Here is a 57535-nt window from a genome sequence, read left to right as displayed (position 1 = left end):
CTTGCCGAAGAGGCCTGCCGATTCGTTCAGAAGGTTGTACTCTTCGACGAATTTCGTGCAAAATCAAATACTTCCGGTGGCCTTGCCGCGCACGAGAAGAGCCTTGCCTTCCGCGTGACGCTGCAGGACGCGGCTGGCACGCTACAGGACGAGGTCGTCGACCAGGCGATCCAGACGCTGGTCGAGCGGATGGCTCGCGCCGGTGCGCGCCTGCGCGGCTAAGGAGAGGGCCCGCCCGTTCGCGGGCGGCTCTTTTCCATCGTAAGTTTTGATTCAACGCGCTGTATGGCAGATATGAACGACATGACCTCGAGTGAATTCGAAGCCCTCCTGACGGCGCAACGCAGCGCCATGAACCGCGACGCCTCGGCGCCGGCGTCCCCCGAGACGCCCACGCTGACGAAGGCGGAGCTGGCGGAGCTGCTGTTCGACAGCGTCGGGCTGAACAAGCGTGAAGCGAAGGACATGGTCGAGGCGTTTTTCGAGGTGATCCGCGACGCGCTCGAAAACGGCGAAAGCGTCAAGCTGTCGGGATTCGGCAATTTCCAGTTGCGCGACAAGCCGCAGCGTCCGGGCCGCAATCCGAAGACGGGCGAGGCGATTCCGATCGCGGCGCGCCGGGTGGTAACCTTCCACGCGAGCCAGAAGCTGAAGGCGCTGGTCGAAAACGGCGCGGAGTAAGCGCCGCACGCAGCAGTCTCCGCGCGGCCGCCGCGCACCCTTACCGACGGTTAACCGACGATGACCACCACGGTTGAGAAAGTCGTTTTGCCTCCGATTCCCGCGAAGCGCTACTTCACGATCGGTGAAGTCAGCGAACTGTGCGGGGTCAAGCCGCATGTGCTGCGTTATTGGGAACAGGAATTCACCCAGCTGCGGCCGGTGAAGCGGCGCGGCAATCGTCGGTATTACCAGCATCACGAAGTGCTGCTGATCCGGCGGATCCGCGAGTTGCTGTACGAGCAGGGATTCACGATCAACGGTGCGCGCAACCGGCTCGATTCGCCGGGTAGCCCGCGGGGCGCGGCGGAACCGGTCGAACCCGAGCTGCAGGCCGCCGATGCGCGCGCATCGGGCAAGCCGGGCGTAACGGTCGACGTCATCGCGCTGCGGCAGGCGCTGCTCGACGTGATCGACGGACTGAAGCACGACTGAGCGCGACGCGCGAACGAGATCGAGCGAAAAGCCCGGTTGGCGATACGCCAACCGGGCTTTTTTCATCGGTGCCGCATACGCGCATCAGCGCGACGCGAGCGGATTCTTCCGGCCCATGTCGACGACCAGCGTACCGTCCGGCAGCATCCGCACCGAGCCCTGCGCGACCTGGCTGCGATAACCGTACAGGTCGAAACGCATCGGGCCGGCCTCGGCCGAATTGCGGATCAACGCGCGTACGTTCAGTTCGAGCACGTTGAACATCTTCATGTCGCCGCCTTCCATCCACATGTAGCTCGGCGCATCGATCTGCGGCCGCTTCGGCGCCGGTGCGCCGGCCGCGCGCCGGAACGTGAGCCGCAGCCCGTCGCGCTCGACCGTGGCTTGCCCGAGCTTGCCGTTCAGCACCGGCGGCGGGAACACGGTGTACTGGTCGAGCACGAGTGTGTCGCCGCGCAGCGCCGCGCCGCGCCGCTGCAGCGGCGTCAGCGACGCAAGCTCGATGCCGAGCGAGCGCAGGAGCTTCGCCTGCGGAATGCCGAGCACCGACACCTGCGTCGGCCTGAACGCGAGGTGCCGGTCGTCGAGCACCGTCAGCGAGCCTTTCATGTCGGTCGGCAGCCAGACGCCCGGCACGTGATTCCACAGCTTGATGCCGCCCTGGACACGCAGGTCCTGGCCGTCCGCGCTCAATTGCAGGTCGTTCAGCGAACGCGGCGAGTAGTCGAGCAGGTAGTTGTTGAAGAGCGCCGACATCGCCTTCCACGACTCGACGACCGTGCCGCCGAGAATGCGGATGTCGTACTGGTTCGGATCGTCGAGATCGACGGGCTCGCCGGGGCGCTTCGACACGAGTTCGACGTCGAGATCCTCGACATGGAAGCCGATGTCGCCGGACAGGTTGAAGTCGACGTTGCGCAGATGGATCGTCGGGTTGCGGTTCGACACGTGCCGTTCGTTGAATGGCGTGGTCGACGTGCGCCGCATCGCGACCTTCTGCATGCCCGGGCGCGCCGCGTCCGCGGCGAGCGCATAGGCTTCCCAGTGCTGGCGCACGTCGCGCAGCGCAGTCTGCTGCGCGGCAAGGAAACTGTCGTTCAGGCGCGCGGTCGCGTTGCCGAGCAGCGCGCCGCTGGCCGGCCCCGTGTACGAAGGCATCCGGATCGCCATCGCACCGCTTTCGTCGAAATTGAAATAGCCGGCCGACACCTGGTCGCGATAGTGATACAGGTCGAACACGAACGTCTGGTCGCGCTTCGACGGATCGACCGGGCCGATCAGGATGTCCGCGTTCATCGGCATCGAGCGCATGAACTTCACGTCGCCGCCGCGGATGTACATCGCCTGTTGCGGCGCATTCGCGGGCATTGCGAAGCCGGCATGCGTGCCGTCGTCGAGCGTCAGGTCGAGGCCGGCCGGCGTCACGCGCAGTGCGGTGAGGGTGATCTTCAGGCGCGGCGGCGGCATCAGCTTGTCGACCGCCATCACGAGATCGTCGCCGGCAAGCTGCGCGATCGGTGTCTGGACCTTCAACAGGTCGGCCATTTTCACGTTGGCCGCGCGCATGACCGGTTGCGCGTTGATCCCCGACACGCGTACGCCGGTCGGGTGGAAGACGAGCTGGCTGCCGTCGCGGATCGCGAGCGTGCCGGTCAGCGAGAACGGCACCCAGCCGTCGCGCTGCATCTCGCCTTGCAGATGGATCACGCCGTCGCCGGCCGATACGGCCAGCTTGCGCAGCGGCGCGTTGCGGTAGCCGAAGATGTAGGTGTTGAAGAGGGCGGTCAGCTTGGCGTTGTCGAGCGTGACCGTGCCTTCGTGCACGTCGATCTCGAAGCTCGTCGGATCGTCGAACACGATCGGCGCGCCGGCCTGCGTCGGCACGAGCGTGGCTGACAACTGATGGATGAAGAAGCCGAGGTTGTTGACGATGCGGAAATCGACGTCGCGCAGGAACGTCATCGCGCCGTTCTGGCCCGAGTCGCGCAGCGTGAACGGGCGCGGCTGGGTGAGGCTGATCGATGCGAGCGACGGCACCGTGCGCGCGATCTGCTGCTCGTGCGCGAGGCGTTCGGCTTTGGTGCGTTCGATCTTCGTTGCCGCGATCGACGTGTTGCTGTCGCGCTGCGCGGCCGATTCCGCGCAGCCGGCGCACAGCAGGGCGAGCGCCAGCGCACCGCAACCGAACACACGGGCGGGCGTGCGCGACGCCGGGCCGGCCGCGCGTGGCAGGCCGGAAAACCAGTCGAAAATTGCCAAAGGCGAGCGATGGCCGCGCCGGACCGGATTCCGCATCGTCTGTCTCCATGTCTTGTCGTGATCGACGGCGGCGCGCGCCACTGGACGTCGCGAGCGTCGATGCCGTGCAGTGTGTCATAGCGCGCTAGAGCGGCGTTACCAAACAACGGGCGCGCGGGCGCGGGGCGCCGGCGCGCTGCGGGACAATGGATTCGCGGTGGTCGGGCGGCCGGATCAAACGGTCGTTTGGTTTTTGCCGGGCGCCCGTCGGCGTCTTTTTCGCGACCGGGCAAATCCGTCGCGAGCCTTGGCCGGCGCCGGTTTGCCCGGATGGGCGACACGGCCGCCGGTCAGACCGGCCGCTGCTGCCGGATCGTGCTCTGCGCGGCCGGGTCGAGTTGCAGGCCGTGCTCGATATACGACGCCATCGAGTCGTACGAAGCCGTGACCTGATCGAATGCCACCCCCTGTCTCGCGCAACGCGGCAAAGCCGGGCGGGCCGGATCGACCGGCGTGCAGTCGGACGGTTCGCCGGGCGCGTCGATCTCGAGCCGGCCAGCCGCACGGTGGCGATGGGCGACGCATCGGCCATCGTCCCTTTCGATGAGGGCCGCATGCGGGAAGGGGCGGCCCGGGCCGTGCATCAACGGATACGCTCGGTGTTGACGGCGGGGTAAGATCGGCATCAGTGGCGGGTTCGATCACAACACGTTGGTCATCACGGGGAAGCGCCATGGACCTGAAGGAAGTCGACGTACTGGGTGCGGGGGTAGGCGATCACTGGTACTACGCGTCGAAGGCGAGCGCGATCCGACGGTTCCTCGGCGGGGCGGGCGCGCACCGGATCCTCGACGTCGGGGCAGGGTCCGGCTTTTTCTCGAAGCACCTGCTGGAACGCACGCAGGCATCGGAAGCGTGGTGTGTCGATACGAGCTACGCCGACGATACCGACGAGGAGGCGGCCGGCAAGCCCATCCACTTTCGGCGGTCCGTCGAACGGTTCGATGCCGATCTCGTATTGCTGATGGACGTGCTCGAGCACGTCGACGACGATGTCGGCCTGCTGACGCAGTACGTGAGGGGCGCGCCTTCCGGCAGCCGGTTCCTGATCACGGTGCCGGCCTTCCAGTTCCTCTGGAGCGGCCATGACGATTTTCTCGAGCACAAGCGCCGGTATACGCTCGGCGGTCTCGAGGACGTGGTGCGTCGCGCGGGGCTCGACGTCGAGCACGGCGCCTATTACTTCGGCCTCACGTTTCCGCTGGCGGCGGCGTTGCGGCTCGGCGAGCGGGCACGTCGACAGCCGCGCGAGCCGGCATCGCAACTGCGCCGTCACCATCCGCTCGTCAACGGCCTGCTCAAGACGATCTGTCGTATCGAGTTGCCGATGTTCCGCTTCAACCGCGTCGCCGGATTGACGGTCATCTGTGTCGCGCGCAAGCGGTGAGTGCGATGCGAGGACCGCGTGGTCGGCGCGTGGCGCGCGCTGTCATGCGCGGGGGACGGACGCATGCATCAGGTGTCGTCAAGCTAGGAAATTTCACAAGAACATTCACAAAATGCATGCGACCCGATTCTAAATCGGAGAAGTGTCTGTTATACTTTTCTTCTTTCGGGGCGTAGCGCAGCCTGGTAGCGTACCTGCATGGGGTGCAGGTGGTCGGAGGTTCAAATCCTCTCGCCCCGACCAGACAAAGAACCCGCGTCAGTTCAGGCTGACGCGGGTTTTTTCTTGCCGGTCGCTTTTTTGCACATCGCGGCGCGGCCCCGGTAAAATGCAAGGTTGATCCACGGAAAGCGCCGTGATTTAGCGGAAGAGGATTCCCCGAACATGACTGATCTTCGTCTTACCATGCGGTTCGCTGCAGTGCTTGCCACCGGCGCGCTCGTTGCCGGTTGCGGTACGTCGTCGCCCACGAAAGTGGACTACAAGAGCGATTCGAAATCGAAGGAAGCGTCGCTCGCAGTGCCGCCCAACATGCTCGACGAGACGGCCGATCAGCGTTCGCTGCCGCCCCAGGGCGGCGCGACTTCCCTGTCTGCGCTTCAGCAGGTCCAGCAGGCGGCGCCTGCGCTGGACACCGTCGCGCCGGCCGTGGCCGGCATGCATATCCAGCGCGACGGCACCGAGAGCTGGCTCGTGATCGACGGCAAGCAGCCGGCCGACATCTGGCCGCAGGTCCGCCGGTTCTGGCAGGAGCAGGGCTTCCTGCTCGTGGTCGACCAGCGCGACAAGGGCGTGATGGAAACCGACTGGAACGAAACCCATCCGCAGATCAACGACGGGCTGATCCGCAGCGTGATCTCGAAGGCGATGGGCAACTCGTACGTGACGGCCGAGCGCAACAAGTACCGTACGCGTCTCGACTCGGCGCCGAACGGCGGCACCTACGTGTTCATCAGCCAGAAGGGCATGCGTGAGGCGATCACCGGTGCGAACAACGATTCGAGCAAGTGGGAACCAAAGCCGAACGATCCGGCGCTCGAGACCGAATACCTGAAGCGGCTGATGGCCGTGCTCGCGCAGAATGCGCAGCGTGCGAAGAACGGCGAGCCGCCGATCGCGAACATCAAGGACAACACGGTACCGATCGAGAAGAAGGCCGACGCAGACGCATCGTCGAAGGCCGCGGCAGCGATCGCCGCGCAGAACGTCTCGCGCACGTCGGCACAGGGCAATGACGCGGCCGATGCGGCCGTGCCGTCGGAAGTCACGCTCGGCGAACCGTACGACCGGTCGTGGCTGCACGTCGGCCTCGCGCTCGATCGCGCGAACTTCACGGTCGACGATCGCGATCGCACGAAGGGTCTGTATTTCGTGCGCTACGTCGATCCGAAGGATCTGACCTCGGCCGAGCAAGGCTTCTGGAGCCAGCTGTTCCACGGCAAGAAGGAAAAGCAGGCGAAGCAGTACCGCGTCAACGTGAAGGCGCTCACGGCCGACCAGACGCGCGTTGCAATCGTTGACGATACGGGCGCGATCGACACGTCGTCGCCGGCACGCCAGATCATGGGGCTGCTCGTGAATCAGCTTCGCTGATCCCGGCGCGTCCCTGCATCACTGAAAAGCCCGCCGTTCGGCGGGCTTTTTTTATAGCCGCTCGCGCTTGCGTATGCATGTGCGAGCGGTTCGGTCCCTCCCTCGTGACGTTACGTAACATCCGCGCGTTACGGCGGCAGAACACGTGTCACATTGTCGCCATCGTCAAAAAATGTTCTTTTAAATCAATGAAGTGATCGGTTTTCAATGGCTGGCATGCAACCTGCTTTATATGTTGGAATTGTTGAAACAGGGAGGATGACGTCAGATGCCGGGCGGGCGCCGCGAGCGCCGGATCAACGGTATCGGCGTCTTCGAATGTCGGCGCGGCATGCGCCGGTGCAACCGATGACGATCCGCGCACGCGTGCGGATCTCGATGGCCCCGTCGCCTATCCTCGTAGGGCGACGGTTTCGCCCGCGCTTCTCTGAAGCGCGGGCTATTTTTTTGGGGCCGTCGGGCCATGTCGCATCGGCGTGGCCGAGGCGCGACACGTGATTCGCGTATTCTCGGACTTTTGTCGATGAAGGAGTCGGGAATGGCGGAAATTGCAGTCGTGGCGCTGATCGTGGCGAAGCCGGGTGCCGAGGAAAAACTGCGCACCGTGCTCGAAGGGATCGTCGAGCCGACCCGTAACGAAGCCGGTGCCTTGCAGTACGACCTGCACCGGGATCTGAAGGAACCCTTGCGATTCGTATTCGTCGAGCGTTGGGAGAGCGAGGCGGCGCTGGCTGCGCATGCGCGCTCCGCGCACATTCTCGCTTATCGCGAAGCGGCCGCGGACTGGATCGAAAGTTCCGAAATCCGCGTGCTGTCGAAGCTCGTCTGAGCCGGGCGGGGCGACCGGACGTGTCCGGTCGCGGCGGCGCGTCAGTGCGACGCGCTGGGGACGTCGAGGATCAGGATGATCGTCCAGTCGGCGTCGCCGTCATGGTGATACTGGCGCTCGGCCACGATGAACGGCTGCTGCTTGCCTTGCGGGCCGAGGAACAGCACGTCGCCCTCCATCGGCAGGCACTCGATCGGCGGCAACGCGAGGAACGCGTCGGCCGAGCCGCGGGGCATCAGTTGCTTGATCTGGCGAGTGGCGGCTTCGGTCCACTCGATGTCGAGTTGAATGTTGCTCATGCTGTCCTCCGCACCGGGGTGCGCACGGGTGGAAAATTTCGGTGCGCGACTTTAGCACAGCGCGCAGGCGCCGCAACCAAAAAAGCCGAACCCGGTTGCCCGGATTCGGCTTTTTACTTGTGCGATGCCGCCGAACTTACTGGCTGGCAGCGTCTGCAGCCTTGGCTGCCTTCTTGCCGGCCTTCTTCGCTGCTGCCTTGTGATGAGCAGCCTTCTTGCCGTGGTGATGCTCTTCCTGCATCGCCGGCTGAGCGGCTTCGGCCGCTTGCTGCTGTTGCAGCGCCTGTGCGCGTTGCTCGATCTCGGAGATCTTGGCCGGATCGGTAATCGTCTTGATTTCCGTGCTCTCTTGCGCATACGCTGCGCCAGTCAGCGCCGACATCGCTACCAGGATAGCCAGGGACGTCTTCTTCATTGCTTTACCTCCGCTAAGTGGTGATGAACCCGAGTGTTGCCGTTTTGTCTGGCGACTGCAATCGAGTGCGTGTCGAGTGTAACAAAAGTGACGGATCAATGTGCACCGGATCGCGGCGCGACGCAAGGCCCCGTTGAAGTCGCGCAACACTTCGTGTACTTCGTCATGCGCATGCCATTCTGGGCGGATTCACTCCGTCCGTGCCCGTTTCCCCGCAAACTTTCAAAACCAGCCGAGCCACCGGTACACGTGGAATTGCGCAATGCCGACCAGTTCGTGCAGCGCCTGCTCGGCATTGGCCAGGTTGCGCCAGCGTGGCAGCCAGCCTGTTTGCGCAAGCCGGCGGTTCGCATAGACGGGCTGCGGATCGATGCCGAACCGGCGGAAATCGAGCAATGCACGGCGCATCTGGTACGACGACGTGACGAGAATGCGTGCGTCGTCATACTGTGAGCGTAGTATAGATGCAGTGAATTTCGCGTTTTCGTAGGTCGTGCGGCTGTCCGGTTCGAGAACGAGGTCGGTGGGAGCAACGCCTTCCGCGACGAGCTGGCGCCCGTATACGGCTGCTTCGGCTTCGCCGTGATGCTGCGGGTCGCCGCCCGACATCACGACGGTGCAACGCTCGGCCTGCTGTCGACACGTGCGATAGAGCGCCGTGACCTTGTGGATGCGCGCGGCGCCGTCGGGCGGTGCGCGCAGCCCGTTGTCGGTGCGGCGTGTGCCGGAGCCGAGGAGAATCAGTGTGGTCCGCCCGTGCATGACCGGGTGCTCGACCGGTGTGACGCCGGCCTCGGTCCACGCGATCAGCGGCGCGGCGAGCCAACCCGTTGCGAGCAGCCAGAACAGCGCAATCGCGGCGATCGAGATGATTCTCCGCCGCTTGCGGCAGAGCATGAAACCGATGAAGAGAAGTACAAATGAATCGAACAGAATCAATTTGATTGGGGTATGGTGTCTTTTTATGGACGGCTGACGATCCGGCCCTGAAGCGACGCCGAACGTCGGCCTCCAGAATCGGTGGCGGTGTCGGCGGGCGGAGACCCCGCCCGGCGCGCCGCTTCGCATTGTCGCTGCACTTTAAGAAAGAATCGAGATGGCCACGTATTCCAACGAAGCGGTGCTCGACGCATTGAGACGAGTGCAGTACCGCCAGGTACCGTGGGCACGCCGCCCGGGCGTGTTCGAGTATCTCCGTTCGCTCGGGCTGATGGACACGGTCAGGCAGAAGACCGTCGCGCCCGCGCCGGGCTTTCATGCCCCGGTCGACATCGCCGTACTGACCGAAACCGGTCGAGCCGAATTCTCGCGCCTCGAGCGCGACGAGAAATTACTTTCCTGGACCGATCGCCGCATGGACGACTACGCATTGAGCGAAGCGAGCGCCGTGGCGATTCTCGAAAGCCGCTTGTAGCGGCGGAGCCTCCCGGCGCGTGCGTCGCCGCGCGAGCGGTCATGTCAAAAAAAAGCCCGTATCGCGAGGATACGGGCGTACCGGATACTTTTGCTGTTGCCACGCTGTGCTCATGGCAACGATGTGACTCGTCGCTTGCGGCGCAGTTCCCGAAAGCGGGTACTTTCTTTGGCGAATGCCTGAAATCGGCAGGACTACGGATGACGCGGCACGTCGGACGGCTGCGAGCCGATGCGCGCCCGCGCGTTGCTGGCGATATCGCCGCGCAGGTCGCCGCGCGGCACGGTTTGCCGGCCGGGCGCGTTGGCGGACGGCGGTTGGCGCGGCGTATTCCGGTGATCCTGCTGGCGGTGAGGCGGCTTCGTGCGATCGTCGGCATGGGCTGGAGCGGTCAGCGCCATGGACATGACAATGCCGCATGCAACGAGCAGTGACATTGGTCTCATGGCGGGGGCTCCCTTCAAGCCGTCGATGCGGCCTGTTGATATGTCGCTAAGGTAAGCGCGGGAGTGCAGGCTTGCTGTAAATATTGGTAAATAGTTGTATCGCGGCACGACAACGGTAATCGACGGCAAGGCAGGCGTCGCGAAAAGATCGCGCCGCAGAAAGAAACCGGGCGGCCGAAGCCGCCCGATCGAGCATGCGTTACGCTACGCCATCTTGACGGGCGCGCGCCAGGATTCCGGGTTGGTCCAGAAGGCGCCGCGCAGCCGGTCGCGGCTCGGCGGTGCAGGCGGCTTCGCGGCGCTCGCGCCGATGCGCCCGCGCAGCGAGATCTGCCGGCCGCTCGTGCCGAGTCGCTTCACGATTTCGGCGAGCGTACCGTCCGCCTGCCATTCGTCGAAGCGGCGACGGCAGGTCGGCGGCGACGGGTAGCGGCCCGGCAGCTTCGACCAGCCTTCACCCGTCGACAGCACCCACAGCACGGCGTTGACCACCGAGCGGGCTTCCACGCGGGGACGGCCGCGCCGTTCACTCCGTGCGGGTTCCGAGCAAAACAGACCCTCGACCAGCGCCCACTCGTTATCTCTCAAATCGTCGAACAGCATCATGTCCTCACCTCAGCGAAGCTAACTCCGGTGCGCTGCCCTGCGCCGCGCACTCTTCAAGCACTCGATCGTCGAGTGCCGGGTGGGGGCGTCCGGTTGGCCGGCAGCGGCGTTTCTACTCTTCCGTCCGACGAAACCTGCGCCCTGTGCGCAAGGTAATGCACGAAGCGTGCCATGTCAGAGGTGATTCCCTTGAGAGCCGCTTGGCAGCGAGCTAACGGCTAAGTCAGCTAGGGGCGTATAAGACGCCAAAATAACCCGCCAGCAAATCGGGACAATCACCAATCTTGTGCAGTTCGCCCGTACCACGTGCGTTTGCGAATGTATTGCACCGCAGCGAAACATGCGCGATGAGGGTCGGATTCGCCCATCGAGCCCGGATTCGTGCATTAAAATCGTGCATCGATATCGACGATTGATGAGGGCGGGAAATGAACGTCACGCTGCGCCAGCTTCGCGTATTCATCGAGGTCGCGCGGCTCAAGAGCTTCAGCCGTGCGGGCGACGAGATCGGGCTCACGCAATCCGCGGTCAGCCGCTGCGTGCGCGAGCTCGAGGCCGAACTCGGGCTGAAGCTGATCGACCGCACGACGCGCGACGTGCAATTGACCGATGTCGGTGCGAACCTGATCGCGAGCGTGTCGCGCCTGCTCGACGATCTCGACGACACGCTGCGCGAGATTCGCGAGATTGGCGAGCAGCGTCGCGGGCGCGTGATCGTCGCGGCGAGCCCGACGATCGCCTGCCGTCTGATGCCGCGGGTGGTCGCATCGTGCGAGCGCCAGTTCCCGTTCGTGACGCTGGGCCTGCGCGACGACGTGCAAAGCGACGTCCTGCGCAAGGTGAAGTCGAGCGAAGTCGACTTCGGCGTCGTGATCGGTCCGCTGACGGTCGCCGATCTCGTGTGCGAACCGTTGATGACCGATTCGTTCTGCCTCGTCGCGCGGGCCGATCATCCGCTCGCGGCACGGGCCGAGGTGCCGTGGACGGCGCTGGACGGCGAGCGCCTCGTGCTGCTCGACCATGCGTCGGGCAGCCGGCCGCTGATCGACGCCGCGCTGGCCGCCCATCACGTCAATGCGACGGTCATGCAGGAGCTCGGGCATTCGGCGACGGTGTTCGGGCTGGTCGAGGCGGGCGTCGGCGTGAGCGTGCAGCCGTGGCTGTCGCTGCCGCTGCCGGCCGGCTCCACACTGGTCGCGCGGCCGCTCACGCCGCGCACCGAGCGGACGGTCGAGCTGGTGCGCCGCCGCGACCGGTCGCTGTCGCCCGCGGCCCAGGCGATCTGGGAACTCGTGCGGCAGATGCCGGCGCGGGCAGAGGATCTCGACTGACGCGCGCCGACTTGCACCGGCCGGGTGTGCGGGCCGGTACACTACGCGGATCGTGTTCCTCGGCGGTGGTTCTCGATGGTGCATTCCGATGATTTCCTTGCGGTGACCGGCGAGCCGGCGGCACGCGCCGCGGTGCAGGCGCTGCGTCCGTCGCTGATCCGGGAAGTGGCGAACGCCGGCTTCGGCGTGCCGGACATGCTGCCGTTCTGGTTCGGCGAATCCGATCGCGTGACGCCGGATTTCATCCGCGACGCCGCGGCGGCCGCGTTGCGCGACGGTGCGACCTTCTACACGCACAACCTCGGTACCGCGCCGTTGCGCGCGGCGATCGCGGCCTACGTCGGCGCGCGCCACGGCGCGACGGCGGCCGACACGGTGGCCGTGACGAGTTCCGGCGTGAGCGCGCTGATGCTGGCCGCGCAGATGCTGGTCGGTCCCGGGGACCGTGTCGTCGCGGTCACGCCGCTATGGCCGAACCTCGTCGAAATTCCGAAGATTCTCGGCGCGCAGGTCGAATGCGTGCCGCTCGGGTATGGCGACGCGGGCTGGCGGCTGGATGTCGGGCGGCTGCTGGCCGCGCTGACGCCCGAGACGCGAATGTTGCTGATCAATTCGCCGAACAACCCGACCGGCTGGACGATGTCGCGTGACGACCAGCAGGCCGTGCTCGCCCATTGTCGCCGGCACGGCATCTGGCTGGTCGCCGATGAAGTGTACGAACGGCTCGCGTTCGATGCGGGCGGCGCGCCGTCGTTTCTCGATATCGCCACGCGCAACGAACGGGTCGTCGTCGTGAATTCGTTCTCGAAGGCGTGGGCGATGACGGGCTGGCGGCTCGGATGGCTTGTCGCGCCGGCGTCGGTGATGGGCGACCTGTCGAAGCTCGTCGAATACAACACGTCGTGCGCGCCGGGCTTCGTCCAGGCCGCGGGCGAGGTTGCGCTGCGCGACGGCGAGCCGTTCGTGCGGTCGTTCGTCGCGTCACTGCGCGACGCGCGCGATCACCTGGTCGCCGCGCTGCGGACGTTGCCGGACGTCGAGGTGCCGCCGCCGCCGGGTGCGATGTACCTGTTCCTGCGGCTGCCCGGCGCGGCCGACAGTCTCGCGTTCTGCAAGACGCTGGTGCGCGAGGCGGGCATCGGCCTGGCGCCCGGGCGGGCGTTCGGCCCGGAAGGCGAGGGCTTCGTACGGTGGTGCTATGCATGCGATCCTGCCCGGCTCGACGCGGGCGTCGAGCGGCTGCGCCGGTTCCTCGCGCACGGTTCGGCGGCCCGCTGAAGCAGGGCCGGAGCGCGCGCGCCGTACTGGCGGCGGCCCGCTCGGCTCATCTTTACGCACCGGGCAATTTTGCGTAATATGGCGCTCAGTCACGCGGTTCCGTCGTTGAGCCGTGCTGTTCCGTCCGGTTTGGGCCTGGCCTGAAGTTGGTTCGCCGCCCCCGGTTCGTGCTCCCATCAATATGACCGATCAGAATCGGGCGAGCGCGTCTTCCGTTCCTTTCGTCTGTTTGTTGATCCGGTTCGTTTGACCACAGGGTCTGGCCTAGCTGCATGAATACCCAAGAGGCGAAGATCGTCCTCGAGACTGCTTTGATCTGCGCGCAGGAACCGCTGAAGCTCGGCGATTTGCGCAAGCTCTTTGCCGACGGCGTGTCGGCTGACACGGTCCGCACGTTGCTCGAAGATCTGAAACAGGATTGGTCCGGCCGCGGCGTCGAGCTGGTGGCGCTGGCGACCGGATGGCGCTTTCAGAGCAAGCCGGCGATGCGTCATTATCTGGATCGCCTGCATCCCGAGAAGCCGCCGAAGTATTCGCGCGCGGTGCTCGAAACGCTCGCGATCATCGCGTACCGGCAACCCGTCACGCGCGGCGACATCGAAGAGATTCGCGGCGTGACGGTCAACACGCAGGTGGTCAAGCAACTCGAGGATCGCGGCTGGATCGAGGTGATCGGTCATCGTGACGTGCCGGGACGCCCGGCGCTGTACGCGACGACCAAGCAGTTTCTCGACGATCTCGGCCTGAAGGCGCTCGACGATCTGCCGGCGCTCGAAGAGCCGGCCGCGAACATCGAGGCCGCGCTGCTCGCGCAGCAGGCGATGGATTTCGACGGGGATGTGCCGGTCGCCGACGACGCGGCGGGCGATCCGTCGCAGGCGCTGGCGGATGAAACATCGGTCGAATTGCCGGACGATGCCGCGACTGCGGCCGACGGCGCGTCGACGCAGGAAATTCCGGGTCGCGATACGCTCGAGGCTGATCGCGGGCACACGGAACAAACGGAACAGGTGGGCGCCCAAGCAGTGCCGACCGGTGTGCAGTCCGAGCCGCCGCGTGCGGATCGGGGTGAGGAAGATCGCAAGCCGGCCGCCGAAGCGGCTGCCGGAGACGGAGCGGAAGCGGCCGGCGTCACGCCCGGCGAGGCTGACCAGGCCAACGCGTCCCGTTCCCGTTCCGCGGACGACGAGATGCTGGACGACACGTCCGACAGTCTCGCGGATGCCGTACGAAGCGCCAGCGCGCCCATCGGCGCCGACGCGTTGCCGGACGACGAAGCAGAACCCGAACAGCGTCGCGCCTGATCGCGGCCAACATCTTGCCGCGCCCGCGCCGGGCGCGAGACCTGACATTTTGAGGTTGTTTTGACTGATATCCACGATATTGAATCGTCCGCGCCTGCCGTGCAGGCGGCGCGCGCCGACGATGCGCCGGAGCAGGATGCTTCGGCCGGTGGCGACGAGCGTCCCCGCCGCGGTTTGCGGCGCGGCCCGCGCAGCCTGATCGCGCGGCGTCGCGCGGCAGCCAAGTCGAAGGGCGCCGAAGGCGAGCAGCCGGGCGGCGAAGGCGCGGATGCGCAGCCGGCCGAGACGGCCGAAGCGCAGCCGGCGCGTGCGCCGCGCAACAAGGACGGTGCGGCCAAGGGGGGGCGCAAGCCGGCCGGCAAACGCGAAGGCGCGGCCAAGGCTGGCCAGGGCGGTCAGGGCCGGCGCGGTGCGCCGAAGGCTGAGGGCGGCCCGGTGAAGGCGGAGGGCGATGCGTCCCAGGACGAGCTGTTCGCCTACGTGACGTCGCCTGCATTCGACGCGGACAACTCCGCGGGCGGCAGCGGCGTGCGTGCGCCGATGCTGCGCCGCGGCCGGAACCAGCCGGCGAACAAGCGCGTGCTGTCGCCGGACGACGACGCGCCGAAGCTTCACAAGGTGCTGGCGGAGGCGGGCATGGGCTCGCGCCGCGAAATGGAAGAATTGATCGTCGCCGGCCGCGTGTCGGTGAACGGCGAGCCCGCGCACATCGGGCAGCGCATCATGCCGACCGACCAGGTGCGGATCAACGGCAAGCCGGTCAAGCGCAAGCTGCCGAACAAGCCGCCGCGCGTGCTGCTGTACCACAAGCCGACGGGCGAGATCGTCAGCCACGCGGATCCGGAAGGCCGTCCGTCGGTGTTCGATCGCCTGCCGCCGATGAAGACGGCGAAGTGGCTTGCGGTGGGTCGCCTCGACTTCAATACCGAAGGTCTGCTGATGCTGACGACTTCGGGCGATCTCGCGAACCGCTTCATGCACCCGCGCTACAGCGTCGAGCGCGAGTATGCGGTGCGCGTCGTCGGCGAGCTGGCCGAAGGGATGCGGCAGAAGCTGCTGCACGGCGTCGAGCTCGATGACGGTCCGGCGAATTTCCTGCGTATCCGCGACGGCGGCGGCGAAGGGACGAACCACTGGTATCACGTCGCGCTGGCCGAAGGCCGCAACCGCGAAGTGCGCCGGATGTTCGAGGCCGTCGGCCTGATGGTGAGCCGCCTGATCCGTACGCGTCACGGCCCGATCCCGCTGCCGCGCGGCCTGAAGCGCGGTCGTTGGGAAGAGCTCGACGACGCGCAGGTGCGCAAGCTGATGGCGACGGTCGGCCTGAAGGCGCCGACCGAGGAGAAGGGCAAGCGCGGCGGGGCTGGCCAGGCCGAACGCCGTCAGCCCGATCCGATGGAGACGTCGATGGGTTTCATCAGCCGTGAGCCGGTGCTGACGACGCATGGGCAACTCGACCAGCCGCGCCGCGGTGGCGGCAGGCGCGGCGTGCCGGGGCTGCCCGGCCTGAGCGGCTACGGCAGTCTGCCGGTTGCGCCGTCGGGCTACGGTAATCGTACCGGCGGTGGCCGTGACGGCAACCGTGGTGGCATGGGCGGTCGCGATGGCAACCGTGCCGGCGGCCGCGATGTCGACGGCAATCGCGCGTCGTACGGTGCGGGCCCCAAGCGCGAAGGCGCGGGCGGCAAGCGCGGCGGCGGCAAGGGCGGCGGTAATCGCAATCCGAACGGCAATCGGGCGGATGGCGCCGGCAACGGCGGCGGTCAGGGCGGCGGCCAGCGTCCGCAGCGCAGCCGTACGCGCAGCCGCTGAACGCATGTCGGCGCGCGGCGGCGCACAGCCGCCGGCGTGCCGGCCCGATCGGCATTCCGCCGATTTTGCCGGCACCGCGCATTGCGCCGATCGCTTTCGACCATAGATATGTCGCGTGCCGCTGCCTCGCAGTCGGCAACCGGTCGCCGGTCTGACAGGATCGTGCCGGCGGATCGGGTAACCCGATTTCGCATTTTTGGTCCGTAAAAGCGCGCGACGCGCTGCTTTTACCGGCTGGCTTGGCGTTTGCGCCAAAAATCGCTATAATCGCGGAGTCGCTGGGCGTACGGATTCAATGTGCGGCTCAGGTGCGACCACCAGTAAGAAAGATGGGCGTTCCGCCCATTTTTTTTTGCTGAAACGGTTAGGCATCTCGGGTAGCGCTTCCTGCGCCGGCTAAGGCGCGCGCCCGCGGGTGAATCGCGAGCGGCGGGCGCGAACACCTGAGAGGACACTGTGCAACTGACGGAACTGATAGAAACCACGGTCACCGGGCTCGGCTACGAGCTGGTGGATCTCGAGCGCACCGGGCGCGGCATGCTTTGCATCTATATCGATCAGCCTGCCGGCATCTCGCTCGAAGATTGCGAAAAGGTCACGCGTCAGCTCCAGCACGTCTTGACGGTCGAAAACATCGATTACGAACGGCTCGAAGTCTCGTCCCCGGGGCTCGACCGCCCGTTGAAGAAGCTGGCCGACTTCGAGCGCTTCGCCGGCAGCGAAGTTTCCGTGACCTTGAAAAAGCCGCTGGACGGGCGCAAGACGTACCGGGGCATTCTGCACGCGCCGAATGGCGAAACGATCGGTTTGGAATTTGAGGGGAAGAAGGGCGAGGCAGCCATGCTGGATTTCACGCTGGCCGATATCGACAAAGCCCGCCTGATTCCGCAAGTTGACTTTAGGAGCCGCAAATAATGAGTCGCGAAGTGTTGATGCTGGTGGATGCGCTGGCGCGCGAGAAAAACGTCGACAAGGATGTGGTGCTGGGCGCCCTCGAGGCCGCGCTCGCTTCCGCTTCCAAGAAGCTGTTCGACGAAGGCGCCGAAATCCGCGTCCATATCGATCGCGAAAGCGGCGAGCACGAAACCTTCCGTCGCTGGCTCGTCGTGCCCGACGAGGCAGGCTTGCAGGAGCCGGATCGCGAGATCCTGCTGTTCGAGGCACGTGAGCAGAATCCCGACGTCGAAGTCGGCGAATATGTCGAGGAACCCGTTCCGTCGATCGAGTTCGGTCGTATCGGCGCGCAGGCCGCGAAGCAGGTGATCCTGCAGAAGGTGCGCGACGCGGAGCGCGAGCAGATCCTGAACGACTACCTCGAGCGGGGCGAAAAGATCATGACGGGTACGGTGAAGCGCCTCGACAAGGGCAACTTCATCGTCGAATCGGGCCGTGTCGAGGCGCTGCTGCGCCGCGATCAGCTGATCCCGAAGGAAAACCTGCGCGTGGGCGACCGCGTGCGCGCGTACATCGCGAAGGTCGACCGCACCGCGCGCGGCCCGCAGATCGAGCTGTCGCGTACGGCGCCCGAGTTCCTGATGAAGCTGTTCGAGATGGAAGTGCCGGAAATCGAGCAGGGCCTGCTCGAGATCAAGGCGGCTGCCCGCGACCCGGGCGTGCGCGCGAAGATCGGCGTGATCGCCTACGACAAGCGGATCGATCCGATCGGCACCTGCGTCGGCATCCGCGGCTCGCGCGTGCAGGCCGTGCGCAACGAGCTCGGTGGCGAAAACATCGACATCGTGCTATGGTCGGAGGATCCCGCCCAGTTCGTGATCGGCGCGCTCGCGCCGGCAGCTGTCCAGTCGATCGTCGTCGATGAAGAAAAGCATTCGATGGACGTCGTCGTCGACGAGAACGAACTGGCTGTCGCGATCGGCCGCAGCGGTCAGAACGTTCGCCTCGCCGGTGAACTGACCGGCTGGCAGATCAACATCATGACGCCGGACGAATCCGCCCTGAAGCAGGGTGAAGAGCGCGACCGGCTGCGTGCACTGTTCATGGCGCGTCTCGATGTCGACGAGGAAGTTGCCGACATCCTGATCGACGAAGGCTTCACGAGCCTCGAAGAGATCGCCTACGTGCCGCTCAACGAAATGCTCGAGATCGAAGCGTTCGACGAGGACACCGTGCACGAGCTGCGCAACCGCGCACGCGATGCGCTGCTGACGATGGCCATCGCGAACGAAGAAAAGGTCGAGAACGCAGCGCTGGATCTCAAGAGCCTCGACGGCATCACGCCGGAGTTGCTCGCGAAGCTGGCCGAACACGGTGTGCAGACGCGGGACGATCTCGCCGAGCTTGCAGTGGATGAACTGGTCGACCTGACCGGAATGGAAGAGGATGCCGCTAAGGCGTTGATCATGAAAGCACGTGAACATTGGTTCCAGTGAGAAATGACCATGGCGCACTGATTTGATGGCGGCCGTATGGCCTGACCCGATGCTAACCGCAAGGAATCGGTCCTTGCACTAAGAGGAATGAATGGCGAGTAACAACGTAGCCCAATTTGCCGCGGAACTGAAAATGCCTGCTGGTGTGCTGCTCGAACAGCTGCAGGCAGCGGGCGTCCAGAAAGCGAGTGAAGACGATGCGCTGTCCGAAGCGGACAAGGCGCGTCTGCTCGATCATTTGCGCAAGTCGCACGGCGCAACCGACGGCGACAAGCGCAAGATCACGCTGACCCGCAAGCATACGTCGGAGATCAAGCAATCTGACGCGACGGGCAAGGCTCGCACCATTCAGGTCGAGGTCCGCAAGAAGCGCACGTTCGTCAAGCGCGACGACGTGAACGAGGGTGCGGAACAGGGTCAGGCGCAGGTCGCCGAAGCGGACGACGATGCGGAACTGAAGCGTCGCGAGGAAGAAGCGCGCCGCGAGGCCGAGCTGCTCGAGAAGCAGGCGCAGGAACTGCGCGAGCGCCAGGAACGCCTGGAGCGTGAAGAGGCGGAACGCCGCGCCCGCGAGGAAGCGGCTGAAGCCGAGCGCCGTCGCGCCGAGGAAGAAGCTGCGGCGAAGCGTGCCGCGGCCGAAGCCGCTGCGGCGCAGCAGCAGGTGGCAGCGCAGCAGGCCGCCGCGGCCGAGCAGAAAACGGCCAGCGTGGAGTCCGCGCAATCCGAGCAGTCCGCGCAGGACGAAGCGCGCGCGGCCGCCGAACGTGCGGCCCAGCGCGAAGCGGCCAAGAAGGCCGAGGACGCAGCCCGCGAGGCGGCGGACAAGGCGCGCGCCGAGCAGGAAGAGATCAGCAAGCGTCGCGCGGCGGCAGAAGCCGAGGCACGCGCGATCCGCGAAATGATGAACACGCCGCGCAAGGCCGTGGTCAAGGCAGTCGAGCCGCCGAAGCCGGTCGAGCCGCCGAAGCCGGCCGAAGCGAAGGGCACGCTGCACAAGCCGGCGAAGCCGGAAGGTGCGCAGGCACGTCCGGCCGTGAAGAAGCCGGCCGGTGCCGCGGCCCCGGCCACGACGCAGGCGCCGGCAGGCGCGGGCGACCGCAACAAGAAGCCGGGCGCAGGCAAGGGCGGCTGGCAGGACGACGCGGCGAAGCGTCGCGGCATCAAGACGCGCGGCGATTCGAGCGGCGGCGTCGACCGCGGCTGGCGCGGCGGCCCGAAGGGGCGCGGCCGTCACCAGGACAGCGCATCGTCGTTCCAGGCGCCGACCGAACCGATCGTTCGCGAAGTGCACGTGCCGGAGACCGTGTCGGTTGCCGATCTCGCGCACAAGATGTCGATCAAGGCCTCCGAAGTCATCAAGGTGATGATGAAGATGGGCCAGATGGTCACGATCAACCAGGTGCTGGACCAGGAAACGGCGATGATCATCGTCGAGGAACTGGGCCACCGCGCGGTTGCCGCGAAGCTGGACGATCCGGAAGCGCTGCTGGTCGAAGGCGAAACCGGTACCGATGCGGAGCAACTGCCGCGTCCGCCGGTCGTCACGGTCATGGGTCACGTCGACCACGGCAAGACCTCGCTGCTCGACCACATTCGCCGCGCGAAGGTTGCCGCTGGCGAAGCGGGCGGCATTACGCAGCACATCGGCGCGTATCACGTCGATACGCCGCGTGGCGTCATCACGTTCCTCGATACGCCGGGTCACGAAGCGTTCACGGCAATGCGTGCACGCGGCGCGAAGGCGACCGACATCGTGGTGCTGGTGGTGGCGGCCGACGACGGCGTGATGCCGCAGACGAAGGAAGCAATCGCCCACGCGAAGGCGGGTGGCGTGCCGATCGTCGTCGCGATCAACAAGATCGACAAGCCGGAAGCGAACCCCGATCGCGTCAAGCAGGAACTGGTCGCGGAAGGCGTCGTGCCGGAAGAGTACGGTGGCGATTCGCCGTTCGTGCCGGTGTCGGCCAAGACGGGCGCGGGCATCGACGATCTGCTCGAGAACGTGCTGCTGCAGGCCGAAGTGCTGGAACTGAAGGCACCGGTCGAAGCACCGGCCAAGGGCATCGTGATCGAAGCGAAGCTCGACAAGGGTAAAGGCCCGGTCGCGACGATCCTGGTGCAGTCCGGTACGCTGAACCGCGGCGACATCGTGCTGGCCGGTACGGCTTACGGCCGGGTTCGCGCGATGCTCGACGAGAACGGCAAGCCGACGAAGGAAGCCGGTCCGTCGATCCCGGTCGAAATCCAGGGTCTGTCGGAAGTGCCGGGCGCGGGCGAAGAAGTGATCGTGCTGCCGGACGAGCGCAAGGCGCGTGAAATCGCGCTGTTCCGTCAGGGCAAGTTCCGCGACGTGAAGCTTGCGAAGCAGCAGGCCGCGAAGCTGGAAAGCATGCTCGAGCAGATGGGCGAAGGCGAAGTGCAGAACCTGCCGCTCATCATCAAGGCAGACGTGCAGGGTTCGCAGGAAGCGCTCGTGCAGTCGCTGCTCAAGCTGTCGACCGACGAAGTGCGCGTGCAGATCGTGCACAGCGCGGTGGGCGGCATCAGCGAAAACGACGTCAACCTCGCGACGGCATCGAAGGCGGTCATCATCGGCTTCAACACGCGTGCGGATGCACAAGCGCGCAAGCTGGCCGAGGCGAACGGCATCGACATCCGCTACTACAACATCATCTACGACGCAGTGGATGAGGTGAAGGCGGCGATGTCGGGCATGCTGGCACCGGAGAAGCGCGAAGTCATCACCGGCATGGTCGAGGTCCGTCAGGTCTTCAAGGTGCCGAAGGTCGGTACGGTTGCTGGCTGTATGGTCACGGACGGTATCGTCAAGCGCTCGTCGTCGGTACGTGTGCTGCGCAACAACGTCGTGATCTTCACGGGCGAACTCGAATCGCTGAAGCGCTTCAAGGACGACGTGAAGGAAGTGAAGCAAGGCTTCGAGTGCGGTATGTCGGTGAAGAACTTCAACGACGTCATCGAAGGCGACCAGTTCGAAGTCTTCGAAGTGACCGAAGTCGCGCGTACGCTGTAATCGTCGCGCATCGGCTCATGGGCGGGGCAGGCTTGGGCCTGTCCCGCCCATTTTCATGGTGGCGTGCCGACAAGGGCCGCCACTTCATCCTGAAAAACGGATCACGGATCGATCATGTCCAGGAAACGCACTTCCCCCAATCGCAACGTTCAGATCGCCGACCAGATTCAGCGCGACCTGTCCGAACTCATCATGCGCGAGGTCAAAGACCCGCGTATCGGCATCGTGACCATCCAGAGCGTGGAGCTCACGCCGGACTACGCGCACGCGAAGGTCTACTTCACCGCGCTTACCGGTGACCCGGAAAAGACGCAGGAGGCGCTGAATCACGCGTCGGGTCACCTGCACAACCTGCTGTTCAAGCGCCTGCACATTCATACGGTGCCGACGCTGCATTTCCATTACGACCAGACGATCGAGAAGGCCGTCGAAATGTCGCGCCTGATCAAGGAAGCGAACTCGACGCGCGCGAAGGACGACGACGAGGCCGACGCACCCGCGAAGGACGATTGAGCTCGACCGGCCTATGACGAATGCAGCACCCCAACGTCCGCGCGTGCCCCGGCGCGTGCTGGATGGCGTCCTCCTGCTCGACAAGCCGGTCGGCCTGTCGAGCAACGATGCGCTGATTCGCGCGAAGCGCCTGCTCCTCGCGAAGAAAGCCGGCCACACCGGCACGCTCGATCCGCTGGCTTCGGGCCTGCTGCCGCTGTGTTTCGGCGAGGCGACCAAGTTTTCGCAGGACTTGCTCGAGGCCGACAAGACCTACGAAGCGACGATGCGTCTTGGCCAGCGCACGGCTACCGGCGATGCGGAAGGCGACGTGATCGACACGCGGCCGGTCGAATGCGACCGGGCGGCGGTGGAAGCCGCGCTCGTGCGCTTCACCGGCGAGATCGTGCAGGTGCCGCCGATGTATTCGGCGCTCAAGCGCGACGGCAAGCCGCTGTACGAATACGCGCGTGCGGGCCAGACCGTCGAGCGGGAAGGCCGTAACGTGACGATTCATGCGCTCGAACTGCTCGCTTGCGAGCTGCCCGACGTGACGTTTCGCGTGACCTGCAGCAAGGGCACGTATGTGCGTACGCTCGCGGAAGACATCGGCGAGGCGCTCGGTTGCGGGGCGCATCTGACGATGCTGCGTCGTACGGGCGTCGGTGCGTTGACGCTCGAACATGCGGTGACGCTCGATGCGCTGTCGGATGCAGCCGAAGCGGCACGCGATGCCTGGCTCCAGCCGGTCGATGCGTTGCTGTCGACGTTTCCGGCGGTTCGTCTCGACGATGCGTCCGCGAAGCGGTTCCTGCACGGCCAGCGCCTGCCGTTGTCGGAGCTCGGGCCGATCGAGGCGGCCGACGGCGAGCGCGTGCGTGTATACGACGCCACGCGGCTGCTCGGCGTGGCGCGCAAGGCGAATGGTGTACTGGCACCGGAACGGCTCGTCGTGACGGCTGCATGACGCTACGGCGCGCGTGCGCCCCAGTCGGCGTCCGAACAAGAAAAAGCCCGGTCGAAACGACCGGGCTTTTTGGTTTGGTGCGTCGGTATTCCGGCTTGGGCGCTCAGTGCGCCGCCGATGCGGCCGCCCCGGCATCGCCGCCGCCCGCGCGTTCGGGCTTCGTGATCCAGATCAGTCCGATCAGCAGCACGAAGATCGCCGCCGAAATGTAGAACAGATCGTTCACGCCGAGCTGCGCAGCCTGCTGCGTGGCCATGTTGTTGATCAGGCCGTGTGCCTGCTCGGGCGTGAGCCCGAGATTGCCCATCTGAGTGACGGCCTGGTTGAACGTCGGGTTGTACGGGTTCGCCTGCTCGACCAGTTGCGCGTGGTGGAAGTTGTTCCGATGATCCCACGCGGTCTGGAAGATCGACGTACCGATGCCGCCGCACATGATCCGCACGAAGTTCGACAGGCCGGACGCCGCGGGAATGCGGTGGCCCGGCAGGCCGGACAGCGTGATCGACACGAGCGGGATGAAGAAGCCGGCCATCGCGATCCCCTGCACGAGCGTCGGCAGTGTCAGCGACCACTCGTCGACGCCCGTCGTGTAGCGCGAACGCATCCAGAAGCACAGCGCGAACGTGAGGAATGACGCCGTCGAGATGAAGCGCGGATCGGTGCGCGGCAGATACTTCCCGGTGAGTGGCGACAACAGGATGGCGAACAACCCGACCGGCGCCATCACGAGGCCGGCGTCGGTCGCGGTGTAGCCGATTTGCGTCTGCAGCCACAGCGGCAGCAGCACGAGATTGCCGAAGTACAGGCCGTACCCGATCGACAGCGCGACCGTGCCGCCGGTGAAGTTTCTTATACGGAACAGCGACAGGTCGACGACCGGGTGCTCGGCGGTCAGCTCCCAGATCACGAAGAACGCGAAAGCAATGACAGCCGTCAGCGCGAGCACGACGATCGTCGTCGACGCGAACCAGTCCAGATCCTTGCCCTTGTCGAGCATGATCTGCAGCGAGCCGACCCACACGACCAGCAGCGCCAGGCCCACGCCGTCGATCGGCGCACGGCGCACGGCCGACTCCCGACTCCGGTAGATCACCCACGTCGCGGCGGCGGCGGCGATGCCAACCGGGATGTTGACGTAGAAGATCCACGGCCACGAATAGTTGTCCGAGATCCAGCCGCCGAGAATGGGGCCCGCGACGGGCGCGATCAGCGTCGTCATCGCCCATAGTGCGAGCGCCATTGGCGCCTTCGCGCGCGGATAGCTCGATAGCAGGAGCGCTTGCGACAGCGGAATCATCGGGCCCGCGACGGCACCCTGGAGCACGCGCGACGCGAGCAGGAATGGCAGGCTCGGCGCCAGCCCGCACATCCACGACGAGATGACGAACAGGATGATCGACACGAGGAACAGGCGGACTTGCCCGAAACGGTCGGTCAGCCAGCCGGTCAGCGGCACCGAGATTGCGTTCGCGACCGCGAACGACGTGATGACCCACGTGCCCTGGTCGGACGACACGCCGAGGTCGCCCGAGATGGTCGGGATCGCGACGTTCGCGATGGACGTGTCGAGCACGTTCATGAACACCGCGAGCGATACCGCGATCGTCCCGAGCAGGAGTTGTCCGCCTTGCAGGGGCGGATGGGAGACAGGAGCCTGTGCCATGTGGGTTGTCTTTCCGGAGTCGGAACGGTTACATCATTTTCGCGGCGCTGCCTGACTTCGCCGCGACGGGCGCCGACGCGCTGCCGCCTGCGTTCTCGGCGATGATGCGTGCGATTTCGGCATCGGCTTCGTCGCCGTACTTCGCGAACACGTTGGTCTCGTAGACGGTGTTCGGCGCGTTGACGAGCTGGTCGCCGCGTTCGTCCTTGATGTCCACGTCGACCTGCATCGACAGGCCGATGCGCAGCGGATGCTTGTCGAGATCCTTCGGGTCGAGTTCGATCCGCACCGGCAGGCGCTGGACGACCTTGATCCAGTTGCCGGTCGCGTTCTGCGCCGGCAGCAGCGAGAACGCCGAGCCCGTACCGGCCGAGAAGCCGACGACCTTGCCGTGGTAGGTGACCGACGAGCCGTAGATGTCGGCCGTCATCTCGACCGGCTGGCCGATCCGCATGTGCTTCAGCTGGACTTCCTTGAAGTTCGCGTCGACCCACACGGCGTTCAGCGGCACCACCGACATCAGCGGCGTGCCCGGCGACACGCGCTGGCCGACCTGCACCGAGCGCTTCGCGACGTAGCCGGTGACCGGCGCCGGCAGCACGTTACGCGCGTTCGCGAGGTAGGCGTCGCGAACCTTCGCGGCGGCGGCCATCACGTTCGGGTGCGAGGCGATCGTCGTGTTCGCGGTCAGCGCGCGATTCGATGCGAGCTGCTGCTGCGCGGCGTCGACCGACGCCTGCGCGGCCTTCACCGCGTCGCGTGCGTGCGAGATTTCTTCCTGCGACACGGCGCCCGTCTGCGCGACGGCCAGGCGGCGACGCAGGTCGTCCTGGGCCTTCGACAGGTCGGACTGGCGCAGCGCGACTTGCGCGCGGTACTGGTCGTCGTTGACGAACAGGCCGCGCACCTGGCGCACCGTCTGCGCGAGGTTCGCTTCCGCCTGCTGCAGCGCGACCTGCGAATCGGCCGGGTCGAGCACGACCAGCGGGTCGCCGGACTTGACCGTCTGCGTATCGTCCGCCTTCACGGCGATCACGGTGCCGGTGACCTGCGGCGTGATCTGCACGACGTTGCCGTTCACGTACGCATCGTCGGTGCCTTCATGGAAGCGGGCGACGAGGAAGTAGTACAGGCCGTATGCGATGGCCGCGATCACGATGACCGCGACGAGCAGCGTCATCATTCGTTTGCGCTTGCCGTTGTTCTGTGGCTGCGCGCTGGCGGCGTTTTGTTGGTCGCTCATGGCGATTTTCTCCGTCCGTTATTTCGAGTGTCTGCGTAGTGGTGGCGCCGGCTCAGTTGGCGGCCTGTTTGTTCGGCGTGGCGGCGTCGGGCGCGGCGAGCGGTGTGCCGGTTGCGTCGAACCCGCCGCCCAGTGCCTTGATCAGCGCGAGCTGCATGTCGCGGCGACGCATCTTCAGGTTGGTCACCGTCTGCTCCGATGCGAGGCGGTTGCTGTCCGCCGTCAGCACCTGCAGTTGCGGCGACAGGCCGGCCTTGTAGCGGATGACCGCGAGATCGTACGCGCGCGTCGATGCGTCGAGCGCGCGTTGGGCGTCGCCCATCTGGCGATCGACCGCGCGGATCGACGCGACCTGCGTCGCGACGTCGTTCAGCGCGCTGATCAGCGTCTGGTTGTAGTTCGCGACCGACAGGTCGAAGTCGGCGTAGCGGCCCTTGAGCTGGGCGCGCAGCGCGCCGGCATCGAAGATCGGCAGGTGGATCGCCGGGCCGAACTGCGCCTGGCGGCTCGCGAAGTTCAGGAATTTGCCCCAGCCGAACGCATCGAAGCCGAAACCGGCCGCGAGGTTCACGTCGGGGTAGAACTCGGCCTTTGCTTCCTTCACGTCGTGCATCGCGGCTTCGACCTGCCAGCGCGCGGCGACGATGTCGGGGCGGCGCGACACGAGATCGGCCGGCAGGTTGCCGGGCAGCGTGACGTCGCCGGTCGGGTTCATCACCGGCGCGGCGATCTGCAGCCCGCGATCCGGACCCTTGCCGAGCAGCGCGGCGAGCTGGTAGCGCACCGTCGTGATCTGGCCGTCGAGGTCCGACAGCGAAGCCTGCGTGGTCGCGATGTTGCCGCGCGCCGTCTGGCGTTCGACGTTGGTGTCGAGGCCGGCCGAGACGCGGCCGTCGGTGATCTTGCCCACCGTCTCGCGGTTGGTGATCTCGCGCTGCGCGATGTCGCGCAGCGCATAGAGCTGCGCGAGCGAGTTGTAGGTGCGCGCGACCGACGACGCGAGCGTGATGCGCGCCTGCTGCATGTCGGCTTCGGCGGCCTTTTCCTGCGACACGGCCGTGTGCAGGCGTTCGCGGTTCTTGCCCCACAGGTCGAGTTCCCAGGACGCGCTCGCGAGCGCATTGTTCTCGCTGTACCACTGGCCGCCGTACGGGGGCGGGAACAGCGCGTTCGACGAGTACAGCTCGCGCGTCCACGAATAGCTGGCTTCGGCCTTCGGCATCAGGTTCGATCGCGACGATTCGATGTACGACGATGCCTTCGCGATGCGCGCCTGCGCCTGGGCGATCGACGGATTGCCTTGCAGCGCTTCGTCGATCAGCTTCGGCAGTTGCGGATCGCCGAACTGGCTGGCCCAGTCGAGCGCCGGCCACTGGCCGCCCTGGGCCGGGAGGCTCTGCGCGGACTCGAATTGCGATGCGGGGGCGATCTGCTTGTCGCTCTTGATGCCGATGTAGTTTGCGCAGCCCGCCAGTGCGAATGCGGCGACCGCGGCGGCGACGGCGGCGCGGCACGACCCGCCGCGCACGGACAACGGGGAGGACTTCATCGCGCTGACCCCTGACTCGGAATGAATGATGGACACTGCAAGGATTTCCTTACAATAAACTGTCAAAAGTAATTGTTATGGCAACTATTACGTGATGCTGCCGCCGGCCGTCTCGCAATAGTTGCTGAGAATGCGGCGCAGCATGCTCTTCAGGAACCCGACTTCTTCCGGTGTAAATCCGTCCAGCACCTGATCGAGCACGCTGCGGAAAATGGGCGGCAGCTGTTCGGCGAGCGCGCGGCCTTCATCGGTCAGTTCGAGGCGAACGACGCGCCGGTCCTCGATGCTGCGCACGCGGGACAGCAGGCCGCGTTTCTCGACCCGGTCGAGCAGGCGCGTGACCGCGCTCGCATCGATCCCGTATTCGCGCGCGAGCTCGGCGGCCGTCGAGCACCTGCCGACCGCGATCATGAACAGCATGCTCGCCTGCGTGCCCGTGATGCCGAGCTCTTCCTGCGTGCGTTGCGTGACGAGGTTGGTCATCACCGACTTCACGCGCGACATCAGATAACCGACGCTGTCGTTCATCTGATACGAGGACAGCGACGAGACGGGTGGTTGGGTAGAGGAATCCGGCATAAAACCCTGAAGCTGCAATAGTTGACTAGGCAGCAGTATAGGCACAATTGCTTGCCGCGGCAAATGTTAATCGAATGGCAAAGGGCGCGCTGCGCGGTGCGAAAATCCCTCTCGGGGACAAGGTTTTGCGGTGTGTCGGGCCACGGCACATTCGATCGCTTCGCTGGTTCACGGGCAGGGCGGCCGGGCCCGGTTTTGTCGCGTCGCGACGTGTCCGTCAGCTCTCGACATTCTCGCGTGCTATAATGTTAGGCTTTCCAAGCTGCAACAGCGCGCGCCCGTGAAAACGAGCGGGCGCGTTTGCGCGTTCAAACGATTTCCAGGTTTCTATGACCCGCGCCCTTCGCAATATCGCCATCATCGCTCACGTCGACCACGGCAAGACGACGCTCGTCGACCAACTGCTTCGCCAGTCCGGCACCTTCCGCGACAACCAGCAAGTCGCCGAGCGTGTGATGGACTCGAACGACATCGAAAAGGAGCGCGGGATCACGATTCTCGCGAAGAACTGCGCGGTCGAATACGAAGGCACGCACGTCAACATCGTCGACACCCCGGGCCACGCGGACTTCGGCGGTGAAGTCGAGCGCGTGCTGTCGATGGTCGACTCGGTGCTGCTGCTGGTCGACGCGGTCGAAGGCCCGATGCCGCAGACCCGCTTCGTCACGAAGAAGGCGCTGGCGCTTGGCCTGAAGCCGATCGTCGTCGTCAACAAGATCGACCGCCCGGGCGCGCGCATCGACTGGGTGATCAACCAGACCTTCGACCTGTTCGACAAGCTCGGCGCGACCGAGGAGCAGCTCGACTTCCCGATCGTCTACGCGTCGGGCCTGAACGGCTACGCGTCGCTCGACCCGGCCGCGCGCGAAGGCGACATGCGCCCGCTGTTCGAGGCGATCCTCGAGCACGTGCCGGTTCGCCCGGCCGATCCGGAAGCGCCGCTGCAGCTCCAGATCACGTCGCTCGACTATTCGACGTACGTCGGCCGGATCGGCGTCGGCCGCATCACGCGCGGCCGCATCAAGCCGGGTCAGCCGGTCGTGATGCGCTTCGGCCCGGAAGGCGACGTGCTGAACCGCAAGATCAACCAGGTGCTGTCGTTCAAGGGCCTTGAGCGCGTGCAGGTCGAATCGGCCGAAGCGGGCGACATCGTGCTGATCAACGGTATTGAAGACGTCGGCATCGGCGCGACGATCTGCGCGGTCGACACGCCGGAAGCGTTGCCGATGATCACCGTCGACGAACCGACGCTGACGATGAACTTCCTCGTCAACTCGTCGCCGCTCGCGGGCCGCGAAGGCAAGTTCGTGACGAGCCGCCAGATCCGCGACCGCCTGATGAAGGAGCTGAACCACAACGTCGCGCTGCGCGTGAAGGACACGGGCGACGAAACGGTGTTCGAAGTGTCGGGCCGCGGCGAGCTGCACCTGACCATTCTCGTCGAGAACATGCGCCGCGAAGGCTACGAGCTGGCCGTGTCGCGTCCGCGCGTCGTGATGCAGGAAATCGACGGCGTGCGTCACGAGCCGTACGAGCTGCTGACGGTCGACGTCGAGGACGAACACCAGGGCGGCGTGATGGAAGAACTCGGCCGCCGCAAGGGCGAAATGCTCGACATGGCGTCGGACGGCCGCGGCCGCACGCGTCTGGAATACAAGATCTCGGCACGTGGCCTGATCGGCTTTCAGAGCGAATTCCTGACGCTCACGCGCGGCACGGGCCTGATGAGCCACATCTTCGATTCGTACGCACCGGTCAAGGACGGCTCGGTCTTCGAGCGCCGCAACGGCGTGCTGATCTCGCAGGACGACGGCGCGGCCGTGGCCTACGCACTGTGGAAGCTGCAGGATCGCGGCCGCATGTTCGTGAAGCCGGGCGACGCGCTGTATGAGGGCATGATCATCGGCATCCACAGCCGCGACAACGACCTCGTCGTGAACCCGATCAAGGGCAAGCAGCTGACCAACGTGCGTGCGTCGGGTACCGACGAAGCCGTGCGTCTCGTGCCGCCGGTCCAGATGTCGCTCGAGTACGCGGTCGAATTCATCGACGACGACGAACTCGTGGAAGTGACGCCGCAGTCGATCCGCCTGCGCAAGCGCTTCCTGAAGGAGCACGAGCGTCGCCGCGCGAGCCGCGAAGGCGCGGTCGACTAAGCGTTCGACCGTTCGCTGCATCACGAAAAAGGCTGCCCGCGGGCAGCCTTTTTCGCATCTGCGCGACGCGCAACCGGATTGCCTGCAAAACACTGTTCCCCCGGGTCGTGGCAATCCGGCAAAACCCCGTCGCGCGGTGCTTTCGGGCACATTTCGCCGTGAACTCCGGTATCGGTTCTGTGATATGCTGCGCGCACGCAAGTTTTAGGTCCTTCCAAGCAAGACTTGATTCGCAATCCGCTAAACGGTCAGGCCGTGTCGCGGAAGGTTGAGTAACCCGCTATTTCTCGAGAAGCTCGAAGAAAGGTGAGCGTAAAATGTCAGATGTAATGAAGCAGTTTCAGCTGAACTCCTATCTGTTCGGCGGCAATGCTTCGTACGTTGAAGAACTGTACGATGCATATCTCAACAATCCGGCGTCGGTGCCGGAGAACTGGCGAGAGTATTTCGACGCGCTGCAGAACGTGCCTGCAACGGACGGCTCGAATGCCAATGACGTCGCTCACTTCCCGATCGTCGAATCGTTCGCCGAGCGCGCGAAGGCCAATACCTTCATCCCGCGCGAAAGCAGCACCAACCTGGCTGCCGCACGCAAGCAGGTTCACGTCCAGTCCCTCATCAGCGCGTATCGCTTCCTTGGCTCGCAATGGGCCAATCTGGATCCCCTGAAGCGCCGCGAACGTCCCGCCATTCCCGAGCTCGAACCCGCGTTCTACGACTTCTCCGAAGGCGATCTCGACCAGACGTACAGCGCAAGCAACCTGTATTTCGGTTTCGACCAGGCTTCGCTGCGCGATATCGTCAAGGGCCTGCGCGACACGTACTGCGGCACGATCGGCGCCGAATACATGTACATCAGCGATCCGGAACAGAAGCGCTGGTGGCAGGAGCGCCTGGAGTCGACCCGCGCGACGCCGAACTTCTCGATCGACGAGAAGAAGCACATCCTGAATCGCCTGACGGCCGCCGAAGGCCTCGAGCGTTACCTGCACACCAAGTACGTCGGCCAGAAGCGCTTCTCGCTCGAAGGCGGCGAAAGCTTCATCGCGGCGATGGACGAAGTCGTCCAGCACGCGGGCAAGCGCGGCGTGCAGGAAATCATCATCGGCATGGCCCACCGCGGCCGCCTGAACGTGCTGGTCAACACGCTGGGCAAGATGCCGGCCGACCTGTTCGCCGAATTCGAAGGCAAGCACGTCGACGACCTGCCTGCCGGTGACGTGAAGTACCACAAGGGCTTCTCGTCGGACGTGTCGACGGAAGGCGGCCCGGTCCACCTGTCGCTCGCGTTCAACCCGTCGCACCTCGAAATCGTGAACCCGGTGGTCGAAGGTTCCGCGAAGGCGCGGATGGACCGCCGCGGCGACGAAGACGGCCTGCAGGTGCTGCCGGTGCAGATCCACGGCGACGCGGCCTTCGCGGGCCAGGGCGTCGTGATGGAAACGCTGAACCTCGCGCAGACGCGCGGCTACGGCACGCACGGCACGCTGCACATCGTCATCAACAACCAGATCGGCTTCACGACGTCCGACCCGCGCGATGCGCGCTCGACGCTGTACTGTACCGACGTCGTCAAGATGATCGAGGCGCCGGTGCTGCACGTGAACGGCGACGATCCGGAAGCCGTGATCCTCGCGACGCAGATCGCGATCGACTACCGGATGCAGTTCCACAAGGATGTCGTGATCGACATCGTCTGCTTCCGCAAGCTGGGTCACAACGAGCAGGACACGCCGGCGGTCACGCAGCCGCTGATGTACAAGAAGATCGCGCAGCACCCGGGCACCCGTGCGCTGTACGCCGAGAAGCTCGTGCAGCAGGGCGTGATCACCGCGGAAGACGCCGACAACTACGTGAAGGCGTACCGCAAGGCGATGGACGACGGTCACCACACGGTCGACCCGGTCCTGTCGAACTACAAGAGCAAGTACGCGGTCGACTGGGTGCCGTTCCTGAACCGCAAGTGGACCGATGCTGCCGATACGGCCGTGCCGCTCGCCGAACTGAAGCGCCTCGGCGAACGCATCACGACGGTCCCGGAAAACTTCAAGGTCCACCCGCTCGTCGAGCGCGTGATCAACGACCGCCGCAACATGGCGCGTGGCGACCAGCCGCTCGACTGGGGCATGGGCGAACACCTCGCATTCGCGTCGCTCGTCGCATCGGGCTACTCGGTGCGCCTGACGGGCCAGGACTCGGGCCGCGGCACGTTCACGCACCGTCACGCGGTGCTGCACGACCAGAATCGCGAGCGCTGGAACGACGGTACGTACGTGCCGCTGCAGAACATCGCCGAAGGTCAGGCGAAGTTCACGGTGATCGACTCGGTGCTGTCGGAAGAAGCGGTGCTGGGCTTCGAATACGGTTACTCGACCGCCGAGCCGAACACGCTCGTGCTGTGGGAAGCGCAGTTCGGCGACTTCGTCAACGGCGCGCAGGTCGTGATCGACCAGTTCATCTCGTCGGGCGAAGTGAAGTGGGGCCGCGTGTCGGGCCTCACGATGCTGCTGCCGCACGGCTATGAAGGGCAAGGTCCGGAACACTCGTCGACGCGTATCGAGCGTTTCCTGCAGCTGTGTGCCGATCACAACATGCAGGTCGTTCAGCCGACGACGCCGGCGCAGATTTTCCACCTGCTGCGCCGCCAGATGATCCGCCTGTTCCGCAAGCCGCTGATCGTCGCAACGCCGAAGTCGCTGCTGCGTCACAAGGAAGCCGTGTCGGACCTGTCGGAACTGGCGAAGGGTTCGTTCCAGCCGGTGCTGGGCGAAACCGACGGCGGCATCGACGCGAAGAAGGTCAAGCGCGTGCTGGTGTGCTCGGGCCGCGTGTATTACGACCTCGTCGCACATCGCCGCGAAGCGAAGGCGAACGACGTCGCGATCATCCGTATCGAGCAGCTGTATCCGTTCGCGCACAAGCAGTTCGAAGCCGAAATGAAGAAGTACGAGAACGCGACTGAAGTGGTCTGGGTGCAGGACGAGCCGCAGAACCAGGGCCCCTGGTTCTACGTCGAGCACCATCTGAAGGAAGGCATGAAGGAAGGGCAGAAGCTGGCATACAGCGGCCGTCCGGCTTCGGCCTCGCCGGCGGTTGGCTACTACGCGAAGCACTACGAGCAGCAGAAGGCCCTGATCGAAGGTGCTTTCGGCCGCCTGAAGAGCGCATCGATCGCGAAATAACCGACGGAAGCGAAACGGGAAGGCGCGCGGCGCTTTCCCGTCTCTTCCGGCCTGCCGGGCGCGTGGCGCGCCGAATCGGCCGAAGGAATCGCACGAACCTCGTCATACCCCAGATTAAGCATCCAGGAAAATCACATGGCTATCGTAGAAGTCAAAGTCCCCCAGCTTTCGGAGTCGGTTTCGGAAGCGACCATGCTGCAGTGGAAGAAGAAGCCGGGCGAAGCAGTCGCGCAGGACGAAATCCTGATCGAACTCGAGACCGACAAGGTCGTGCTCGAAGTGCCGGCACCGGCAGCGGGCGTGCTCGCGCAAGTGCTGCAGAACGACGGTGACACGGTGGTTGCCGATCAAGTGATCGCGACGATCGACACCGAAGCGAAGGCAGGTGCCGCCGAAGCAGCGGCGGGCGCCGCCGAAGTCAAGCCGGCCGCCGCGCCTGCTGCGGCTGCACCGGCAGCCCAGCCGGCCGCCGCGACGGCATCGAGCTCGGCCGCCGCATCGCCGGCTGCATCGAAGCTGCTGGCCGAGAAGGGCCTGTCGGCGGGCGACGTCGCAGGTTCGGGCCGCGACGGCCGCGTCACGAAGGGCGACGCGCTGGCCGCAGGCAGCGCACCGAAGGCCGCTCCGGCCGCCGCACCGGCCAAGGCCGCTGCCGCGAAGCCGTCGCTGCCGGAAGTGAAGGTGCCGGCGTCGGCAACGACCTGGCTGAACGACCGTCCGGAGCAACGCGTGCCGATGTCGCGCCTGCGTGCGCGTATCGCCGAGCGCCTGCTCGAATCGCAGCAGACCAACGCGATCCTGACGACGTTCAACGAAGTCAACATGGCTCCGGTCATGGAGCTGCGCAACAAGTACAAGGACAAGTTCGAGAAGGAACATGGCGTGAAGCTCGGCTTCATGTCGTTCTTCGTGAAGGCGGCTGTTCACGCGCTGAAGAAGTTCCCGCTCGTGAACGCGTCGATCGACGGTAACGACATCGTCTACCACGGCTACTTCGACATCGGTATCGCCGTCGGCTCGCCGCGTGGCCTCGTGGTGCCGATCCTGCGCAACGCGGACCAGATGAGCCTCGCCGACATCGAAAAGAAGATCGCCGAATTCGGCCAGAAGGCGAAGGACGGCAAGCTGTCGATCGAGGAGATGACGGGCGGTACGTTCTCGATCTCGAACGGCGGCGTGTTCGGCTCGATGCTGTCGACGCCGATCATCAACCCGCCGCAGTCGGCCATCCTCGGCGTGCACGCGACGAAGGAGCGTCCGGTCGTCGAGAACGGCCAGATCGTGATCCGTCCGATCAACTACCTGGCGCTGTCGTACGACCACCGCATCATCGACGGTCGCGAAGCCGTGCTGTCGCTCGTCGCGATGAAGGATGCGCTGGAAGATCCGGCACGCCTGCTGCTCGACCTGTAAGCCGAGTCTCACTGCATCGACCCGCTCCGCGGGTTCGCGCACACGCGTGAACCCGCGGGCGTACAAGTAGAAAGGATTGTCATGTCCAAGGAATTTGACGTCGTCGTGATCGGCGCCGGCCCCGGCGGCTACATCGCCGCGATTCGCGCCGCGCAGCTCGGCAAGACTGTTGCCTGTATCGAGAAGTGGAAGAACCCGGCCGGCGCGCTGAAGCTCGGCGGCACCTGCCTGAACGTCGGCTGCATTCCGTCGAAGGCGCTGCTCGCCTCGTCGGAAGAGTTCGAGAACGCGTCGCATCACCTGATCGACCACGGCATCACGGTCGACGGCGTGAAGATCGACGTCGCGAAGATGCTCGGCCGCAAGGATGCGATCGTCGAGAAAATGACGAGCGGGATCGAGTTCCTGTTCAAGAAGAACAAGATCACCTGGCTGAAGGGCCATGGCAAGTTCACCGGCAAGACCGACGCCGGCGTGCAGATCGAAGTGAGCGGCGAGGGTGAAACCGAAGTCGTCACCGCGAAGAACGTGATCATCGCGACGGGCTCGAAGGCGCGTCACCTGCCGGGCATCCCGGTCGACAACAAGATCGTGTCGGACAACGAAGGTGCGCTGACGTTCGACTCGGTGCCGAAGAAGCTCGCCGTGATCGGCGCAGGCGTGATCGGCCTCGAGCTCGGCTCGGTGTGGCGTCGCCTCGGTGCCGAAGTGACGGTGCTCGAAGCGCTGCCGGCATTCCTCGGCGCCGCCGACGAAGCGCTCGCGAAGGAAGCGGCCAAGCTGTTCAAGAAGCAAGGTCTCGACATCCATCTCGGCGTGAAGATCGGCGAAGTGAAGACAACCGCGAACGGCGTGTCGATCGCCTACACCGACAAGGACGGCAACGCGCAGACGCTCGACGCCGACCGCCTGATCGTGTCGGTCGGCCGTGTGCCGAACACCGACAACCTCGGCCTCGAGGCGATCGGCCTGAAGGCGAACGAGCGCGGCTTCATCGACGTGGACGACCACTGCCGTACGGCGGTGCCGAACGTGTACGCGATCGGCGACGTGGTGCGCGGCCCGATGCTCGCGCACAAGGCGGAAGACGAAGGCGTGCTGGTCGCGGAAGTGATCGACGGCCAGAAGCCGCACATCGACTACAACTGCATTCCGTGGGTGATCTACACGTACCCGGAAATCGCGTGGGTCGGCAAGACGGAGCAGCAGCTGAAGGCGGAAGGCCGCGAGATCAAGTCGGGCAAGTTCCCGTTCTCGATCAACGGCCGCGCACTCGGCATGAACGCGCCGGACGGTTTCGTGAAGATGATCGCGGATGCGAAGACCGACGAGCTGCTCGGCGTGCACGTGATCGGCGCGAACGCGTCGGACCTGATCGCGGAAGCGGTGGTGGCGATGGAATTCAAGGCGGCGTCGGAAGACATCGCCCGCATCTGCCATCCGCACCCGTCGATGTCGGAAGTGATGCGCGAAGCGGCGCTCGCCGTCGACAAGCGCTCGCTGAACAGCTGAGCATGGTGTAGCGCCTGTCGGCCATCGACCGGCGCAGCCGTCTCTTGACGAAGGCGGGCGGGGTTTCCCGCTCGCCTTCGTTCTTTTCGGTTTGCCCGATGAACGTCACCGAATACTACACGCGCGAACTGACCACGCGCGGCTATCAGTCCGATCCCGCCCAGCGCGCGGCCGTCGATCGCCTGCAGCGTTGCTTCGACGAGTGGGTCGAATACAAGGCGCGCCGCTCGAACGCGTTCAAGAAGCTGATCAATCACCCGGATCTCCCGCGCGGCGTCTACATGTGGGGCGGGGTGGGCCGCGGCAAGAGCTTCCTGATGGACAGCTTCTACGCCGTCGTGCCCGTGCAGCGCAAGACGCGCCTGCATTTCCACGAGTTCATGCGCGAAGTGCACCGCGAGCTCGAGGAACTGAAAGGGCAGGCCGATCCGCTCGACGAACTCGCGCGGCGCATCGCGAAGCGCTACCGGCTGATCTGCTTCGACGAATTCCACGTGTCGGACATCGCGGACGCGATGATCCTGTACCGTCTGCTCGACCGCCTGTTCAACAACGGCGTGCAGTTCGTGATGACGTCCAACTACGATCCCGACGACCTGTATCCGGACGGCCTGCATCGCGACCGCATGCTGCCGGCGATCGCGCTGATCAAGGACAAGCTCGACGTGCTGAACGTCGACGCGGGCGTCGACTACCGTCAGCGCACGCTCGCACAGGTGAAGATGTATCACACGCCGCTCGGTGCGGACGCCGATCGCGAACTGCGTCATGCGTTCGGCAAGCTCGCGGCGGTACCCGACGAAAGCCCGATCCTGCATATCGAGAAGCGCGAGCTGAAGGCGCTGCGCAAGGCGGACGGCGTCGTCTGGTTCGACTTCGCGACGCTGTGCGGCGGCCCGCGATCGCAGAACGACTATCTCGAGCTGGCGAGCCGCTTCCATGCGATCGTGTTGTCCGAGGTGCCGCAGATGTCGCCGCGGATGGCGTCCGAGGCGCGACGCTTCACGTGGCTCATCGACGTGCTGTACGACCACAAGGTCAAGCTGCTGATGTCGGCGGCGGTGCCGGCGGAGGCGTTGTACGTCGAAGGCCCGATGGCCAACGAATTCGCGCGCACGGTGTCGCGAATCGTCGAGATGCAGTCGAAGGAGTATCTCGAAACGCCGCGTCGCATCGTCGATACGTCGCTGACCTGATTGCGTCGTCCGGGTAATCGACGGGATTCAAACGTCAATTCCGGTCAAATTCGCGCAATCTCGGGGTATTTTCGGATTTGTCTTATATTCATCGTTGAGGTGAGCCGATATCGTTGTGTCATGGTTACCAAGGCTGGAGATGTCCATGACACCGTATCGCGATCTGACCGACCACGAGTGGCGCTGCGTTGCGCCGCTTCTGCCCGAAATGCAGCCGCGCACCGAGTTGCGCGGTCGTCCGTTAGCCAATACGCGCGCCGTCCTGAACGGCGTGCTTTGGGTGATCTACAGCGGCGCAACGTGGTCTGCCATACCGCGCCGTTACCCGTCGTATCAAACTTGCCATCGCCGCTTCAAGGTCTGGCACGAGACGGGCACGCTGTTGAACGTGATGCGTGAACTCTACGGCGATTCGGGCGTGAATCTGTGCAATGAATTGTCCGCACGGATGCGCAAGCACACGCAATCGAAGGCGGCGGAGGCGCGTAGCAATGCGGTACCCGCGTATCGCACACCGGGCGCCTACGCGCCCGACTCGCTGAAGCACGCGGCGTGATGCGGATCGGTTTCCGTCACGCCCGCACCCAAAGAAAATCGGCCTGACGACTTCGTCGCAGGCCGATTTTTCATTGCGCCGCGCGAGTCGGCAGCGTGCTGCGTTATTGCTGGCGAACCCAGGTCTGCGACCGGCCGAGCAGCGATACGCCGATGTAACCGCGCACCACGAGTTTCTGGCCGCCGTCTTCAAGCGTCATCTTGCACTTGTAGACCTTGCCGTTTTCCGGGTCGAGGATGTTGCCGCCGTCCCAGTGGTCGCCTTCCTTCTTCATCGCCTTGATGATCGTCATGCCCTTGATGAGCTGATCCTTGCGCTCGTCCGTGCAGGCGGTGCAGCGGCGATCGGGCGTATCGTTCGCGCCGAGGCCCTTGACGACCTTGCCCGTCAGCGCACCGTCGCCGTCTTCGGCGATCTGCACGAGTGCCTTCGGCTGATGGGTGTTGTCGTCGATCGTCTGCCACATGCCGATGGGGCTGTCGGCCTGTGCGAACGTGGGGGCTGCGCAGGCGAGCAGTGCACCGGCAACGGCGATTGCACGCAACGGGCGGGTCAGTTGAATCATTGTCATCCTCCTTGTTTTGCATGTCGTGTTCATTCGCCCGCACGACCGTCTGCATGGGGCGGGCATGTTGCGAGCTTCGCCAGAATACGTGAAACCGCGTGCCACGTTTGATAGAGGGGACTCTAATCGAAACAGCCCGCATGACGCGGGCTGTTTGGTGTCCGATCAGTTGAGCTGATACGAGAAGGCCGCGTTGATGCGAGGGCTGCGCGATGCGCTTTCGACGGGTGCGTCGCCGATCGGCTTCGCGATGTTCAGGTCGAGACTGTAGAAGCGGCTGTCCGTGAATCGCACGCCGATGCCGACCGACGACATGCGGTTCGGTGACGGCGTGCCCGAGTGCAGGTATACGCGCGCCATGTCGTAGGCGACGTACGGCGTGATCGATTTCAGATACGTCCAGCCCGGCGTGAAGCCGCGATTGACCTCCAGCGACATCCCCCAGCCCGAGTCGCCCGACGTTTCGCCGGGCTGGTAGCCGAGCGCGTAGCGCGTCGAGCCGAACGAGATCTGTTCGGAGGTCGGTAGCGAGTCGGGACTGTATTGACCGGTCAGCGAAACCGACGTCCCGATTCGGAACGGCCATTCGTTGGTTTGCGTGAAAGTCGCCCCCGTGCGAACGAAGGTCAGCGAAATCGGGCTGTCCACCGAGGTCGTCGTCGTGCCGACGGTGATGTCCTGCGACTTCGACGCGCCGAGAATGTTGAAACCCTTCGCGACGTTGACGCTCAGCTTCTGGACCTGCTTCGGCTGGACGCTCGTGTAGTCGAGCTGCATCTGCAGCACGCGGACCTGCGAGCGCGTGTCGAGGCTCGCACCGTTGATCTGGTTCTGGTAGCGATCCTCGTTGTGCGATGCGTAGCCCGACACGGTGCCGAGCAGGCTGCGCTGATTATTCAACAAGATCGGATAGGATGCCGAAAGACCAAGCTTCTCGTTCTTGACCGTACGCTGCACGTACGACGGCAACCCCGGATTGTCGGTCGGCTTGCCGCGATACGTACTTGCATCGAGGCGCGTGATCAGGCCGCTGCTGCCGACGGGCACCGCGCCGCTGAACGCGAAGTAGGTCTGCTTGTCGCGTCCCGGCGGCGCGAGCGCCGAGATGCTCAGCTGCTCGCCGAATCGCGTGAGGCCGTTTTCGGTCGCGGTGATCAGGCCCTGGACGCCCGGGTGGTTGAAGTCGATGCCGGTGCTGACGTTGAACGGCTTGCGGTCGACCGCGAGTTCGAGCGTCGTGGCGCCGTCGGTGGTTTGCGGCGGCGGGACGTTCGCCTTCACCGTGAGGCCGGGCAGCAGGCCGAACGTGTTGACGTAGCGCTCGAACGTCGCGCGGCGCAGCGGGCGATCGTCGGTGATGTGCGCGGCGATCGCGCGGATCTTCGGTTCCATCGCACCGGGCTTGCCGGTGACCTTGACGTCCGACACGTAGCCTTCGACCACCGTGATGCGCACGACGCCGTTCTCGAACGTCTGCGCGGGAACGAACGCGAACGACAGCGCGTAGCCGCGCTCCTGGTACAGCTTCGTCACGCCGTTCGCGGTTTCGATCAGGTCGCCGATCGTGATGTCCTTGCCGACGAGGGGCGTGAAGCGACGCGAGATTTCCTCGAACGGCACCGACTTCACGCCTTCGACCTGAAACGTCGACGGCGTCAGGTGGCGTGACAGCAGCTCCTGCAGTTGCGGCGCTTGCGGCGCGACCTGCACGGTAACGTTCGGGCCGGTCTTCGGTGCGTTGATCTGCGGAAGGGAGTCGAGCGGGTTACCGCCGACGCGCGATTGTGCATGTGCCGTGCTTGCCGCCGCGACGGCGAGCAGCATCATCCATCTGTCGAGTCTGGATTTCATTGTTCTTCCTCGTAGGCCTTGCTTTTCGTCTTCTTTGTAATGCCGGCGCGCGACACCAGGGTGTCGCGCGCCGCGTGCCGCCATGCCGGTTGTGTATGTACGGCCGCGCCATTCGCTCCGGCTGCGATGGTGCGACCGTCGTCCTTACTTGCCAACGCTACCCAGCGTGCCCAGCAACCCCGTTACCGGTGCCAGCAGGCCCGTCGAACCGCTGCCCGACGATGCCGTACCCGTGACACTGCCGACCAGCGACGTGACCGGCCCGAGCGGGCTCGCACCACCCGATCCTGCTGCACCGCCCACTGCTCCGGTGACAGTATTCAGCAAACCGGTGACGGGCGCGAGAGGGTTTGCACTGCCTGCGCCGCCCGTTGCGCCACCGAGCGTGCCCGTGACCGTCGACACGAGATTCGTGACGGGGGCGAGCGGGCCGCCGCTGCCGCCTGTCGCGCCGCCCAGTGCGCCGGTGACCGTCGACACGAGGCCCGTGACAGGCGCGAGCGGGCCGCTGCCCGAGCCGCCGGTTGCGCCGCCGAGTGCGCCCGTGAGCGAGCCCAGCGGCGTCGAGCCGAGACCGGACAGCAGGCCGCCGAGCGGGTTCGTCGAGCCGGAACCCGACGACGTGCCGTTCTGGACGGTCGCCGTCGAGCCGCCGACGAGGCTCGTGATCAGGCCGGGGATCGGTGCGGCGCCGTTCGGGCCGTTCGGGTTGACGAGGCCGCCCGTGTTGGTCACCGTGTTGCCGACCGCGGTCACGAGCTGACCGACATCGCCGACGAGCGGCTGGCTCGACGTGCCGCCGACTTGCTTGCCCGCCGAGCTGATCGCGCCGCCGATCTGGCCGAGCAGGCCGGAGACGGGTTGGCCGAGGCCGGTCGTCGTGCCGACCTGTTGCGTGACCTGGCCGGCCGTGATCACGAGCGGCGTGATCGCCGAGCTGATCGGTTGCGTGACCTGCTGGACGGCGCCTGACGACAGCGTCGAGCCGATCGTCGTGCCGGCGGCCGTCAGGCCGTTGGCGACCGTGTCGAGCACGGTGCCGACCGGCGTCGTGACGGGGGCGAGCGGCGCGAGCGGACCCGTGCCGAGCGCCTTGACCGTCGAGCTCAGGCCGGACACCGTGTTGCTCGTCGCGCCGACGACATTGCCGAGGCCGGCAACCGTCGTGCCGACCGGATCCTTCGTCGAGCCGATCTGTCCCAGCCCGTTGCTCACGGCATCGGCGGCCGCACCGATGATCGTGCCGGTGCTGGACAGCGTGCTGCCGACACCCTTCGTCACGCCGTCGCCGAGGCCCGGCAGGCTGATGTTGCCGACCGTGCTGCCGAGGTCGCTGGCCGTCTGGCCGACCGTGCTGACGACACCCTTGGTGCCGGTGGACGAGCCACTGGTGCCGCTGGTGCCGGACGTGCCGCTCGTGCTCGGATTGTTGTTGTTATTGCTGCTGCTCGGCGGCGAGCTGACGCCGCCGCCGCCGCACGCGGCCAGCAGGCAGGCCGCGGCGAAGGCGGTGAGGGGCGCACGCCACTGGCGCAGGGCGGCCGTCGTGATGGAACGTTGCTGGGACATGATGGACTCCTCGCTGTCTTTTCGATGAATGGATGTCGGATTACTTGCCGTGCGTGCCGCCGAGCAGGCCGCCGATCAGCGACGTGACAGGCGCGAGCGGGTTCGACGACGAGCCCGAGTTCGTGACCGCACCCGTGCCGCCGCTCAGTGCCGGTACGCCGACAGAGCTGGTGACCGTCGAGACGGCATTCGTCACCGGGGCGAGCGGGCTGCTGCCGCCTGCGCTGCCCGCCACGCCGCCAAGCGCACCCGTGACTGCACCGAGGAGACCCGTGACCGGGGCGAGCGGACCGCCGCTCGTTCCGCCCGTTGCACCGCCGAGCGCACCCGTGACCGTCGAGACGAGACCGGTAACCGGTGCGAGCGGGCCGCTGCCGCCGCCTGCTGCGCCACCGAGTGCGCCGGTGACCGTCGAGACGAGGCCGGTGACCGGTGCAAGCGGGCCGCTGCCGCCGCCTGCTGCGCCACCGAGTGCGCCGGTGACCGTCGAGACGAGACCGGTAACCGGTGCGAGCGGGCCGCTGCCGCCGCCTGCTACGCCGCCGAGTGCGCCGGTGACCGTGGAGACGAGGCCGGTGACCGGTGCGAGCGGGCCGCTGCCGCCACCCGTTGCGCCGCCGAGTGCGCCGGTGACCGTGGAGACGAGGCCGGTGACCGGTGCGAGCGGGCCGCTGCCGCCACCCGTTGCGCCGCCGAGTGCGCCGGTAACCGTGGAGACGAGGCCCGTGAGCGGGGCGAGCGGGTTGGTCACGCCGCCGGTGCCGCCCGTGAGCAGGCCGCCGACGGCCTTCACGGTATTGCCCGTCGCCGAGACGGTGTTGCCGAGGCCCGTCGTGACCGGGTTGCCGCCCGTCGACGCGAGCAGTGCGCCGGCCTGGTTCAGCCCGTTGCCGATCGTGCCGAGCAGCGTGTTGACCGGTGCGCCGAGGCCGGTGGCCGTGCCGATCGTCTGGGTCGTCTGGCCGACCATCGTCGTGATCGGCGTGATGGCCGAGCTGACCGTCTGCGTGACTTGCTGGATCGGGCCGGTCGACAGCGCATTGGTGAGGGTCGTGCCGCCGTTCGATACGGCGCCGCCGAGCGTCGACACGAGGCCGCCGACGGCACCCGTGACCGGTGCGAGCGGCGACAGCGGGCCGCTGCCGAGGCTCGTGACCAGTTTGCCGGTGTCCGTGACTGCGCCGCCGAGCTGGTTGACCACGCCCCCCGTGCTGGCGAGCGTGGTGCCGAGCGGATCCTTCGTTGCGCCGAGCTGGCCGAGACCGTTGCCGAGGCCGTTACCGAGTGCGGTCACCGCGCCGCCGACGCTTTGCACGATGCCGCCTGCGGCTTGCGTGGTGGCCGGGTTGACGCCCGGCAGCGACTGGCTGCCGATGACCGAGCCGAGACCGGAGACGGTGCCGCCGACACCCGTGACGATATTGCTGCTGCTTGCGAGGACCTGTCCCACCGCGTTCGACGACACACCCGACGTGCCCGACGTACCGCTCGTGCCCGAGGTTCCGCTGGTACCGGAGGTGCCGCTCGTGCCCGAGGTGCCGCTGGTGCCGGAGGTACCGCTCGTGCCCGAGGTGCCGCTGGTGCCGGAGCTACCGCTCGTGCCCGAGGTGCCGCTCGTGCCGGAGCTGCCGCCACCCGACGTCGAGATCGTGTCACCGCCGCCCGAGCTCGAGCCGCCGCCGAGCCCCTGGCTGATCGAACCGGAACCGCCGCACGCGGAGAGGGAAAGCATGGCTGCAACGGTGGCCGCGATCAGAGTCGTCCGGAACACGCCATGAGGGATAACCTTGATGTCCATTTCTTCCTCGCATTAAAAATGTGTTGTGAACTGCGTTGTGTTGAGTGGTGCGAGGACTACTCTGCAACTGTCGTGCCATTTCGATGCCCGGCAGGTCGACAACCGGTTTTAAACGACGCAATTCCTTGTCGGGAAAGGAAGTCGCGGAGATTGAAAGATTGTTGAATCTGTTTAAGTACAGATGAATGAGAACGGTTTCGGCCGTTTCGTAACGTAACGTCACAACATTGGCGTTACGCGTGCGGCGTAACGTGGGTGGCGAGCGGGCTTGATGGACGAGGCAATTGTTTTACTGGTGGATTAGGCGTGCACATCTAACCTATCGTAAATCCTATGTGTAAGTCGTACCGAAACGCCGTACAAATACGCTGTGCTCCTGAAGATTTTTTCCGACAGAGTCGTTAAAAGAGGTTGGAACTTAAATAGGATCGGATATAGAATCCGGAGCAGATGTAAGCAAATGTACGGTTCGGTACACAACGTTCGAGGAGGGTCACTATCGCGAATGTTAACTTGCATCAAATTGTGAGCAATGCCCTTCGGGGCGACCTATAAAGAAAGCGCACCCGGTTGTCGTTGCAGCAGATGTGGCGAACGAGCGGGGCAAAGCGGCCAGATATGCGGGGACGTATACGTATAAAAGGCCAGAAAACGTAAATACAGGCACGAGGAATAAAATGAAAGCAATCATCAAGCGTTTCCTTTCGGAAGAAAACGGGGTTACCGCAGTCGAGTATGGACTCATTGCCGGACTTATCGCAGTCGCTCTCGTCAGTGCCATGTCCACGCTGACGGGTGGCATCTCGGGGGCGTTCAGCTACATCGCGAGCAAGTTGCCGGCGGCATAACGAACGAGCTTTCGCTCAATTCCCTGCTGATAGGGGCGCGGGTTGCTTCGGCAATCCGCGTAGGTAAGTTTTGCCGCTCGGGGCGTAAATGATCCTGCTAACTGGCGTCGGGGTTTTCCTCGCGTGGGCGGTACTCGTCGCGCTCGAGGATATTCGTCACAGGCGTATACCGAATTCACTGGTGATCGGTGGGTTCGTGGCTGCATTTGTGCTCTCCGGACACAACCCGTTCGGCATATCGGTAAATCAGGCGCTCGTCGGCGTACTGATTGGCCTCATCAGTCTTTTCCCATTTTTCGTGCTGCGCGTAATGGGTGCTGCGGATGTCAAGGTATTCGCGGTACTGGGCGCGTGGTGTGGTGCCCATGCGCTGTTGTGGCTTTGGATCGTGGCGAGCCTGCTCGCGTTTGCCCATGCCGGCACGCTGATCGTTGCCACCCGTACGCCGGTGTCTGCGCTGTGGCAGCGACGTGCTCCGACGATGGAGATTGCCGGTTTCCGCGCGTCGCCGTATGCCGCCTTTCTCGTGATTCCGGCGGCGTTGTGGTGCGTGTACCGGATCGCGACCGGGGGAATTCAATGACGTTCTCTCGTCTCGCATCAGGAATCCGGCGTCGCGAGCGTGGCGCGACGGCTATTGAATTTGCGTTGATGCTGCCGGTGTTCTTTCTGATCCTGTACGCGATCATCACGTACGGAATGATCTTCGCCGCGCAGCAAAACCTGACGCTTGCGGCAACCGAGGGCGCTCGCGCCGCGCTGAATTATCAGCAGGTTGGGGCGGCTGCGTCGGTGCCGGCGGCGCAGCAAGCCGCGCTTGCGGCGCGGGCGCAGGCCGCCTGCACGGCCGCAACGAACCTCACTACGTGGCTGAAAGGGGCGACATGCACGCCGACGCAGCAAGGTAGCTGTTCATACGACACGACGATGCTGTGCGTGCAGATTACGCTGACCTATCCGTATTCGCAAAACCCGCTGGTCCCGCCGTTTCCGCTGCTCGGCTCGCTGTTGCCGGTGCCGTCGGCGCTCGTCGGAACCGCGATGGTGCAGATCAGCCCGGTCAACATCTTATAGATGGAAGCGATGGTGCCGGGTCGAGAACGCCTGCCGGCAACGTCGCACGAAGAATTCAATCGTGAGTAGCGGGGAAGCATAACAACACCATGGCCAACAACCTGACGAAGATCATTGCGGGCTTGCTGATCGCGATCGCGGTCCTGCTCGGCGTCTATGCGTGGATGCTCGGCCGCAAGCCGGCCGACGTCGCGCCGGTTGCCGCGACGGTGGCGACGCAAAGCGTGCCCGTCGTTGTGGCGACCCGGCCATTGCAGGCCGGCCAGCCGATTCCGGCCGATGCGTTGAAGATTCAACAGTCGACGGCCGCGCCAAAGGGGGCGTTTGCCGATCCGCTGCAACTGGTTGGCCGCATTCCCGCTGCCGACATTCCTGCGCAGGCGGCCGTCGTTGCAAGCGCACTGTCCTCCGGCCTTGCCGAGCAGATCGCGCCGGGAGAACGCGCCGTCGCGATCAAGGTCGACGAGACCAACGCGGTTGGCAACCGAGTGCGGCCCGGCAACTATGTCGACGTGTTCCTGAACCTGAAACGCGATGGGACTGGCGTGGCGATTGGCGGGACGTCGACGGCCGAGATCGTGAATACCCAGGCTCGATTGCTGATGTCGAAGGTCCGCGTGCTGTCGTTTGGCGATGCCACAACCGAGCGAGACAGCTCAAACGGTTCCGTGGTCGGGATACGGACCGCGGTGCTGGCAGTGCCGACCGCGCAGGTGGATGCGCTGACGCTTGCCGAACAGAGCGGCCGGATCGTCCTCGCGCTTCGCAGCCCGCGCGACGACGATGTCGCGACGCAGACCGTCGCGGTCCGTGTGGGTGACGACAAGAGTCCGTCAGCGCTCGCCGCAGCCGGCGTGATGCTGGGTGAGTTGTCGAAGAGCGCGACGGCGCCGGCCCCGCGTGCGGTGGTGCGGGCAGCCACGCGGCATGCGGGCGGTGGCAGCATCGAAGTGATTCGGGGTGGGCGGGCCGAGACGGTCGCCTATTGAGCGGGACGAAGACGACAACCAGAGAAGGGGGGCGGATCGATGCCTCCAAAACAATGAAAAAGAAACTGATTGGATTGGCTATTGCATTGAGCGCGCTGGCAATGCCGCCGCTGTCGGACGCGGCCGACACGAGCGGGACGATCAGCCTTGCGGTCGGCGCACAACGGCAGCTTGCAATGGGGCACACGCTGCAGCGGGTTGCGATTGGTGATCCGTCGGTCGCCGATGTGCTTGTCGTGAAGGGTGGGCGCGGCGGCGTGTTGCTCGTCGCGAAGAATGCCGGGTCGACGAATGTGATGATCTGGGAGCGTGGCCGTGACGAACCGACCGTCTACAACGTGAATGTCACGAGTGGTGCCGCGCGTGCACTGCTTGACGGTGCATCGCCGAGCGTGAATACGTATGGCGGCACGACGGTGATCGGCGGCGCGTCCGGGACCCTCGACGGGCATCAGCGGGCGGTTCATGCAGCGAAGACAGTCAGCGGCAAGGACGGGACGACGCTTGATGCGTCGACGATTTCCGGCAAGAACGTCGTGCAGGTTGACGTGCGTGTCGTTGAATTCAGCCGTTCGGTGCTGAAGCAGGCGGGTCTCAACTTCTTCAAGCAGAGCAACGGTTTTTCGTTCGGTGCATTCGCGCCGACGGGGCTGACGTCGATTACCGGTACGCCGGGCGGCTCGCTTACATACAATACGAACGTGCCGATTTCTTCTGCGTTCAACCTCGTCGTCAACTCGGTGTCGCATGGGCTGTTCGCGGATCTGTCGATTCTTGAGGCGAACAATCTTGCCCGCGTGCTTGCCCAGCCTACGCTTGTCGCGTTGTCCGGCCAGAGTGCGAACTTCCTCGCGGGCGGAGAAATTCCGGTGCCGGTGCCGCAATCGCTCGGCACGATTTCCATCGAGTGGAAACCTTATGGTGTTGGGCTCACTGTCACGCCGACCGTGCTGAATCCGCGGCGGATCGCGCTGAAGGTCGCACCCGAGTCGAGCCAGCTCGACTTCGTGCATTCGATCACGATCAACGGAATCCAGGTGCCCGCGCTGACAACGCGACGTGCGGACACAACCGTCGAACTTGGCGATGGCGAAAGCTTCGTCATCGGCGGCTTGGTCGACCGGGAGACGACGTCCAACGTCAACAAGGTGCCGTTCCTGGGTGATCTGCCCATCATCGGCGCGTTTTTCAAGAATCTGAGTTACCAGCAGAACGACAAGGAACTCGTGATCATCGTTACGCCGCACCTCGTCGCACCGATTGCGCAAGGCGCATCGCTGCCGGCGACGCCGGGCGAACTGTCCGAGCAGCGCGATGCTCCCGTGTGGCGTTCTTATCTGGGCGGCATGGCGTCGCCAGACGCAGGACCGGGGTTCTCGAAATGAGCGCGCCGAGTCGTTACGGGGCAGCGCAGGCCGTCGCGCGCGACGCGATGCCTTGCTTCATTGGGAGTATCCAAGATGAATGCGAGAACCTATTCTTTGGCTGAGCCCGCCGTCACCGACCACTTCGTGTGCGCATCCTCGCTTGTGGAGCATGTGCATTGGCTGTCGCAGTCGCTGGTCTCGGCCGGCGCCGTCGAGGGCGCGCCGCTGGATGGTGCAGCATTGTCGCAGCGCATCGGCGTGTTGAATCCTGCGCTGGTGTTCATCGATTTTTCGGGTGATTGCGCGGCGGCGAGTACGGTTGTCGCCGCGGTACGCGTATCACATCCAGGGGTGCCGGTCGTCGCGCTGGGTTCGCTCGCGCAACCGGAGGGAGCACTCGCCGCGCTGCGCGCGGGCGTGCGCGATTTTGTCGATTTTTCCGCGCCGGCTGACGAGGCGCTGCGGATCACGCGAGTGTTGCTCGACAACGTCGGTGAGCCGGCGAATCGGCACGGGAAGGTCACCGCGTTGCTCGGCGCTCGCGCCGGGATGGGCGTGAGCACGCTGGCCGCGAACCTGTCGGTGTTGATGCAGCGGCGGCCTGCCGATCCCGCACTGACGGCGGCGCTCCTTGATCTCGGATTGCCGGCTGGCGACGGTGCATTGTTCCTGAATACGCGCTGCGAATTCCATTTCGTCGAAGCCGTACGCAACCTGCGTCGAATCGACCGCACGTTCGTGACGACTGCGCTCGCGCGCCATTCGAGTGGTGTTGCACTGACGACGCTCCCGCCGAACCTCGCCGATCTGCGCGAGGTTGCAACGGCGTCGTGCTCGGCATTGCTCAATCGGCTGCGGGCGTTCTTCGATCACCAGATTGTCGATCTCGGCGGGTTCCCGAATCGCGAATTCATCGCGCAGGTCGTGAATCTTGCGGACGAAGCATGGCTCGTGTGCGATCAGGGCGTGGCGTCGGTCGTTTCGGCGGTGGAGATGCTGGACGGGCTGCGCGACGCGGGGGCCGCGACCGAACGGATTCGGCTCGTCGTCAACCAGTTCGACGCAGATCTCGGGCTGATGCCTGCACAGATCGCCGAACGGCTGGAGTTGTCGCTGGTCGCGACGTTACCGTCACGGCGGGTGTCCATCGGGCATGCGGCGAACCAGGGCAAGCTGATTGCGGAAGTCACGGAACGCGATCCGTATGTACGTGCGCTCGGACCGTTGGTCGAGCGCCTCGCGGGTGCGCCGGCGCCGGGAGCGGCACAGCGTGCGGCCGGCGGTCTCTCGGCGCTCAGGCGAATCATTCAATCCTCAACGAAGCGGTCGTAAGTGATGGCACACGACATTCAATTTGCCGACGGCGCAGCGCCGTTCTCGCAAACGCAACAGTTCCACGACATCAAGAATGCCGCTCACGAACATCTGCTCACGCGGATTGAGGAACTGGGCGCCGAATTCGGCCGCTGGTCGCGACAGGCGATCAACCAGTTCGTCGATCTCGAGATCGACAGCTTCGTGCGGCTACGGCGGATCCCGCTCAACGAGAGTGAGGTGCGTGCCGTTGCCGAGGCGCTGACGAAGGAGCTCGCCGGTTTCGGGCCGATCGAAGACCTGCTGGCGGATCCGCACGTCGAAGACATCCTGATCAACGGCTACAACGACATCTACGTGTCACGGCACGGGATCCTGTCGAAGCTGCCGATCCGCTTTACCGACAACGCCCATCTGCTGAGGATCGTGCGACGGATTCTCGCTCCGGTTGGCCGGCGACTCGACGAATCGAATCCGATGGTCGATGCGCGGCTGCCCGACGGCGGCCGTGTCAACGTCGTGATCGAACCGCTGTCGATCGACGGTCCGGTCGTGTCGATCCGTAAGTTCCGCAAGGACCCGCTGAAGCCCGAGGATCTGCTTGGCAACGGCACCTACAACGAAGAAATTGGCCGGTTGCTCGAGGCCGCGGTCGAGGCGCGCTGCAACGTCCTCGTGTCGGGCGGCACCAGTTCGGGCAAGACGTCGCTGCTGAACGCGCTCGCGTTCCATATTCCCATGGCCGAACGCGTCGTGACGATCGAGGATACGGCCGAATTGTCGTTGAATCACCCGCACGTCGTGCGGCTCGAGAGCCGTCCAGGCGGGTTTGACGGCAGCGGCGTCGTGACGATTCGCGACCTGTTGCGAAACACGTTGCGGATGCGGCCGGACCGAATCATCGTCGGCGAAGTGCGCGGCGGCGAAGTGCTCGAAATGCTGCAGGCGATGAATACAGGTCACGACGGATCGATGGGCACCGTGCACGCGAGTTCGCCGCGTGAGTGCCTGTACCGGCTCGAGATGCTTGCCGGTTTCGCCGGTTTTCAGGGTACCGAAGCAAGTCTGCGCCGGCAGATTGCCAATGCGATCGATTTCATCGTACAGATTGGCCGGCTGTCCAACGGTCGTCGGCGCATCCTGTCGATCACCGAAGTCACCGGCATGTCGGACAACATCGTATCGACGCAGGAACTGTATCGCTACGAGGCGCGCGTTACGCCTGAGGGCGACGAGATCGATCATTGGGAGTCGCTCGGCATTCATCCGCATTCGCCGAAGCTTGCACGTTTCCGTAACACGCTGGTGTCGAGCGGCGGCGGGTTCGGCGGCAATTTCGGGCGTGGCGGAGGTTTCAATGTCTAGCGCCACCTTGCTCGCGCTGATGTTCGCGCTGATCTGTGCGGCGGCCGGGTTGCTGCTGTGGCGCGGAAGCCAGGTGCGGGAAGGGCGCGCGCATACGCAACGATTCTTCGACAGCCGGGTGGGCCAGGGCGCACGCACCGAACTGCCGGCCGGCGACGCACGCACCATGCGTACCGCGGCGGCCGGTATGGTGAACGCGCAGGCGTCGGAACAGGGTTTGGCGCGCTGGCGCTCGTTGGTGTTCGACGCGTGGACCGTGCTGTCCGACCGCGCAGGCCTCGATGAAGTGCGCGCCGGCCTTGTGCTGGGGCTCGCGATCATTGCGCTGCTCGCGCTGTGGGCCGGCATGGCCGGCGGGATGCTCGCGGCCGCAGCTGCGCTTATTGCGGGAGGGGTGCTTGTCGTCCTGTGGATTACATCGCGTATCAGCCGGCGCCGCCTGAAGATCGTCCGCCAGTTGCCGTCGTTCCTCGACGGGATCGTTCGGCTCGTGACTCTCGGGAACAGCGTACCGGCGGCTTTCCAGTCAGCGCTTCAGACGGCCGAGATGCCGTTGCGCCGTTGCCTCGACGACGTGTCGCAGATGCTGCGCTCTGGCGTCGAGATCGATCGTGCGATGCTGCACATTGCACACACGTACCGGATTCGCGAATTCGAACTGGTCGGTGCTGTGCTGCGTCTGTCGGTTCGCTATGGCGGCCGGGCAGACGTGATGCTCGATCGGATGTCGACGTTCATGCGCGATCTCGAGCAGGCCGAACGCGAGCTGTCCGCGATGTCGGCCGAGACCAGGCTGTCTGCATGGGTGCTGGCGCTGTTGCCGATCGCAGTCGGTAGCTTCGTCATCTCCACGAGCCCGCGCTACTTCACGGCGATGTGGAATGACGACTCCGGGCGCCAACTGATTTATCTGGCGTTTGCGCTGCAGGCGATAGGTGGTTTCTGGCTGTATCGGCTTGCGCGGCTGAGGTGAATCGATGGATGCAAACCGTTTAGGCGCACTGGCGCTGGTGCTCGGATCGGTCGGCGTGTTGCTGCTTGCCGCGCTCGCGATCGTTCGCGTCGTACTCGTGCAGCGTGCCGAGCGTGCGCTGGTGAATGCGCTTGACCGACGGACTGCGGCAATCGAAGCGGCCGCAGCGCGAGCCGGTTCCGCCGAGCCTGCGCGCGATGCGGCAGCACCTGCTGCAGCGCGCGGGCGTTTCGCGGGGCTGCGCGAACGCTTCGAAGACGTCGGGATGCGGTGGCTCGAAACCGGCTTCAGCCGATATCTGATCGCCGACGAGGATCGCCAATTGCTGGATCAGTGCGGTTTTGTCGACGTTCGTGCGAGAGCGCTGTTTGTCAGTGCGCGCATCGTTGGCGCCATCCTGCTGCCGGCGCTCGCCATGTTGGTACTGGTCAGCCGCGGACATGAGGCGCGCTGGCCGCTCTGGATCTCCTTCGCGCTCGTGACCGGCTACATGTTGCCGAAAATTTACGTGCGTCGGCGTGCCACTGCACGCCGACAGAGCATTGCGGCTGAATTGCCGCTGCTTGTCGACATGCTGAGGCTGCTACAGGGTGTCGGTCTGTCGCTCGACCAGAGCATTCAGGTTGTCACGCACGATTTTCAGACCATGCTGCCCGTATTGTCGTGGGAGCTCGGCGTTGCGCAACGGCAGTTCGCGGCCGGACGCACGCGCGAACAATCGCTGCAACGTCTCACGAACAGCTTCGACAACGAGGATCTGCGTGCGATCGTGCGATTGCTGATCCAGGTGGACAAGCACGGCGGCGCGGTGCAGGAGCCGCTGAAGCAGTTTGGCGACCGACTGCGCGAAGGGCGTCGTGCGACGCTGCGGGAGCAGATCGGCCGCCTGACGGTGAAGATGACTGGCGTCATGATTGTCACACTGTTGCCGGCGCTGTTGATCGTTACCGCGGGGCCCGGGATCATGACCGTGCTGTCCGCGCTTGCCGCGTTTCAGCACTGACGCGGCATGAGGGGAAGGAGCGACACAAGATGAATCGATTTGGTTGGATCCGCACGATCGCAGGGGCGACGGCGGTCGGGTTGCTCGCCGGCGGGTGCTCGTTGTTCAAGGAGTCCGGATACGGGATCGGTGCGCAGGCCGAGCGCGGCGCGCTGATGCAGGCGGCTGCCGACAAGAGTGCACCACCCGATACGCCAGGCATGTACCTGGGCTTGATCGAGCGGATGCAGGGGCAGGGATTGTATTTTGCGTCACTGGCCCACATCGATCAGTACGAGAAGCAATATGGTGCATCGCCGGACACGATCCTGCTGCGTGCCGACGCATTGCGCGCGACCGGTCAGTACGACGCCGGCGTGGCCGCCTATACGAAGTTGCTGACGTCACCGCTCGCCGCGCGCGGCTACCGCGGGCTGGGTCTGACCGCCGGCGCCCGTGGCGATTTTGCGCTTGCCGCGCAGCAACTCGAACAGGCGACGGTGCTTGCGCCGACCGATGCGGCGACGCTGTCCGACCTCGCATATTCGAAAATGCGCGAAGGCGACCTGGCAGGCGCACGCGTGCCGCTGCTGAAGGCAGCCGAACTCGAGCAGAAGAACCCGAAAATCCTCAGCAACTTTGTGCTTTATCTGCTCGCGAGCGGTCATGCGAAGGACGCGCGGCGGCTGATGGATCAGCAGAAGCTTTCGCCCGCGGTGCGCGGCCAGATTCGCGACGACGAGATGAAGGTCGAGGCCGCGATGCGCGCGAAACAACGCGCAGTCGCACACGTGCCAGGCAATGTGCCCGTGCCGTCGGTTGCGAGCAGCGACAACTTCGATCTTGCGGTGCCGCTGCTGCAGCGTTTCGCGCGATAACGACGATATTCACGGAGGCCATCATGTTTCACCTTTCCTCAATCCGCGTGCAAGCAGTGTGCATCGCGTTCGCGTGCACGCTTGGCGCGGGCATCGCGCATGCACAAGGCGACACGCCGGCGTCCGAAATCGGTCATGCTACGAACGCTCTGCTCGACCTGCAGCGTTCGAATCGCGCGGCCGTCACGCCGCAACCGATCGACGGCGCGGCTGGGACGTATGCCTATCAGCGCTATATCGACTCGTTCAAGACGACGATTCCGCAGTGGTTCGGCACGATGTCGGCGTCGGGCGGCGGCAATAGCGGTGGCAGCGGTGGACTGTCCGGTGGCGACCTCGCGCGTTGACGGAGCAAAACGGTGAATACCCGGCACGATGGCGGCGCTATCCGCCGCGCGGCACGTCAGCGCGGCGCGTTCTCGGTGATGGCGATCATCGCGACGCTGATCGCCATCACGACGCTCGGCGCCATTGGCGTCGGTAATCTCTTTTATCAGCGTCGGGACGTGCAGCGGATTGCCGACATGGCCGCGCTCGCGGCCGTGCAGCGGATGGATGACGCGTGTTCGCAGCCGACGGCCACCGCGACCAGCAATGCGCAGTCGAACGGGCTCAATGCATCGAACGGCGATACGATCAGTGTCGAATGTGGCCGCTGGGACACGGCGGTCAACCCGAAACCCAGCTACTACGCTTCCGCGACCCCAGGGACCACGCAGTTGAACGCGGCCAAGGTGATCGTCACGCGTCAGGTGCCGTTCTTCTTCGTTGGACCGCCGCAGCCCGTATCCGCTGTATCGACCGCGCGGTCGACGAACATCGATACCTTCTCGGTCGGCGCAACCCTTGCCGCGCTCGGTGGTGTCGGCTGCGCCGGCGGATCTGCCCCGGTGTCCGGCAATCCAGGGCTCGTCAACGGACTGATCGGCGGGCTGCTCGGCGCCGGCCTGAACCTCAACATCGGGTCGTATCAATCGCTCGCATGTACGAACGTGACGATCGGCGATCTCGTCGTGGCGGCTGGCGTCGGCACGGTCGATCAATTGCTTGCGCTCAAGCTCACGTTGCCGCAACTGGTCCAACTGATGGTGAACGCGGCCACGCAAACGACCGTCGCGAACGCAAGCCTGCAGGCGAGCCTCGCCACGCTGCAGGCGATCCTGAACGCCAACATTCCGGGGACGTCGATTGGCCTCGGCGGAGCGGGCGGATTGCTGAACGTCGCGCTCGCGGATACGCAGGCGGCACTCAATGCGCAGGTGGACCTGCTCGATCTGCTGCTCGTCAGTGCGGAAATCGCAGCAACGGGCAAGCCGGCGGTCACGGTCAATGTGCCGTCGCTGAATCTCGGCGGGCTGACGGGGACGCAACTGCAGGTGCAGATCATCAGCCCTCCATCGATCGGCATCGGCGAAGGCGGGATCGATCCATCGACGGGAACGTGGCGCACGAAGGCGTCGACCGCTGCGGTGGGTGTATATCTCAATGTCGATCTTGGCACGACGCAATTGCCACTGGTCGGCGCGTTGCTGAATTTGCTGAACGTGAATGTCGATGTGAACCTGCCGATTTATCTGCAAGTCGGTACCGGCACCGCAACGTTGAATTCGACGCAATGTGCGTCTACGCAGGCGGCGAGCACGGTCGTCATTACTGCTCAACCGGGCGTAGCCAATCTGTGCATTGGCCAGCCGCCGCTCGATTCGTCCGGCAAGATTAGCCTGTCGTCGGCTTACAGTTGTACGTCGCCCGGGCAGATCATCAATGCGAACGTGCTCGGACTTGCGCAGTTGACGGCGACGCTGTCCAACGTATCGGTTCAGGTGCAAGGCGCTGCCCAATCGCATACCTTCAATGGCGTGCCCGGGATCGATGCGGACTACTGGACGGTGAATTCGAATGCGCTGGGTTCGGCGCTCAGTTCGGCCTTGACGCAGCTCGCGGCCGCGAAGATCACGGTCAACCTCGGCTTGTTCGGTGCGAATATCCTGACGGTCCCTGGGAACTTCGTTTCCACGTTGCTCACCTTTTTGACCGGCCTGCTCGGCCCGCTCCTATCGAGTCTTGACGCAGTCCTCGTTCCGCTGCTGAATCTGCTTGGCGTCCAGGTCGGCGCGGCGACGGTCCATCAGATCTCGCTCAGTTGCGGGGTCGCCCAAACGGTTTACTGAAGAAGCAGATCAGATGAGAAATACGCCCGCAATCGAAGAGCTCGACCTGTACGTCTGGGAAGGCAAGGCGGACATTGTCGACCGCGTCGCCCGGTGCATGGCGAGCTTCGACGTCGAAGTGATCCGCGCCGACAACGCGGAGATCTCGCCCGAGCGCGCCGCATTGCGGCCGTCGCTCGCGATCATCAGCGTGACGATGATCGAAGGCGGCGCCGCGTTCCTGCGCGACTGGCAGGCCAACATCGGCATGCCGGTGGTCTGGGTCGGCGCGGCGCGCGACCACGACGCGTCGCAATATCCGCCCGATTATTCGCACATCCTGCCGCTCGACTTCACGTGCGCCGAGCTGCGCGGGATGATCGGCAAGCTCGTCACGCAGCTGCGTGCGCACTCGGCCGAAACGTCGCAGCCGTCCGAACTCGTCGCGCACTCCGAATCGATGCAGGCGCTGCTGCATGAAGTCGATACCTTCGCCGATTGCGACACCAACGTGCTGCTGCACGGCGAAACTGGCGTCGGCAAGGAACGCATCGCGCAACTGCTGCACGAAAAGCATTCGCGTTACCGGCACGGCGAATTCGTGCCGGTGAACTGTGGCGCGATTCCCGACGGCCTGTTCGAATCGCTGTTCTTCGGTCATGCGAAAGGATCGTTCACGGGCGCGGTTGTTGCGCATAAAGGCTATTTCGAGCAGGCGGCCGGCGGCACGCTGTTTCTCGACGAAGTCGGCGATCTGCCGCTGTACCAGCAGGTCAAGCTGCTGCGCGTGCTCGAGGATGGCGCGGTGCTGCGAGTGGGGGCGACTGCGCCGATCAAGGTCGATTTCCGGCTGGTCGCGGCGAGTAACAAGAAGTTGCCGCAGCTCGTGAAGGAAGGGCTGTTCCGCGCCGATCTCTACTACCGGCTCGCGGTGATCGAGCTGAGCATTCCGTCGCTGGAAGAGCGCGGCGCCGTCGACAAGATCGCGCTGTTCAAGTCGTTCGTCGCCCAGGTCGTCGGCGAGGAGCGGCTCGCGGAGCTGTCGGACCTGCCGTACTGGCTGACGGATTCGGTCGCGGACAGTTACTTCCCCGGCAACGTGCGCGAATTGCGCAACCTCGCCGAGCGCGTCGGCGTGACGGTGCGGCAGACGGGCGGGTGGGATGCCGCGCGGCTGCAGCGGCTGATCGCGCATGCGCGCAGTTCGGCCCAGCCGGTGCCGGTGGAGAGCGCGGCCGAGGTGTTCGTCGATCGCAGCAAGTGGGACATGAACGAGCGCAACCGCGTCATTGCCGCGCTCGACGCAAACGGTTGGCGCCGTCAGGATACGGCGCAGCAACTCGGCATCAGCCGCAAGGTACTGTGGGAAAAAATGCGCAAATATCAGATCTTCGACGAAGAACCCGAGACACGCGAAAGCGAGTAATTAATGCGATAAAATCGCGCTGAATCACAACGACTCGGGCGGGAATAAAACTTCATGAGCCATATGACGGGGTTGGGGCGGGTGAGCGTGTTGCTCGCCCTGGTAGGAGGCATGCAGGGCGCTTTCGCGCAGGGGCTGGCCGGCAGCGATTCGCCGGCGGTACAGCAGGCGTCGGCGCCGGTAGCAGCGATTCCGGCGATCGATTCGCAGGCCCAGACGTCGCTGCAGCCGCAAGCGGGCGAGACGACGGGGCCGAGCACGGTCGACGATCTGCAGCGCCAGATCCAGGC

General features: G+C 65.0%; 50 protein-coding genes, 1 tRNA gene and 1 pseudogene (2 of these 52 only partly in view). 37 read left to right on the top strand and 15 right to left on the bottom strand.

Annotated features, from left to right (window positions below; translation table 11 throughout):
* The 3 genes from pheT to AC0KUR_RS20345 form a co-directional block, all read left to right on the top strand.
* Positions 1 to 222 carry the 3' end of a phenylalanine--tRNA ligase subunit beta gene (gene pheT, locus AC0KUR_RS20355; RefSeq protein ID WP_473376348.1) on the top strand. 2208 nt of this gene lie to the left of the window's left edge, so 222 of the gene's 2430 nt are visible here — the last part of the coding sequence; its start codon lies off the left edge, out of view; it ends in the stop codon at positions 220 to 222.
* A gap of 72 nt (positions 223 to 294) precedes the next feature.
* Complete coding sequence (locus AC0KUR_RS20350) at positions 295 to 681, top strand: integration host factor subunit alpha (RefSeq protein ID WP_034190156.1); 387 nt, start codon at positions 295 to 297, stop codon at positions 679 to 681.
* Between the two features lie 60 nt (positions 682 to 741).
* Positions 742 to 1155 carry a MerR family transcriptional regulator gene (locus AC0KUR_RS20345; RefSeq protein WP_049033775.1) on the top strand — a complete coding sequence of 138 codons (414 nt, stop codon included), beginning with the start codon at positions 742 to 744 and terminating at the stop codon, positions 1153 to 1155.
* A gap of 84 nt (positions 1156 to 1239) precedes the next feature.
* Here AC0KUR_RS20345 and AC0KUR_RS20340 read toward each other — a convergent pair whose 3' ends face one another.
* On the bottom strand, positions 1240 to 3450 hold the full coding sequence (locus AC0KUR_RS20340; protein ID WP_034190176.1) for a lipoprotein: 2211 nt from the start codon (positions 3448 to 3450) through the stop codon (positions 1240 to 1242).
* Positions 3451 to 4126: 676 nt separating this feature from the next.
* On the opposite strand from AC0KUR_RS20340, the gene AC0KUR_RS20335 reads away from it, so the two are divergent.
* The 3 genes from AC0KUR_RS20335 to bamC all read left to right on the top strand — a co-directional run bounded on the left by AC0KUR_RS20335 (position 4127) and on the right by bamC (position 6433).
* The gene (locus tag AC0KUR_RS20335) at positions 4127 to 4840 is read left to right on the top strand and encodes a class I SAM-dependent methyltransferase (RefSeq protein WP_473376347.1); all 714 of its coding nucleotides are present in this window, start codon (positions 4127 to 4129) and stop codon (positions 4838 to 4840) included.
* 166 nt (positions 4841 to 5006) lie between these two features.
* Positions 5007 to 5083: transfer RNA gene (locus AC0KUR_RS20330), tRNA-Pro, on the top strand.
* Between the two features lie 141 nt (positions 5084 to 5224).
* Positions 5225 to 6433 carry an outer membrane protein assembly factor BamC gene (gene bamC / locus AC0KUR_RS20325; RefSeq protein WP_034190153.1) on the top strand — a complete coding sequence of 403 codons (1209 nt, stop codon included), beginning with the start codon at positions 5225 to 5227 and terminating at the stop codon, positions 6431 to 6433.
* A 148-nt stretch (positions 6434 to 6581) separates the two neighbouring features.
* Here the strand turns inward: bamC and AC0KUR_RS20320 are convergent, their stop codons facing one another.
* Positions 6582 to 6797: a hypothetical protein gene (locus tag AC0KUR_RS20320; RefSeq protein ID WP_473376346.1), complete on the bottom strand. Its 216-nt coding sequence runs from the start codon at positions 6795 to 6797 to the stop codon at positions 6582 to 6584.
* Between the two features lie 174 nt (positions 6798 to 6971).
* On the opposite strand from AC0KUR_RS20320, the gene AC0KUR_RS20315 reads away from it, so the two are divergent.
* On the top strand, positions 6972 to 7262 hold the full coding sequence (locus tag AC0KUR_RS20315; protein ID WP_034190152.1) for a putative quinol monooxygenase: 291 nt from the start codon (positions 6972 to 6974) through the stop codon (positions 7260 to 7262).
* A gap of 41 nt (positions 7263 to 7303) precedes the next feature.
* Here the strand turns inward: AC0KUR_RS20315 and AC0KUR_RS20310 are convergent, their stop codons facing one another.
* The 3 genes from AC0KUR_RS20310 to AC0KUR_RS20300 all read right to left on the bottom strand — a co-directional run bounded on the left by AC0KUR_RS20310 (position 7304) and on the right by AC0KUR_RS20300 (position 8915).
* Entirely contained in the window at positions 7304 to 7561 is a 258-nt protein-coding gene (locus tag AC0KUR_RS20310) for a hypothetical protein (RefSeq protein ID WP_011884572.1), read from the bottom strand.
* A gap of 136 nt (positions 7562 to 7697) precedes the next feature.
* Positions 7698 to 7976 carry a hypothetical protein gene (locus AC0KUR_RS20305; RefSeq protein ID WP_011351789.1) on the bottom strand — a complete coding sequence of 93 codons (279 nt, stop codon included), beginning with the start codon at positions 7974 to 7976 and terminating at the stop codon, positions 7698 to 7700.
* A gap of 222 nt (positions 7977 to 8198) precedes the next feature.
* The gene (locus tag AC0KUR_RS20300) at positions 8199 to 8915 is read right to left on the bottom strand and encodes a YdcF family protein (RefSeq protein ID WP_473376358.1); all 717 of its coding nucleotides are present in this window, start codon (positions 8913 to 8915) and stop codon (positions 8199 to 8201) included.
* A gap of 157 nt (positions 8916 to 9072) precedes the next feature.
* Here AC0KUR_RS20300 and AC0KUR_RS20295 point away from each other — a divergent pair, with 157 nt between their 5' ends.
* On the top strand, positions 9073 to 9390 hold the full coding sequence (locus AC0KUR_RS20295; RefSeq protein WP_034190150.1) for a hypothetical protein: 318 nt from the start codon (positions 9073 to 9075) through the stop codon (positions 9388 to 9390).
* A 194-nt stretch (positions 9391 to 9584) separates the two neighbouring features.
* On the opposite strand, the gene AC0KUR_RS20290 is transcribed toward AC0KUR_RS20295, so the two are convergent.
* Positions 9585 to 9836 carry a hypothetical protein gene (locus AC0KUR_RS20290; protein WP_034190149.1) on the bottom strand — a complete coding sequence of 84 codons (252 nt, stop codon included), beginning with the start codon at positions 9834 to 9836 and terminating at the stop codon, positions 9585 to 9587.
* A gap of 207 nt (positions 9837 to 10043) precedes the next feature.
* Positions 10044 to 10439: pseudogene (locus tag AC0KUR_RS20285) on the bottom strand (transposase); the annotation flags it as partial.
* Between the two features lie 431 nt (positions 10440 to 10870).
* Between AC0KUR_RS20285 and AC0KUR_RS20280 the strand changes: the two are divergent.
* From AC0KUR_RS20280 to truB, 9 genes are all read left to right on the top strand, one after another.
* Complete coding sequence (locus AC0KUR_RS20280; RefSeq protein ID WP_034190148.1) at positions 10871 to 11773, top strand: LysR family transcriptional regulator; 903 nt, start codon at positions 10871 to 10873, stop codon at positions 11771 to 11773.
* Between the two features lie 75 nt (positions 11774 to 11848).
* Positions 11849 to 13051 (top strand): pyridoxal phosphate-dependent aminotransferase, encoded by a 1203-nt coding sequence (locus AC0KUR_RS20275; RefSeq protein ID WP_059557837.1) that lies wholly within the window; start codon positions 11849 to 11851, stop codon positions 13049 to 13051.
* A 272-nt stretch (positions 13052 to 13323) separates the two neighbouring features.
* The gene (gene scpB / locus AC0KUR_RS20270; protein WP_049028423.1) at positions 13324 to 14355 is read left to right on the top strand and encodes an SMC-Scp complex subunit ScpB; all 1032 of its coding nucleotides are present in this window, start codon (positions 13324 to 13326) and stop codon (positions 14353 to 14355) included.
* Positions 14356 to 14415: 60 nt separating this feature from the next.
* Entirely contained in the window at positions 14416 to 16167 is a 1752-nt protein-coding gene (gene rluB, locus AC0KUR_RS20265) for a 23S rRNA pseudouridine(2605) synthase RluB (RefSeq protein ID WP_473376345.1), read from the top strand.
* 456 nt (positions 16168 to 16623) lie between these two features.
* Positions 16624 to 17082: a ribosome maturation factor RimP gene (rimP, locus tag AC0KUR_RS20260; RefSeq protein ID WP_011351796.1), complete on the top strand. Its 459-nt coding sequence runs from the start codon at positions 16624 to 16626 to the stop codon at positions 17080 to 17082.
* Positions 17082 to 18557 (top strand): transcription termination factor NusA, encoded by a 1476-nt coding sequence (nusA, locus tag AC0KUR_RS20255; protein WP_034190144.1) that lies wholly within the window; start codon positions 17082 to 17084, stop codon positions 18555 to 18557. Before rimP ends, nusA begins: the two co-directional genes overlap by 1 nt.
* Before the next feature lie 91 nt (positions 18558 to 18648).
* A complete protein-coding gene (gene infB, locus AC0KUR_RS20250) occupies positions 18649 to 21588 on the top strand; it encodes a translation initiation factor IF-2 (protein WP_034190143.1) in 2940 nt (979 codons plus the stop codon).
* A gap of 114 nt (positions 21589 to 21702) precedes the next feature.
* Entirely contained in the window at positions 21703 to 22101 is a 399-nt protein-coding gene (rbfA, locus tag AC0KUR_RS20245; RefSeq protein WP_034190142.1) for a 30S ribosome-binding factor RbfA, read from the top strand.
* Between the two features lie 13 nt (positions 22102 to 22114).
* Positions 22115 to 23047, top strand: a complete 933-nt coding sequence (gene truB / locus AC0KUR_RS20240) for a tRNA pseudouridine(55) synthase TruB (RefSeq protein ID WP_034190141.1) — start codon at positions 22115 to 22117, stop codon at positions 23045 to 23047.
* A gap of 103 nt (positions 23048 to 23150) precedes the next feature.
* Here the strand turns inward: truB and AC0KUR_RS20235 are convergent, their stop codons facing one another.
* From AC0KUR_RS20235 to AC0KUR_RS20220, 4 genes are all read right to left on the bottom strand, one after another.
* Positions 23151 to 24710 (bottom strand): DHA2 family efflux MFS transporter permease subunit, encoded by a 1560-nt coding sequence (locus AC0KUR_RS20235; RefSeq protein WP_034190140.1) that lies wholly within the window; start codon positions 24708 to 24710, stop codon positions 23151 to 23153.
* Between the two features lie 28 nt (positions 24711 to 24738).
* Positions 24739 to 25953 (bottom strand): HlyD/EmrA/EmrK family protein, encoded by a 1215-nt coding sequence (locus AC0KUR_RS20230; RefSeq protein WP_059557830.1) that lies wholly within the window; start codon positions 25951 to 25953, stop codon positions 24739 to 24741.
* A gap of 52 nt (positions 25954 to 26005) precedes the next feature.
* Positions 26006 to 27502: an efflux transporter outer membrane subunit gene (locus AC0KUR_RS20225; RefSeq protein ID WP_049028401.1), complete on the bottom strand. Its 1497-nt coding sequence runs from the start codon at positions 27500 to 27502 to the stop codon at positions 26006 to 26008.
* An 87-nt stretch (positions 27503 to 27589) separates the two neighbouring features.
* Positions 27590 to 28081, bottom strand: a complete 492-nt coding sequence (locus tag AC0KUR_RS20220; protein WP_034190137.1) for a MarR family winged helix-turn-helix transcriptional regulator — start codon at positions 28079 to 28081, stop codon at positions 27590 to 27592.
* A gap of 329 nt (positions 28082 to 28410) precedes the next feature.
* Here AC0KUR_RS20220 and typA point away from each other — a divergent pair, with 329 nt between their 5' ends.
* From typA to AC0KUR_RS20190, 6 genes are all read left to right on the top strand, one after another.
* Complete coding sequence (gene typA / locus AC0KUR_RS20215) at positions 28411 to 30237, top strand: translational GTPase TypA (protein ID WP_006490690.1); 1827 nt, start codon at positions 28411 to 28413, stop codon at positions 30235 to 30237.
* 317 nt (positions 30238 to 30554) lie between these two features.
* Positions 30555 to 33419, top strand: a complete 2865-nt coding sequence (locus AC0KUR_RS20210) for a 2-oxoglutarate dehydrogenase E1 component (protein WP_473376344.1) — start codon at positions 30555 to 30557, stop codon at positions 33417 to 33419.
* A 135-nt stretch (positions 33420 to 33554) separates the two neighbouring features.
* Positions 33555 to 34832: a 2-oxoglutarate dehydrogenase complex dihydrolipoyllysine-residue succinyltransferase gene (gene odhB, locus AC0KUR_RS20205; protein WP_034190135.1), complete on the top strand. Its 1278-nt coding sequence runs from the start codon at positions 33555 to 33557 to the stop codon at positions 34830 to 34832.
* A gap of 81 nt (positions 34833 to 34913) precedes the next feature.
* The gene (gene lpdA, locus AC0KUR_RS20200) at positions 34914 to 36344 is read left to right on the top strand and encodes a dihydrolipoyl dehydrogenase (protein ID WP_473376343.1); all 1431 of its coding nucleotides are present in this window, start codon (positions 34914 to 34916) and stop codon (positions 36342 to 36344) included.
* A 98-nt stretch (positions 36345 to 36442) separates the two neighbouring features.
* Positions 36443 to 37540, top strand: coding sequence for a cell division protein ZapE (gene zapE, locus AC0KUR_RS20195; RefSeq protein ID WP_034190133.1), 1098 nt, complete (start codon positions 36443 to 36445; stop codon positions 37538 to 37540).
* 115 nt (positions 37541 to 37655) lie between these two features.
* A complete protein-coding gene (locus AC0KUR_RS20190; RefSeq protein WP_124608013.1) occupies positions 37656 to 38096 on the top strand; it encodes a transposase in 441 nt (146 codons plus the stop codon).
* A 103-nt stretch (positions 38097 to 38199) separates the two neighbouring features.
* Here the strand turns inward: AC0KUR_RS20190 and AC0KUR_RS20185 are convergent, their stop codons facing one another.
* From AC0KUR_RS20185 to AC0KUR_RS20170, 4 genes are all read right to left on the bottom strand, one after another.
* Positions 38200 to 38661 carry a DUF2147 domain-containing protein gene (locus tag AC0KUR_RS20185; RefSeq protein ID WP_034190131.1) on the bottom strand — a complete coding sequence of 154 codons (462 nt, stop codon included), beginning with the start codon at positions 38659 to 38661 and terminating at the stop codon, positions 38200 to 38202.
* A gap of 165 nt (positions 38662 to 38826) precedes the next feature.
* A complete protein-coding gene (locus AC0KUR_RS20180; protein WP_034190130.1) occupies positions 38827 to 40512 on the bottom strand; it encodes a ShlB/FhaC/HecB family hemolysin secretion/activation protein in 1686 nt (561 codons plus the stop codon).
* Between the two features lie 144 nt (positions 40513 to 40656).
* Entirely contained in the window at positions 40657 to 42081 is a 1425-nt protein-coding gene (locus tag AC0KUR_RS20175; RefSeq protein WP_124608011.1) for a collagen-like triple helix repeat-containing protein, read from the bottom strand.
* A gap of 40 nt (positions 42082 to 42121) precedes the next feature.
* Entirely contained in the window at positions 42122 to 43879 is a 1758-nt protein-coding gene (locus AC0KUR_RS20170) for a collagen-like triple helix repeat-containing protein (protein WP_473376342.1), read from the bottom strand.
* A gap of 677 nt (positions 43880 to 44556) precedes the next feature.
* Here AC0KUR_RS20170 and AC0KUR_RS20165 point away from each other — a divergent pair.
* The 14 genes from AC0KUR_RS20165 to AC0KUR_RS20100 form a co-directional block, all read left to right on the top strand.
* Positions 44557 to 44727, top strand: coding sequence for a Flp family type IVb pilin (locus tag AC0KUR_RS20165; protein ID WP_049032155.1), 171 nt, complete (start codon positions 44557 to 44559; stop codon positions 44725 to 44727).
* A gap of 88 nt (positions 44728 to 44815) precedes the next feature.
* Positions 44816 to 45310, top strand: coding sequence for an A24 family peptidase (locus AC0KUR_RS20160; RefSeq protein ID WP_049032156.1), 495 nt, complete (start codon positions 44816 to 44818; stop codon positions 45308 to 45310).
* On the top strand, positions 45307 to 45801 hold the full coding sequence (locus AC0KUR_RS20155) for a TadE/TadG family type IV pilus assembly protein (protein ID WP_049032157.1): 495 nt from the start codon (positions 45307 to 45309) through the stop codon (positions 45799 to 45801). Before AC0KUR_RS20160 ends, AC0KUR_RS20155 begins: the two co-directional genes overlap by 4 nt.
* Before the next feature lie 89 nt (positions 45802 to 45890).
* On the top strand, positions 45891 to 46790 hold the full coding sequence (cpaB, locus tag AC0KUR_RS20150; protein WP_049032158.1) for a Flp pilus assembly protein CpaB: 900 nt from the start codon (positions 45891 to 45893) through the stop codon (positions 46788 to 46790).
* Positions 46791 to 46843: 53 nt separating this feature from the next.
* Positions 46844 to 48175, top strand: coding sequence for a type II and III secretion system protein family protein (locus AC0KUR_RS20145; RefSeq protein WP_124669120.1), 1332 nt, complete (start codon positions 46844 to 46846; stop codon positions 48173 to 48175).
* Positions 48176 to 48250: 75 nt separating this feature from the next.
* Positions 48251 to 49489, top strand: a complete 1239-nt coding sequence (locus AC0KUR_RS20140; RefSeq protein WP_049029456.1) for a fimbrial protein — start codon at positions 48251 to 48253, stop codon at positions 49487 to 49489.
* 3 nt (positions 49490 to 49492) lie between these two features.
* Positions 49493 to 50836, top strand: coding sequence for a CpaF family protein (locus tag AC0KUR_RS20135; protein ID WP_049029455.1), 1344 nt, complete (start codon positions 49493 to 49495; stop codon positions 50834 to 50836).
* On the top strand, positions 50829 to 51809 hold the full coding sequence (locus AC0KUR_RS20130; RefSeq protein WP_124669118.1) for a type II secretion system F family protein: 981 nt from the start codon (positions 50829 to 50831) through the stop codon (positions 51807 to 51809). Before AC0KUR_RS20135 ends, AC0KUR_RS20130 begins: the two co-directional genes overlap by 8 nt.
* Before the next feature lie 4 nt (positions 51810 to 51813).
* Positions 51814 to 52812 (top strand): type II secretion system F family protein, encoded by a 999-nt coding sequence (locus tag AC0KUR_RS20125; protein ID WP_049032170.1) that lies wholly within the window; start codon positions 51814 to 51816, stop codon positions 52810 to 52812.
* A gap of 29 nt (positions 52813 to 52841) precedes the next feature.
* A complete protein-coding gene (locus AC0KUR_RS20120) occupies positions 52842 to 53669 on the top strand; it encodes a tetratricopeptide repeat protein (RefSeq protein WP_049032172.1) in 828 nt (275 codons plus the stop codon).
* Positions 53670 to 53692: 23 nt separating this feature from the next.
* A complete protein-coding gene (locus AC0KUR_RS20115) occupies positions 53693 to 54016 on the top strand; it encodes a DUF3613 domain-containing protein (protein WP_049032173.1) in 324 nt (107 codons plus the stop codon).
* Positions 54017 to 54028: 12 nt separating this feature from the next.
* Positions 54029 to 55840, top strand: coding sequence for a TadG family pilus assembly protein (locus tag AC0KUR_RS20110; protein WP_049032174.1), 1812 nt, complete (start codon positions 54029 to 54031; stop codon positions 55838 to 55840).
* A gap of 13 nt (positions 55841 to 55853) precedes the next feature.
* Positions 55854 to 57245: a sigma 54-interacting transcriptional regulator gene (locus AC0KUR_RS20105; RefSeq protein ID WP_124669117.1), complete on the top strand. Its 1392-nt coding sequence runs from the start codon at positions 55854 to 55856 to the stop codon at positions 57243 to 57245.
* A 54-nt stretch (positions 57246 to 57299) separates the two neighbouring features.
* A protein-coding gene (locus AC0KUR_RS20100) for a DUF2968 domain-containing protein (protein ID WP_034190116.1) crosses the window boundary here: on the top strand, positions 57300 to 57535 show its beginning. Its footprint extends 472 nt past the window's final position; the window shows 236 of its 708 coding nt (coding positions 1–236); its start codon is at positions 57300 to 57302; its stop codon lies beyond the right edge, outside the window.

This window comes from Burkholderia sp. YHN3-13 (assembly GCF_055810675.1).
This window is presented reverse-complemented; position numbering and strand designations above follow the sequence as displayed.

Bases quoted from the DNA above. Each gene is read 5' to 3' on its own strand.
- AC0KUR_RS20350 (WP_034190156.1), top strand. From the start codon at position 295: ATGAACGACATGACCTCGAGTGAATTCGAAGCCCTCCTGACGGCGCAA.
- AC0KUR_RS20345 (WP_049033775.1), top strand. From the start codon at position 742: ATGACCACCACGGTTGAGAAAGTCGTTTTGCCTCCGATTCCCGCGAAG.
- AC0KUR_RS20340 (WP_034190176.1), bottom strand. From the start codon at position 3,450: ATGCGGAATCCGGTCCGGCGCGGCCATCGCTCGCCTTTGGCAATTTTC.
- AC0KUR_RS20335 (WP_473376347.1), top strand. From the start codon at position 4,127: ATGGACCTGAAGGAAGTCGACGTACTGGGTGCGGGGGTAGGCGATCAC.
- bamC (WP_034190153.1), top strand. From the start codon at position 5,225: ATGACTGATCTTCGTCTTACCATGCGGTTCGCTGCAGTGCTTGCCACC.
- AC0KUR_RS20315 (WP_034190152.1), top strand. From the start codon at position 6,972: ATGGCGGAAATTGCAGTCGTGGCGCTGATCGTGGCGAAGCCGGGTGCC.
- AC0KUR_RS20310 (WP_011884572.1), bottom strand. From the start codon at position 7,561: ATGAGCAACATTCAACTCGACATCGAGTGGACCGAAGCCGCCACTCGC.
- AC0KUR_RS20305 (WP_011351789.1), bottom strand. From the start codon at position 7,976: ATGAAGAAGACGTCCCTGGCTATCCTGGTAGCGATGTCGGCGCTGACT.
- AC0KUR_RS20295 (WP_034190150.1), top strand. From the start codon at position 9,073: ATGGCCACGTATTCCAACGAAGCGGTGCTCGACGCATTGAGACGAGTG.
- AC0KUR_RS20290 (WP_034190149.1), bottom strand. From the start codon at position 9,836: ATGAGACCAATGTCACTGCTCGTTGCATGCGGCATTGTCATGTCCATG.
- AC0KUR_RS20280 (WP_034190148.1), top strand. From the start codon at position 10,871: ATGAACGTCACGCTGCGCCAGCTTCGCGTATTCATCGAGGTCGCGCGG.
- AC0KUR_RS20275 (WP_059557837.1), top strand. From the start codon at position 11,849: ATGGTGCATTCCGATGATTTCCTTGCGGTGACCGGCGAGCCGGCGGCA.
- scpB (WP_049028423.1), top strand. From the start codon at position 13,324: ATGAATACCCAAGAGGCGAAGATCGTCCTCGAGACTGCTTTGATCTGC.
- nusA (WP_034190144.1), top strand. From the start codon at position 17,082: ATGAGTCGCGAAGTGTTGATGCTGGTGGATGCGCTGGCGCGCGAGAAA.
- infB (WP_034190143.1), top strand. From the start codon at position 18,649: ATGGCGAGTAACAACGTAGCCCAATTTGCCGCGGAACTGAAAATGCCT.
- rbfA (WP_034190142.1), top strand. From the start codon at position 21,703: ATGTCCAGGAAACGCACTTCCCCCAATCGCAACGTTCAGATCGCCGAC.
- truB (WP_034190141.1), top strand. From the start codon at position 22,115: ATGACGAATGCAGCACCCCAACGTCCGCGCGTGCCCCGGCGCGTGCTG.
- AC0KUR_RS20235 (WP_034190140.1), bottom strand. From the start codon at position 24,710: ATGGCACAGGCTCCTGTCTCCCATCCGCCCCTGCAAGGCGGACAACTC.
- AC0KUR_RS20230 (WP_059557830.1), bottom strand. From the start codon at position 25,953: ATGAGCGACCAACAAAACGCCGCCAGCGCGCAGCCACAGAACAACGGC.
- AC0KUR_RS20225 (WP_049028401.1), bottom strand. From the start codon at position 27,502: ATGAAGTCCTCCCCGTTGTCCGTGCGCGGCGGGTCGTGCCGCGCCGCC.
- AC0KUR_RS20220 (WP_034190137.1), bottom strand. From the start codon at position 28,081: ATGCCGGATTCCTCTACCCAACCACCCGTCTCGTCGCTGTCCTCGTAT.
- typA (WP_006490690.1), top strand. From the start codon at position 28,411: ATGACCCGCGCCCTTCGCAATATCGCCATCATCGCTCACGTCGACCAC.
- AC0KUR_RS20210 (WP_473376344.1), top strand. From the start codon at position 30,555: ATGTCAGATGTAATGAAGCAGTTTCAGCTGAACTCCTATCTGTTCGGC.
- odhB (WP_034190135.1), top strand. From the start codon at position 33,555: ATGGCTATCGTAGAAGTCAAAGTCCCCCAGCTTTCGGAGTCGGTTTCG.
- lpdA (WP_473376343.1), top strand. From the start codon at position 34,914: ATGTCCAAGGAATTTGACGTCGTCGTGATCGGCGCCGGCCCCGGCGGC.
- zapE (WP_034190133.1), top strand. From the start codon at position 36,443: ATGAACGTCACCGAATACTACACGCGCGAACTGACCACGCGCGGCTAT.
- AC0KUR_RS20185 (WP_034190131.1), bottom strand. From the start codon at position 38,661: ATGATTCAACTGACCCGCCCGTTGCGTGCAATCGCCGTTGCCGGTGCA.
- AC0KUR_RS20180 (WP_034190130.1), bottom strand. From the start codon at position 40,512: ATGAAATCCAGACTCGACAGATGGATGATGCTGCTCGCCGTCGCGGCG.
- AC0KUR_RS20175 (WP_124608011.1), bottom strand. From the start codon at position 42,081: ATGTCCCAGCAACGTTCCATCACGACGGCCGCCCTGCGCCAGTGGCGT.
- AC0KUR_RS20170 (WP_473376342.1), bottom strand. From the start codon at position 43,879: ATGGACATCAAGGTTATCCCTCATGGCGTGTTCCGGACGACTCTGATC.
- AC0KUR_RS20165 (WP_049032155.1), top strand. From the start codon at position 44,557: ATGAAAGCAATCATCAAGCGTTTCCTTTCGGAAGAAAACGGGGTTACC.
- AC0KUR_RS20160 (WP_049032156.1), top strand. From the start codon at position 44,816: ATGATCCTGCTAACTGGCGTCGGGGTTTTCCTCGCGTGGGCGGTACTC.
- AC0KUR_RS20155 (WP_049032157.1), top strand. From the start codon at position 45,307: ATGACGTTCTCTCGTCTCGCATCAGGAATCCGGCGTCGCGAGCGTGGC.
- cpaB (WP_049032158.1), top strand. From the start codon at position 45,891: ATGGCCAACAACCTGACGAAGATCATTGCGGGCTTGCTGATCGCGATC.
- AC0KUR_RS20145 (WP_124669120.1), top strand. From the start codon at position 46,844: ATGAAAAAGAAACTGATTGGATTGGCTATTGCATTGAGCGCGCTGGCA.
- AC0KUR_RS20140 (WP_049029456.1), top strand. From the start codon at position 48,251: ATGAATGCGAGAACCTATTCTTTGGCTGAGCCCGCCGTCACCGACCAC.
- AC0KUR_RS20135 (WP_049029455.1), top strand. From the start codon at position 49,493: ATGGCACACGACATTCAATTTGCCGACGGCGCAGCGCCGTTCTCGCAA.
- AC0KUR_RS20130 (WP_124669118.1), top strand. From the start codon at position 50,829: ATGTCTAGCGCCACCTTGCTCGCGCTGATGTTCGCGCTGATCTGTGCG.
- AC0KUR_RS20125 (WP_049032170.1), top strand. From the start codon at position 51,814: ATGGATGCAAACCGTTTAGGCGCACTGGCGCTGGTGCTCGGATCGGTC.
- AC0KUR_RS20120 (WP_049032172.1), top strand. From the start codon at position 52,842: ATGAATCGATTTGGTTGGATCCGCACGATCGCAGGGGCGACGGCGGTC.
- AC0KUR_RS20115 (WP_049032173.1), top strand. From the start codon at position 53,693: ATGTTTCACCTTTCCTCAATCCGCGTGCAAGCAGTGTGCATCGCGTTC.
- AC0KUR_RS20105 (WP_124669117.1), top strand. From the start codon at position 55,854: ATGAGAAATACGCCCGCAATCGAAGAGCTCGACCTGTACGTCTGGGAA.